The organism is Acinetobacter sp. RW6 (assembly GCF_041956835.1).
Lineage (GTDB): Bacteria > Pseudomonadota > Gammaproteobacteria > Pseudomonadales > Moraxellaceae > Acinetobacter > Acinetobacter calcoaceticus.
Map to the genome: position 1 here is coordinate 2360779 of NZ_CP167121.1, position 57671 is coordinate 2418449.

Here is a 57671-nt window from a genome sequence, read left to right on the forward strand (position 1 = left end):
CCTTTGCCTAATAAACCAATATTCATAGGCAAATCATCAATCGCCTGTAACATGGTAGCAATGTGCCAAGGTCCCGGAGTCACTGTCGTTGCCGAAGTTCCGGCTGCTGGTCCTGTACCGCCACCGACCATTGTTGTTGTCCCTGACATTAGCGCAGTTTCAACTTGTTGAGGGCAAATCCAGTGAATGTGGGTATCAATACCACCTGCTGTTAAAATTTGTCCTTCACCCGCAATCACTTCTGTTGCAGCCCCTAAAGGAATCGTAATGTCTGGTTGAATATCTGGATTTCCAGCTTTTCCTATTTTCCAAATTCGGCCATTTTTTAAGCCCACGTCAGCTTTAACAATTCCCCACCAATCCACAATTAAAGCATTGGTAATGACGGTGTCAGCAACCTCATTAGCTAAAAGTTGGGATTGCCCCATCCCATCACGAATGACTTTTCCGCCGCCAAATTTAACTTCTTCACCATATGTCGTTAAGTCTTGCTCAACTTCAATAAAGAGCTCTGTATCAGCCAAGCGAATACGATCACCGACTGTTGGACCAAACATCTCAGCATATGCACGACGTGACATTTTCATAACTTAATACTCATCTCTTTCATTATCGTTGTTATGTCTAATCCAACTTGCCCATGACGCGGCCTGCGAAACCATAAACTTCTCGCTTACCCGCTAAAGCAACCAGCTCAACTTCCCGAGTTTGTCCCGGTTCAAAACGAATTGCTGTACCAGCTGCAATATTCAATCGGAAGCCTTTAGCTAGCTCACGATCAAACTGTAGTGCATCATTTGCTTCATAAAAATGAAAATGAGAACCCACCTGAATAGGCCGATCGCCAATATTAGCCACTACAACTTTTAAAGTTTGCCGTCCAACATTCAGTTCAATATCAGCATCTGGAGTAATGATTTCGCCGGGGATCATAAGCATTCCTTTTATACGATTGGCTGATGAACTGTGACTAATTTTGAGCCATCTGGAAAAGTTGCCTCGACCTGAACCTCAGCAATCATTTCTGACACACCATCCATCACATCTTCGCGCTTTAATAAAGTAGTACCGTAGTGCATTAAATCACTGACCGTCATACCGTCCCGCGCACCTTCAAGTAAAGCTGCTGAAATAAAAGCAATAGCTTCAGGATAATTCAGTTTCAAGCCACGCGCTTTACGGCGTTCAGCAACGAGTCCTGCTGTAAAAATCAGTAATTTATCTTTTTCTGTTGGATTGAGTTCCATATCTCTTTCCTAAATTTCATTTATATTCTTTAAGCAAAATACGTGCTCAAAAGTAGCATACTGAATTTAATTGTTTTTTAAATACGCAATTTAACGTAACTTAGGTTTTCCAAATTCTTGGAAATTCTTCTTTTAAATCAAACCAATATCGACGTAATTTAGCCCGTATAGCTGCAAAAGCATCATGACAATGTCGGACATCATTTCCTAGAAAACGAGCCGAAACCACATCATCCAATAATGTTAATGTGACAGGTGCTTGCATACGCATCATCAATTCACGAATGAGTTCTAGCTGTTGTTCTAAGTAAAATGGCGAACGATATTTCTCTGGAGCGGCTGCCCAAAAGCTTCCCATCACGGCTTGATTGTTCATACCTAAACATGAACTAAGCCAACGATCTTCTCCTTCAAAATACAATGTATCTGCAACCAACAATTTATTTTCGCGCCATAATTTAAACTGGTTGTAATAACTCCCTTGAACGAAGCGCTCAGCACGTGCCTGTCGCCCAAGTACCAACATATCCCATCCAATAAAACTTGCAGCATTATCAAGATGAATATGAGTTTCTGAATGCGCTAAAGCCCCATCAAAAAGCATCGTTTCTTGTGGAACCCACTCTAAAATAGACTGATCTTTCACATGCAAATGAATATGCTGAAAAGCTTGTTTCCCATTGGTTTTGTACCATTTCCCCGCTCCGGGAGTAGTCACTACCGCATGGGCTTGATCTTTGGTTTCAATTTCAAAAGTAAGATGATCTCCTCCTGCAATTCCTGCTGGTGGATGTACAATAATCGCATGGCATACACCTGTTCTTTCAGGCCAGAGCATTTTTTGCACCCTAACAGGGCCATGATGTTTTCGATGACTCATTATGGTGCGTGAATTTTCAAAACAAAAACCGAGCTCGAGTTGTGCATACCAAAATGGTGCTGAAGAGTTTTTTGGAAACGGTTGTGCCTGATTCATTCTGGTTCATATGTTCAAAATAAGTGCTTAAACTTATAAGCAAAATACGCACCAAATATGAAAATAAGCCGACTGATAAAATTAGATACAATTTTTCGATTTTAATGAGTTAAAAAATCATCAATGTCTAACATAAAACCACAGTAACTTATGGAATTGTTTATACAATAGCGCCCACCGTTGCTTCCATACTTGCTCTCCATGAAACTTTTTTTCGTGTTAACCCCACTTGTCTTTTTAACTGGGTGTATTTTTGGCCAATCTAGTGAGGTCAAACGTGCAGAAAAGATCCTGCACAATTTCGAATGTAAAAATGTTGAGACAAGCCAGCTTGCAACAAGCTCGATTAATTCTTACTACCAGCAATCTTTAGCGGTAAGCAAAGAAAAAGCAACTTCATACGTAGAGAGCTACAAAAATGGTGAAGAATTATTCGACATGCCGCTGGATGAGGTTTTAAAGCAACAATACCAACTCTATAAATCAGCATGCGACTCCTTAGGTGGAGTTTCAGCACAACCGTAATTTATAAGGTATTCATTAAATCGTTTTAGTGAATACCTCCTTTTTATTTTTGTTTTAATAATTATTCAAAATTTACTCACTTTACCTTTTGTTAAAATTAAATTACATACTTAAACTTTTATTAAGCTCTCATATTTCATAGCCTATTTATTGCTTTTTTATTTATTTTCCGAGGTTTAGATCATCATGAAAAAAACATTATTATCAGTTGCACTTGTAAGTGCCCTTCTTGTTGCTTGTAGCAAAAACGAAAATAAAGCCGATACAACACAACAAGCCTCTGCTCCTGCACAAACTACTGAATCAAATAACAATGCAGTAGATACCGCTCATACAGCTGAAAACTCACTAGATTGGGACGGTACATATAAAGGCACTCTTCCATGTGCAGACTGTGAAGGCATTAAAACTGAGTTAGAGTTAAAAGATGATAAAACTTATGAATTGACTGAAACTTATCTTGGCAAAGGTGATAAAAATCCATTTGAAACACATGGTACGTTTACTTTTGACAAAGATAATACTTCTGTAATTACCTTAGATGACAAAGGACAAAATCGTAAATTCTTCATTGGTGAAAATACGGCAACTGCTTTAGATATGGATGGTAAGAAAGTTGAAGGTTCTTTAGCTGAACACTATGTATTGAAAAAATAATTATATATTAATGATAAAAAAACCCGCTCATTTGAGCGGGTTTTTTTGAAATCAATTCTTAGTGTGCAGCGAATTGGTTCATTGTGTTTTTAGCATCGTCATGCGCTTTAAGTGCATTGTCACCAGAGAAGATTTCTTTGTGATCATCACCGATGTCAGAACCAGCCATTGCTTGGTGTTTGACACAAGCGATACCACCACGGATTTCTTTACGTTGTACGCCAGCAACATAAGCCAACATACCTTCAGAACCGAAGTAACCTTGTGCAAGCTCATGTGTAGAAAGAGCAGCAGTGTGGTAAGTAGGAAGTGTGATCAAGTGATGGAACACACCCGCTTCACGAGAAGCATCTGCTTGGAATGTACGGATCTTAGCGTCTGCATCAGCAGCTAATTCAGTAGCATCATACTCAGCGCTCATTAATTTAGCACGGTCGTAAGCAGAAACGTCTTTACCTTCCGCAACCCAACGATCGTAAGCTTGTTGACGGAAGTTTAAAGTCCAGTTGAATGATGGGCTGTTGTTATAAACAAGCTTCGCATTTGGAACAACTTCTTTAACACGGTTAACCATGTGAGCAATTTCTTCTACGTTTGGAGTCGCAGTTTCGATCCAAAGAAGGTCAGCACCATTTTGAAGGCTAGATACACAGTCAAGTACAACACGGTCAATTTGAGTGTCAGCACGGAACTGATATAAACCAGAAGGTAAACGCTTAGGACGGTGTAATTTACCATCACGTTTGATCAAGATTTCGTCTTCTTGAGCATCAGCAATGTCAATTTCAACAGTGTCTAAGAAACCGATGTATTGAGAAGCAATGTCACCTGGCTCTTTAACCACTGGGATTTTTTGAGTCAAGTCAGCGCCTTCAGAGTCAGTACGCGCAACGATGATACCGTCATCAAGACCCATTTCTAAGAATGCATAACGTAATGCATGGATTTTAGAGATGAAATCTTCATGTGGAACAGTTACTTTACCAGCTTGGTGACCACATTGTTTCGCATCAGATACTTGGTTTTCGATTTGAAGCGCACAAGCACCAGCTTCGATCATTTTACGAGCAAGCAAGTAAGTCGCTTCTTCGTTACCAAAACCAGCATCGATGTCAGCAATAATTGGCACAATGTGAGTTTGGAAACCGTCGATTTGAGCAGTGATTTCAGCAGCTTTAGCAGTATCGCCAGCTTCGTTTGCTTTTTTAAGCGCACGGAATAAATCGTTTAATTCTTTTGCATCAGCTTGACGTAAGAAAGTGTAGATTTCTTCGATCAACGCAGGTACTGAAGTTTTTTCGTGCATAGATTGGTCAGGAAGTGGACCAAATTCTGAACGAAGAGCAGCAACCATCCAACCAGAAAGGTAGATATAGCGACGCTCAGTAGTGCCGAAGTATTTTTTGTTCGCAATCATTTTTTGTTGCGCGATAAAACCGTGCCAGCAACCTAATGATTGAGTGTATTTGCTTGAGTCAGCATCATAAGCAGCCATATCACGACGCATAATCGCAGCTGTATATTTAGCAATGTCTAAACCAGTTTTGAATTGGTTCTGCATTTGCATACGTGCAGCATCTTCTGGGCTAATATCGCGCCAAGTGCTACCGAATTTTGCTTTTAGTTCGCGGATTGCATCAATCGCTGTTTGATATGTAGTCATGATATTGTCCTGTATTCATTTTAGGATTTCATCGATTGAAGCCTAGAGTCATGTACTTAAATTTCTTATGACACCAGCTGCTTCTTCATGAACACAGCTTAGACTTAGCCAATCAATTAATCCAATATCCTTTATTAATCTTCAGTATTTATTTAAAAAATATACCGATAAATCGATATTATAGATAAAACCAAAAACATTAACACTTTGTTTATAAAAATAAAATTATTCTAAAGGAGTATAGAGTTTTATTCTAAAAACTTAGTAAGTCTTATTTTTATACAATTTTTGAAGTTTTTCCACCCATTTTTAACCTTAAAAGTCAATTGTAAATTAGGCTATTTTTGCCAATGTAAAAAGTCAATTTCCATGCTAGAAAGTAATAAGTCATATATAAATATATTCTATTTGTCACCTCCATACTTAAAAATGTAGCAAAGACAATAAAATCGAGCCTTTGAAGTACTTTTTACCCCTACTTAATTCCTACAAAAAATGTCGTTTTTCTCATCATTTTTTCACACAATAGTTATTAGATATGGCATAATTTGAAACAATTTCAGGGTTTTATTTTCGGTATTTTTTTTATGAATCTGGAGCGAGTAGATCTTAATCTATTAATATATCTTGATGTACTTCTTCGTGAAAAAAATGTTACGCGCGCGGCCGAACAGCTTGGGGTAACTCAGCCTGCAATGAGTAATATTTTACGTCGCTTACGTAATTTATTTAACGACCCTCTTCTTATCCGTTCTTCTGAAGGGATGACTCCAACAGAACGTGCTCTTGAATTACAACCTCGTATTCGCGATGCGCTTGCTGATCTCTCCATGATTTTGGAACCCCGTACCGAATTCCGCCCTTATACAAGTAATCGCGTTTTCCGCATTATGACATCGGACTATGCCGAGGCAACCTTAGTTCCTCGTCTTGTTAAAGCGCTCCGCTCTGAAGCTCCAAACGTTGTTCTTGATTTTCTTACACCAAGTGATGTGTCTTATAGAGACATGGAACAAGGTAAAGTTGATCTCGCAATTAATAGATTTAATGAAATACCACAAAGTTTCCATCAGGTTTTAGTTTGGCGTGATAGTTTCAGTTGTATTCTTAACGACAAACACCCTGCTGTAACTCATTTAAATTTAAAAAGCTATTTAGATGCACAACATATCTGGGTTTCTAAAACAGGTATGGGGGTCGGTTTTGGCGTAAACCCTGATAAACAAGGTGGTTTAGGCTGGATTGATCAGGCATTAGAACGTATTGGTCAACGTCGTAAAATTTCTGTATTTACTCGCCACTACCAAATGCCAGCTTTACTTGCTCAAAACGTAGACCTTATTGCCACATTACCAACACGGATGGCACGTCTACAAACACAGAACCCTAAACTGGTTATAAAGGATCCTCCTTTTTATATTCCAGAGTTCGAACTTAAAATGGCTTGGTGCCCGTTGTTACATCATCACCCTGCTCATCGCTGGTTGCGCCAACTTATCTTATTTGTTGCTCGTCAAATGATTGAAGAGGAAAACCGTGAATTTCTAACCAATAATTCACAATTTTCTCACTATTAAATAAATTTTAATTTAATTGTCGATTTCAGGCGCTGAGCAATCAATCTGATTACCTCAGCGCTTTTTTATGTTAAAACATAGTCATAATAATGATGAATCTCAGGTGATTTGTGAGTCTCTTTCAAAATATCATTATCATCGTACTGCTCATTATCGGAGCGGGCTTTTTATCTTTAACTGAAATTGCACTCGCTGGTGCCAGAAAAGTTAAGCTAAAAATTCTAGCCGAAGCGGGTGAAGAACGCGCCCAACAAGTACTAGATTTACAAGAACAATCTGCTGACTTTTTTGCAGCCTCTCAAATTGGCCTGAATGCAGTTGCGATTTTAGGCGGTATTTTGGGTGAAGCTGCTTTTCGTCCTTATTTCGTGACTTTAGTTGACCGTTTCTACGCAGGTCCTTGGACACAAACGATTGGTTTTGCCCTATCCTTTACTTTAGTGACATCACTCTTTATTTTATTTGCCGATCTTATGCCAAAACGTTTGGCTATGATTGCACCCGAAAAAATTGCAATTAGTGTTATTAATCCAATTCAGGTTTTTATTAAGGTTTGTAAACCTCTAGCTTGGGGAATTAACGCAATTGCCAACCTGCTATTCCGTTTATTTAAAGTGAATACAACGCGAGAAGACAACATTACTTTTGATGATATTTCAGCTGTAATGGATGCGGGTGCTCAAGCAGGCGTACTGCAAAAACAAGAACATCACTTTATCGAGAATGTTTTTGAATTAGAAGAACGCAACGTACCTTCCAGCATGACAACACGTGAAAATGTTGTTTATTTCACCTTAAATGAACATGAAGATAGCATTCGTCAAAAATTAGCGGAGTATCCTTATTCAAAATTTTTGGTATGTAATGAAAATATTGATCAGGTCATTGGTTACGTCGACGCCAAAGACTTTCTTGTTCGCATTTTAAACAATCAATCTCCAACGCAATTGAATGAAACAACCATTCGTACCGTCCTGATGATTCCGGACACCTTAACCCTATCAGAATTACTTGACCGCTTCCGCTCTACAAAAGAAAAGTTTGCGGTTGTTATAAATGAATATGCGCTTGTTGTAGGGGTTATTACTTTAAGCGATATTATGATTACGGTTATGGGCGATTGGGTAACCCCAATTGAGGAAGATCAACAAATCATTAAGCGTGATAATAACTCGTGGTTAATTGATGGCAGCACACCAATTGATGACCTAAGACACGCACTTGAAATTGATGAAATGCCTGATGAAGAAAATTATGAAACACTAGCAGGCTTCATGATGTACCGCCTACGTAAAATTCCACGTCCAGCAGATTTTGTAGAATTCGGTGGATACAAGTTTGAAGTAGTCGATGTCGATCATTTTAAAATTGACCAACTCCTTGTAACTCGAATTTTAGAACAAAGCGAAGTACATTCATCAATTGATGAAAACTGATTTATATTAATTTAAATACCTCACAATTTTTGTGGGGTATTTTTTTAATCTAAATAAATTTTTCAAATATATGTAATAATTATTTTAGATTCATAAATTCAATTTGCTCTTTTAATCTAAAAATAATATTATTTAAATTATCACTTACATTAAATCTTAAACACTGAAAAATAATAGAATAATCTACATATCTCAATCAATATGAAGCGATTAGGTCCCCATTTACATTGCCATCAAACTTATGTAACTTAGCTCAAAGCAAGTCTTTAAATGGTTCTTCTTCTCACTTCACCCATCAAATCATATATAATTTAAAAAAATATCATATAATTTTTATTTTTATAAAACCTTTATACTGCATTATAATGACTTACATTTATTATATGCTTACTATAACCCTATTATATATGTTCAGTATTTCGCCTGAATATACCTCTCCAACTGAATATATATTAACCAAATAAACTAAATATATTATTTGTCTTTTTAATAAAAATTAATAAGAATAACCAAGGTCAGAGTTTTGAATAAACTTGTTCAGTAAAACTATAGGCAAAGGATTGATTGTATGCTGACATTACTTGGTGTTGGCATGATTTTGTGCTTCATGTACTTAATCATGTCCAAACGTTTAAGCCCTATTATTGCTTTAATTCTCATCCCATTTATTTTTTCTCTTATTGCTTGGGGCCTAGGTCACTACTTTGAAAGTTTGAGTCACATTGAACTCAAAGGTCTCAGTGAGATGATGCTTGAAGGCATCAAAAAATTAGCGCCAACTGGCGTAATGCTTTTATTTGCAATTTTATATTTTGCCTTAATGATCGATGCAGGTCTTTTCGATCCACCGGTTAAATGGATTTTGAAAAAGGTTAAAGGTGATCCTTTAAAAATCACAATGGGAACCGTGTTTTTAACCACAATGGTTTCTTTAGACGGTGATGGCTCAACAACTTATATGATTTGTGTGGCTGCAATGTTGCCACTTTATCAACGCTTAGGAATGAATACACTCATCATGACTGCACTTATGCTGTTATGTAGCGGTGTAATGAACCTAACACCATGGGGTGGCCCTACAGCCCGTGCTGCAAGCGCCCTGCAAATTGACCCAAGCCACATTTTCGTACCAATGATCATTCCTATGGTCATTAGTATTGGTTGGTTATTTTTCTTGGCGTATTTATATGGTCGTTACGAGCAAAAACGTTTAGGCGTTATTGAGCTTGAAACTCACCATGGCGACAATATTACTGTATCGAAAGATCCTGAAGCGACTCGCCCACATTTACGCAAAGTAAATATGGTGCTTACCATCCTTCTTATGATTGCTTTGATCAAAGGCATTTTGCCTATGTCTGTGTTGTTCATGATAGCATTCTGTATCGCAATGCTCATTAACTACCCAGATGTTGATATGCAGAAAAAGCGCATTGCAATGCATGCAGATAGTGTCTTAGCTGTTGTGGGCTTAATTTTTGCAGCAGGTATTTTCACAGGAATTTTATCTGGTACAGGTATGGTTGAGGCGATGTCTAAAGAGTTCGTCGCAATGATTCCTCCAAGCATGGGTCCATATCTTGCACCAATCACTGCTTTAGTGAGTATGCCGTTGACATTCTTTATGTCAAATGATGCTTTCTTCTATGGTGTTTTACCAATTCTTGCTGAAGCTGCTTCACATTATGGTATTAGTGCAGAAGCGATTGCTCGTGCTTCAATTGTAGGCCAACCTGTACACTTACTTTCACCACTTGTTCCATCTACCTATTTGTTATGTGGTCTTGCTAAAGTCGATTTTGCCGACCATCAAAAGTTCACTTTAAAGTGGGCATTCATAACTTGTCTGGTATTAATGGGTACTGCTTTAGTGATTGGTGTTTTCCCACTCTTTAGCACGCTTTAATTATTCATATGCAATAAAAAAAGCCCCAATCGGGGCTTTTTTTATTTCTGTACATATTCAATTAAGTGATCTAACACAATCTGAAAATGCAATGTAATGTCTTCTTCTAAAATTTTATAAGCATTATCAAACTGAACCATTGGCCAACCTTCTTTCCAAAATGGAAAAATATTGTGTAGACCTTCAGTCACGATCGCATCTTCACGACTAATCGCTTGAGCAACTTGAGCTAAAACCTGAGCGGTTTCTGCACCATCAATAGCTAAATAATCAATACCACGTGCTTTAAAAATACGGATACGGTCTTTTTTATAACGAATCTTTTTCGCCTGACCTGAATTCAAGCCTAATGCCAGCGTAGCAGCTTCTACAAACTTTTCTTCAAAGTTTGCATTCAATGCAACTAAAGCCTGTTTATGTGCTTCTTGACGCCCAGCTTTCCCCCCATTACGGATAATCTCATTTGCTTCCGTATCCAGCTTATCTTTTTTCATAGACTGTAAAATGTCTAAAATTTCGATATCGCTTAAAGATTCAGGAGATTGCTCAAACATAGGAGTCCTTATACATACAACTAAAGGCATATTCTCTCATAAAAGCGCTGCTAAAGCAGAGTAAAATTTTAAATAGCCTATTAACTTGACTATTTTTATAGTCCTAACTTCATAGACTACACTCATAAAATCAAATAATTCTTTGGTTATAATTTTAATTATTTGCCAAATTAATTTTACCCTGATAATATTATTTTACCCAGATAAAAATATACGGCTAAAATGAATACTAAAATCACCTATACTGCTTTCACTGGAAGCACGCTTATTGCGAGTGGCTCTCTTATTGAACTTACAAAAAAACTCAAAGATATTCCTAAAACAACGGAAAATATTCTGATTTTTAACGATCAAACAGGTCAACAAATTGATCTTGATCTTTCTAGTTCAGAACAAGAATTTCAACAACGTTATGCTGAACCGGAAGAAATTAAAAAAGTTGGACGACCTAAACTCGGAGTAATTTCTCGTGAAATCACCTTACAGAAAAAACATTGGGATTGGTTAGATCAACAAAGTGCGAGTGCATCAGCAGTAATTCGTAAGTTAATTGATAAAGAGTTAAATAACCCAAATTCTGAAGGTAATATTATGCTCGCTAAACAAGCCATCGACCGTTTTATGTCTGCCATGTTGGGTAATATGCCAAATTACGAAGAAGCAACACGCGCCTTATATCAAGGCGATCGAGATATATTTTTAAAGATGATTCAGAGCTATCCTAAAGATTTAAGAGAATATTTAACTTTAAAAACTCAAAGTATTTTCTAAATCCAATAAAAAACCCGCTTACGCGGGTTTTTTCAAAATCAATTCAGCCTATTAAAGACGGACTAATGCAATAATTTGTTCAACCAACTCATCTACATTTTCAGTAGTAATGCTAGTATCAGTACCTTCAGCTACAGTAGTCAAAACAGTTACGCCAGTTTGACGGAGCAAAGCAACTTGTTCTTCCGTTAAATCAACTTTAGCAATAGCAACTACGCCTTGCTGAATTAACGAACTTTCGATGACTTGAGCTTGCTCGAGTGCTTTTGCAGAAACTTGAACTGCTGCTGGCTTTTGGCCTAAACGTGCAGCACGGTCTTCAGCAGTAACAGGATTACTATGCGCAGTCCACTCTACCGCAGACTCAACCATACCCGCACCAACCGTTACATTGCTTAAACGGTCAATGAAAATAAATGAACCTGTGTATCGTGAATCTTGATACTGGTCAAATACGACTGGCGCATCAAACTCAACAACAACGTCCGCAATTGCATTTAACTCAAGCTCTTCAACCTGAGTATGCTCAAGCGTATTCACATTCACACGATAATGAATGTTAGTCACTTTGGCAGGAACAGTCTGTGTACCAATTTTAACGTTGTACAACTTACCTTTCACGAGCGGATGTTCATTCATCCACACCACTGAAGCACGAACACTACGTGAAATTAATGGTTGCTCGCCAGCACGTACCAAAACGTTACCACGGCTAATATCAATTTCATCATTCAACGTTAATGTTACAGCTTGACCTGCTACAGCCTGCTCAAGGTTTCCATCAAAAGTAACGATTTCTTTAACTGTTGAACGCTTACCTGATGGTAATGCAACAATCTCATCGCCAACGTTGATTTCACCTAAAGCAACAGTACCAGCAAAACCACGGAAATCTAGGTTTGGACGGTTCACATATTGAACAGGGAAACGGAATTCGTGTTTGTTTGATTCGCGACTAATTTCCACAGATTCAAGAATGCTCATCAAGGTTTGACCCTTGTACCAAGCTGTATGCTCAGAAGCATTTACCACGTTATCGCCATTTAAAGCAGAAATCGGTACAAACTGAATATTGGCTGGACGACGATCACCTAATTGGTTTACGAAAGCATCATATTCAACCTGAATTTCGTTAAAACGCTCTTCAGAGAACTCAACTAAATCCATTTTATTAATGGCAACAACGATATTTTTAATACCAAGTAAACTTGCAATAAAAGTATGACGACGTGTTTGTGTTTGCACACCATAACGCGCATCAATCAAAATAATTGCAAGATCAGCGGTTGATGCACCTGTTGCCATGTTACGGGTATATTGTTCATGCCCAGGTGTGTCAGCAATAATAAACTTACGCTTTTCTGTCGAGAAATAGCGGTAAGCCACATCAATGGTAATACCCTGCTCACGCTCAGCTTGTAAACCATCTACAAGTAATGCCAAATCTGGTGCATCACCTGTAGTTCCTACTTTTTTACTATCACGCGTTACGGCTTGCAATTGATCTTCATAAATCAATTTTGAGTCGTAGAGTAAACGTCCAATTAAAGTACTTTTACCATCATCCACGTTACCACAAGTCAAAAAACGCAGAAGGTCTTTTTGTTCATGTTGCTTCAAATAGGCCAAGATATCTTGACTGATTAATTCTGATTGATGAGACATTGCTCAAACTCCACAAATTTAGAAATTGTCTTAGAAATAGCCTTCTTGCTTTTTCTTTTCCATTGAGCCCGCTTCATCATGGTCAATCATACGACCTTGACGCTCAGAACTAGTGGCTAAAAGCATCTCTTGGATAATTTCAGGTAACGTATCCGCTTCAGACTCAACTGCACCAGTTAATGGATAACAGCCAAGCGTACGGAAACGTACAGACTTCATCTGTGGAACTTCACCTTCTTTTAAACGCATACGCTCATCATCAACCATGATTAACGTACCGCTACGCTCTACTACTGGACGAACAGCAGAGAAATAAAGAGGAACGATTTGAATATTTTCTAAATAGATATATTGCCAGATATCCAACTCAGTCCAGTTAGATAAAGGGAATACACGAATACTTTCACCTTTGTTCACTTTACCATTGTAAAGATTCCAAAGTTCAGGACGCTGGTTTTTCGGATCCCAACGATGCTTACTATCACGGAATGAATAAACACGCTCTTTCGCACGTGATTTTTCTTCATCACGGCGTGCGCCACCAAAAGCAGCATCAAATTGATATTTATCCAAAGCCTGTTTCAAAGCTTGGGTTTTCATAATATCTGTGTATTTTGAGCTACCGTGATCAAATGGATTGATTCCAGCTTCGCGACCTTCTTTGTTTTGATGAACGATTAAATCAAAGCCATGCGTTTTTGCCATGTTATCGCGAAATGAAATCATCTCTTTAAATTTCCACCCAGTATCTACATGTAATAATGGGAATGGAAGTTTAGCTGGGTAAAACGCTTTTAACGCAAGATGAAGCATTACCGCAGAGTCTTTACCAATTGAGTAAAGCATTACCGGATTTTCAAATTCAGCAGCAACTTCACGGATAATATGAATGCTTTCAGCTTCAAGTTGCTTGAGATGTGTGAGTCTTGATTCAGTCATGAACACGTCCTTCTCTATCCATTTTGCCCATAAAATCTAGAAGTGGTATTAAACCACCACGTAGAAGACCATGTGGAGGAACGAGTGCCATAACAACTCCAATTTTTCGTGATAAATAATCCAACCACAAGCCTTTATATGGCTTATAGCATTAGTTATGCATTATAGTGATTTAAAACCGATTCCTTTTGCTTGTTTTTTCATATTGATATTCGATTTCATCATATACATATAATATGCTGATTCACTTGCACAACTTTGCAATCGTAGCTTGTGCCGCCAACTTAAGCAAATCATGATCTACTCTTTAGATTTCTCTAAAAACCATAAAAAAGAGAAGCATTAGTAGCTTCTCTTTTCTAAAACATGATCTACTCTTAGAAACCGAACATTTTACGTTCTAATGGAATTTCAATACCAATAGATGCGCCCGCGTCATTACCTTCTAGATCCGAGTCACTTACCCAGCCATTAATTTTTAATGGAAGATCAGGTTTAAGGTAATGCGTCCAAGTTAAATCAAGCGCTTTAATTTCATCATCTTTAGGGAATGCTTTATTAATGGCCAAGCTAGATTGGTTAACCTTAACCACCATAGCACGACCACTTAAACGGTTCATGACATCAAAGCGGATATCACCACCCACTGAATACATTTGCCCATCACCACCCATCGCGTGACCTAATGGGAAACCATGTTGATAATAGCCATCTTTATAAACCGAATGTGTATAAGAAATACTCTTTACATCACCATTAGTACGTGTATCGGCCCATTCAGCATATAATTGATATGGCATATTGTTATAATTAGAAGAATAGTCAACACCAGCTAAATACATTTTCTTCGATGGTAAATAACCGGCTTCGTCCTCTCCCACATATTGACCATAAATACTCGCTGGAATATTCAACAAAGGTTGCAATGATAAACGACCATCGAAGCCAGCTAACTGATTCGATGGATTTTCAGTATCTCCATAGACATTATCATTACCCTTAATTGCATCCCATAAAGAACTAAAGCTTTCTGAGCGACCATCTCCACCCCACTGAATCGTACGTGAAGCGCCTAACTCTAAATATGGTAATGGCTGTGCAGTTATGCGTAGACCTAATAATTTAGCATCTGGAATTGCTTTATAATCATCTAATTGACCAGCAAATGCTTGATATTGCCAAGGCCCAATCCAAGATAACCATTTTGTCTCAAAAGCATTTTGTACAGCACGTTGTGCGGTTACACCATAAACTGGACGACTAGCATCCCCACGAATTAAGCTTCCATCATGTCCAGGCCCCCACCATGTTGGAATTTGACCAGCAACTACCCACTGATTCCAAAGTTTACCTGCAACATATGAACCTTCAACATTCACATCTTGCCCATTATCAATTTGTGGGTCTTTTTCTGCATTTACTCGGATTTTTGCATCCCAGTTTTCACCACCTGCATTAAACTCTAAAGAACCTTGATATTGAGCTTTTTGATTATCACCGAATGCTTGTGGAATATTTTTGCTATCAGTTTCAGCAAAAGCGCCCACTTTAACCGTATTGTTATCTGCTTTTAATGCATCAAGAACTGAATTAATAACTTTTTGTTGAGCTGGATGCGTCACTTGTGCTTGAGAGAGTGCTCTCTGGATTTCATCACCACTTAATGGCCAAGTTGAGGTGCTAATCTTGATAACACCTTGTTGATTCAACCAATTTAAGTCTGTACGTAAGTCCTCATTATTTAGCACTAAACCTTGTGCAAAAATAGCGGATGAAGCAGTTGCCAATATTGCAATCGAAAGTGTTTTTCTTAGAAACATGCCAGCCAATTCTCAAAGTTATTTATGAGCAACACCTTAAATTTTTTATCACAACTTTGCAATTGTTAAACTGTGCAATTACATTTTTTAACGCTATCTTAAGATTAGTGTAGATAGGTAAGTTTTTGAGATATAAAAGTAATAAAAAAAGGCAGTATAAATACTGCCTTTTTTGCGTAAAGAAGATTAACCTTCTTTACGACGCATATGCGGGAATAAAATTACATCACGAATACTCGGTGCATCGGCAAATAACATGACCAAACGGTCAATACCGATACCTTCACCCGCTGTAGGTGGTAAACCATATTCAAGCGCTTCAACAAACTCTGCATCGTAATGCATAGCTTCATCATCACCAGCATCTTTCTCTGCAACTTGAGCTTGGAAACGCTCAGCCTGATCAATTGGATCGTTTAACTCACTGAAACCATTTGCCAATTCACGACCACCGATGAAAAACTCAAAACGGTCGGTAACATGCGGATTGTCATCGTTACGGCGAGCGAGTGGAGATGTTTCAGCTGGGTATTCAGTAATAAATGTTGGCTGACGAAGTTTAGTTTCAACAGTTTCTTCAAATACGATAGTTTGAAGCTTACCTAAACCAAAACCAGGCTTAACTTGTTCTTTTAATTCTTCACGAATAAATTGAGCAAGGAACTCACGGTCACCAACATTTTCAGGTGTAAACTGTGGGTTATTCTCTAAAATCGCATCAAACATAGAGATTTTTTTGTATGGCCCTTTGAAGCTAAACACTTCACCTTGGTAAGGCACATCAGTTGTACCTAAAATATCCAAGGCCAACTTTTCAATCATATTTTCAGTTAACGCCATCAAGTCTTTATAATCAGCGTAAGCTTGATAAAACTCGATCATCGTAAATTCAGGGTTATGACGTGTTGAAACACCTTCATTACGGAAGTTACGGTTAATTTCAAACACACGTTCAAAACCACCAACAACCAAACGTTTTAAGTAAAGCTCAGGGGCAATACGTAAGAATAATGGCATATCCAAAGCATTATGATGTGTTTCAAACGGACGTGCAGACGCACCACCCGGAATCACATGCATCATTGGCGTTTCAACTTCCATGAAACGTTCATTGTTTAAAAATGCTCGAATTCCAGCAACGACTTTGGCGCGGATTTCAAAAGTTTTACGTGTTTCTTCATTCACAATTAAGTCAAGGTAACGTTTGCGATACTTAACTTCTGTGTCATTTAAACCGTGAAATTTATCTGGTAACGGGCGAAGCGATTTCGTTAAAAGCTCAAAACCTTCAAGGTGAACATACAAGTCACCTTTTCCTGAGCGTCCGATATAACCTTCAGCAGCAATAATGTCACCAAGATCTAAACCTTTAATGGTCTCGAGGATATCTTTTGGTAAACCTTTACGGTCAACATATAACTGAATACGGCCTGTCATATCTTGAATAACCATGAAAGAACCACGGTTTAACATGACACGACCAGCAATTTTTACATAGACATGCTCAGCGCTTTCAATTTGTTCTTTCGACTGATCTTTAAATTGTTCTTGTAGGTCAGCAGCGTAGTGTTCACGCTTAAACGTATTCGGCCAAGGACTCTTTCCAGTTTCCTTCGCAATATCTTGGATTTGCTTTAATTTGGCATGACGCTGTGCAATTAAATCGTTTTCGGAAATAGTTGGTTCAGAAGTCGATTGATCGTTTTGTTGCGTCATCTCTGCCTCGATTAAGTAAAAATTAAGTGCTATATCTTAACAGATTGCGGGAGTTTTTCGAATGATTTCAATCAAACAAAAATGAAAAAAGACAATTTTATAGACCCAAACAATACTTTTTAAAGGCAAAATGACTTAGACCAATCGCTAAGATCATTTTTTAAAGCATTTAGTAAAATATAAAAAAATCCAAATAACCTCGATATTCAAAAGGCCCTATTTACCTTTTATTTTATCAATGAGATTGTGTAGTGAATAATGAAAATTCTATTTTTACATGGCTTGGATTCTTCTCGTGAATCGACAAAGTTCCATGCCATTTTACATCCTGAAAAATTTTGTATTGACGTCGATTATCGTAATTTAAGTTATGCATCTGTTGAGTACTTTTACCATCAGGTTATTCAGACGATCAAACCAGATTTATTGGTGGGCCATAGCATTGGAGGCTATTGGGCGCTAAAAACTGCTGCTCAACATAAATTAGCTGTTATTGTGGCGAATCCAAGTCTTACACCTAACTTTCGGACTGACTATCCTCAACTTTCTGAAGATGAACTCACTCTCTCTAACCCTAAAATGGCTTATTTAGAGTTAGGAGATGAGCAACTTGATATGTATCACGTTCAAGAAAAACTTGCCCCCTACATGAACATCGAAACTTTTGAAGGTGGACATCATCGCTTGGCCTATCCTTCACGACTTAATGATCTCATTATGAAAATTTATAAAAAATATTTGGCTTAGATTTATATAGTTTGATTTTTGAAAAAATGGTTTTATGTGTAAATAAACGAAGCTCTATTTTGCTTCTGCCATTTTTTTAACCACCTCAAAACCTTGAATAAAGCCACTTTTCAACATGCCCATATATTCAGGTAAGGTGGCCAATTCAACTTTTAGAGTGGTTATATTATCTTTTTGGGTTAGAAAATATTTTTCTAAGGAACCACTCCACCCTTTAACCTCTTCACTTTCTAAATCTTCCTTACCCTCCTTAATCATTCCTAAATGTTTAAAAATTAATATTTCTGGTTTTTGCATTTGTTCAATCGTAGACACCATGCCATTTCCTTCACCGTCAAGAAAATAAGTTTTACCACCTATTTGCCAGTCGGTACGCATGGAGGAGTCCGGCGCAAAGAATTTCGTCCACGCATTATATGTCTCGCTATTCCAAAGTATGTCCCATACTTTTTCTATAGGCGCCTCAATTTCTACTTCATATACTAAATTTTCCATATTTCACTTCCCTGATTTATACCGCCTTAAAGACAGCAAATTTTAATTTTGGGTTTTAATAATGACATTCGGTCACATCATAGTTTGTTGTTATTTAGCTTTCGTATGAGATACTCTTTATTTCAAGATATTTTCATCAATAAAATTAAGTCTAAAATTAACTGTAAGAATGCATTAGTTATTATTAGTTTATGGCGAAGTTTTGCCTAAATAACCACTTATTTGTCCTAACCTGCCATTCATCTTTGCTTACGAATGATTAAACTCCGTTATTTACTTTACTTTGAATGTAGAACTGCGTAAAAATTTGATATCCGATCAAAGGCACATTGGTTATTATTGACCGGATCGTAGTTACATTATTAATAGATGGAATAGTTTTACTGAAAGGCAGCTTTGAGCAAACTTATCAGTGCGGAGAGTCTCATGAAAAAATATCAATGTATCGTTTGTGGATGGATTTATGACGAAGCGGAAGGTTGGCCACAAGACGGCATTGCAGCTGGAACAAAATGGGAAGATATTCCAGATGACTGGACTTGCCCTGATTGCGGCGTTTCAAAAGCTGACTTCGAAATGATCGAAATCTAAGAACGCAAAGTAAAAGACCATGATTGACATGGTCTTTTTTACGAATATTACCAATCACCGTATTAAATAAATAATTCTAACTCTGGAGAAAAAAATGCATCCTATCGTCATTATCGGATCAGGCATGGCGGGTTATACCTTAGCACGTGAGTTCCGTAAGCTTAGCCCAGAGCAAGAACTTGTGATGATTTGTGCGGATGATGCAGTGAACTATGCAAAGCCAACATTATCAAATGCATTTGCAGGTAAAAAAGCACCTGAACAAATTCCTTTAGGCGATGCGACAAAAATGGGTACTCAACTCAATATGCGTATTGAGCCTTTTACCTTTGTGAAAGAAATTTTAGCTGAACGCCATGAGCTTGTTCTTGAAAAAGATGGTGTAACTTCACAACAACCCTATTCAAAATTGATTTTAGCCGTGGGTGCTAACCCAATTCGCCTTGCAATTGCAGGTGATGGTAGCGATGACATTCATGTTGTGAACTCACTCATTGATTACCGCGCTTTTCGTGAAAATCTAGCTCAGCGTAAAGATAAACGTGTTGTTATTTTGGGCGCAGGTTTAATTGGTTGTGAGTTTGCCAATGACTTACTTCATAGTGAATATGACATCACTGTCATTGATTTGGCGCCTCAACCATTGGGTCGTTTACTTCCAGCACATATTGCTTCTGCTTTCCAACAAAACCTTGAGGAAGCTGGAGTGAAATTTGCACTAGGAACAACCGTTGAAAAAGTTAGTAAAATTAATAATGGCGAAGATTATGCGATAACACTCGCAAATGGACAAACATTGGTTGCGGACATTGTTCTTTCTGCGATTGGTTTACAGCCAAATATTTCACTTGCTAAAAGTGCAGATATTCAAACGAGCCGTGGAATTATTACCAATAGTTTACTAGAAACAAGTCAAGCAGACATTTATGCAATTGGGGATTGCACAGAGGTAAATGGTACTTTACTTCCATATGTTATGCCGATTATGCAACAGGCTCGTGCGCTTGCAAAAACACTCAGTGGACAACAAACTACTGTGCACTACCCTGCTATGCCAGTTGCAGTAAAAACGCCAGCGGCTCCGCTTACAGTCTTGCCGGCTCCAATTGATGTAGAAGTGAATTGGGAAACAGAAGAGTTCGACGATGGTATGCTTGCCAAAGCAATTGACAATGAAGGAACATTGCGTGGTTTTGTATTGCTAGGTGCAACCGCAGGTAAACAACGCTTAACTTTGACAAAGCTTGTTCCAGATCTTATTCCAGCCCAAGCATAAGGTTTGTATCAGGAATACTCACTTACAGAGTATTCCTTTAAGGAATGAATAACATGAATAGCGCCTTACAGTTTAACATTTCACCGTACACATCTTTCATGCAAGAAACCAAAGTCAACTTAGGCAATGGAATTGAGTTACATGTAGAAGTAGGTGGAAAACCAGAACATCCAACCATTTTGCTGATTATGGGTCTTGGTGCCCAAATGCTTTTTTGGCCAGATTTCTTCTGTAAATCGCTGATTGATCAAGGATTTCGTGTTATTCGTTTTGATAACCGTGATATTGGCCTTTCTTCAAAAGTACGTCATGAAGGTAAACGGTTAAATACTGTCAAATTGATGAGCCGCTTTGCACTGGGGCTAACGAATCAGGGCGCACCTTATACTCTGCATGATATGGCAGACGATGTATCTATGCTCATTGATCGTTTAGGCGTGAACAAAGCGCATGTGATTGGTGCATCAATGGGTGGGATGATTGCTCAAATTCTTGCAGCAAAATATCCAGAAAAGGTTGAAAAATTAGGGCTCATGTTTACAAGCAATAACCAGCCTTTTTTACCACCACCTTTTCCGAAACAACTTTTGAGTTTAATTGGCAAACCCGAATCGCGTGACGAAGAAGGGATTGTTAATCATAGTTTAAAACTATTTCAATTGATTGGTTCACCTGGTTATATCAACCAGATTGAAGCAATACAAACTGCGCGTAAGCTTTATCAACGTAGCTACTATCCTGCTGGTGTACTTCAGCAGTTTTTAGCAATATTATGTACAGGCTCCTTACTACAACTGGACCGTGAAATTAAGCAACCCGCTTTAGTCTTACATGGCTCTCGCGATCGCTTACTTCCCCCTAGCCACGGTAAGGCTGTAGCAAAAGCAATTTCCGGTGCTAAGTTTGAATTAATTGATGGAATGGGGCATGATATCCCTGCACATTTTATTCCACAGCTTAGCGGTTTATTTGCGCATCATTTTAAATCATCAGACTAGGACACTATGGCTGCATTACCCTCACTAAGACAGCTATCATATTTAGTTACGTTGTCGGAAACTTTGCATTTTACTGAAGCAGCACGCCGCTCTTTTGTCACTCAATCGACGTTATCAGGCGGCATCATGGAGCTTGAACGGTTATTAGGTGGCGTTCTGGTAGAACGTGATCGTCAGAATGTGCGTTTAACACCTTTAGGTGAACAAGTCGTTGCTCGTGCCCGTGTACTACTAGCAGATGCTCAAGATTTAATGCGTTTGAGTCGTGAAATGAGTGAGCCATTAACGGGTGATTTGCATTTGGGTGTTATTCCAACCATTGCACCTTTTATCCTGACACGCTTACTTAATGAAGTGCATCAGCAGCTACCTAAAATTCAGCTACATTTGCATGAAGCACAAAGTGAAAAAATTGTAGAGCGTCTAGAACACGGTAATCTAGATATGATCGTTCTTGCTCTACCGTTTGACACCAGAGGTCTAAAAGTCGCTGAAATTTCGAAAGAAAATTTGTACCTTGTATGTAGTAAACAAGATACGAATGCTCTTCAAGCAAACTCTCTAGATGATCTTGATTTATCAAGATTAATCTTGCTTGAAGAAGGCCACTGTTTACGTGACCACGTTTTGAGTGCGTGCCCTATCGGTGAGCGTAAAAACGACAACCGTTTAAAAGCAAGCTCTTTACCAACATTAGTTGAAATGGTTTCTTCTGATTTAGGCTTTACGCTTTTACCAGAAATTGCAATTGAAAATAGTATGATCAAGTTTAATGATCAGATTACTGCAAAACCAATTGAAGATGCACCGAGCCGCACTTTAGCGCTAGTAACTCGTAAAAGTACACCATTACAAAGTGAGTTCGATGTATTACTGCAAATTATGCAGAAAATTACAACCAACTTGCACGCATAAAACATGTATAAAAAAGGAGTCTTCGGACTCCTTTTTATTTTACTGAGGTGTCAAGGATGCCCACTTAAACACCCAAGCAGATGGCATATTCAAACTATTATCAGCGATAATTTTTTCTCTAATAATTTGTGCGATGGCATAGTCATTTGCAGGGTCCACCATAACTCGTATTCCTTTAGTCGTTGCACTGGTTACAACCTTGTACCCTTTCGCTTCTAACCGTGACTGAATCATACTTGCCTTATTTTGATTAGCCGCTAATGCAACTTGTACCATCCATTTCTTTTCACCATTTTCCAAAATTTCTTTAGCGATCGCTGCATCAAGTTGCTTTTTATTGTCAAAATTTTTCTTTTCTTCTACTTTCTTTGTGTGAACATCTTCAATTTTCTTTTGGGCTAAAAACTCATCTTGTTTCTGTTTTCTTTTTTGGATGACTATTGTTTTATTTTTCTCCCCACCTTTTTTCGCTTTATCATTAGAAGGATTTACAAAATAAGGATACATCGCTTGATCATCAAATCTTTGAAATACGATGATATCCCCATAACACTTCTGATCTGCATAGGCGGTCACTGGTATTATCCCCAAAAGTATTTTAATAAGTAAACTTCTAATAAAGCATTGCATCTTATTCATTTACCAAAGTTAAGTATATTTAATGCGGCGTATTAAAGTAGATTTCTTGTGATTTGTATATTTTTAAAATTCAATGTTTTATGTAAAAAATCACATATTTTCAAAACATATTGCAGTGCTTCAAATTATTATCGTTTATCCAGCAACCATTTAGAAAAACTAACTAAATTACTTTGAATTTCAGTTAATTAAAAAAGCCGACAAAATATCGGCTTTTATTTAATCTTGAGAGTTCATTATTTAATGATTTCCAATAATGCCCTTTGAGCATTATGCAATTTTTCACCCTCTGCTGGCTCAGCACGAATCCAAGTACCATCACCTTGTAACAGCCATGCTTGTTGATTATCTTGTAAGTAGTTCACCAAACCTTGTTGATAAATACGTTTTTTCAACGCAGGGTCTTCAACAGGGAAACATGCTTCAACACGATTAAATAAATTACGGTCCATCCAGTCTGCACTTGAACAGTAAATACGTGCATCACCATTATTACTAAAGTAATAAACGCGCGTATGCTCAAGGAAACGTCCTACAATTGAACGCACTCGAATATTCTCTGATAAGTTAGGCAAACCCGGGCGTAAACAGCAAATCGAACGGATAATCAGGTCAATCTGAACACCCGCCTGAGAAGCTTCGTACAATTTATTGATTAACTGGACTTCGGTTAACGCATTCACTTTAACAATGATTTGAGCTTTACGCCCTGCTTTAGCATTGGCAATTTCTTCATCAATAAAGTTAATGAGCTGAGCATGTAAGGTAAATGGTGCATGTAATAGCTTTTTCAATTTCGCCATTTTGCCCATGCCAGTCAATTCTTGGAATATACGGTGTACGTCTTCACACAGATCTTTATCTGTGGTCATGAGACCATAATCTGTATAAATTCGAGCATTCATCGCATGGTAGTTACCTGTTCCTAAATGAACGTAACGCACCAGTTTATTATTTTCACGGCGTACGACCATGATCATTTTGGCGTGGGTTTTATAACCGACTATGCCATAAACAACGACTGCCCCAGCCTCTTGTAAAACATTCGCTACTTCAATGTTGGATTCTTCATCAAAGCGAGCACGTAATTCAATAACTGCAATAACTTCTTTTCCATTTCGAGCCGCTTCAGCCAGAATTTGCACAATTTCAGAATCAGCACCACTACGATATAGCGTCTGCTTGATGGCTAATACTTGCGGATCACGTGCAGATTCGCGTAGCAATTGAATAACTGGCGCAAAAGATTCAAACGGATGATGCAGTAAAATATCTTGTTTTTGCATTGCCGAGAAAATACTCTCGGTCTTTTTAAATACTTTAGGCACAACTGGCGTATGCGAGTCATAACGCAAATGAGGACGTTTAAAGTTTGAAACCAGACGAGCTAAGTTTACTGGACCATCAACTTTATATAATTGCTCATCGGTTAAATCGAACTCTTCAAGTAAATACTCATAAATATGCTGTGGACAGTTATGGGTCACTTCCAAGCGAACTGCACGACCAAAACGTCGAGAACTTAATTCACCTTTTAATGCTTTAGCTAAGTCTTCAACATCTTCATTCAATGCCAAGTCTGCATTACGTGTCACACGGAATTGGTAACATCCAGTTGCTGTCATTCCCGGGAATAAATCAGACACATGCTCATGAATAATTGCCGATAACATCACATGATGTTCTTTACCACCCGTTAATTCATCTGGTAGTCGTACAACGCGAGGTAATGAACGTGGCGCAGGCACAACAGCCAAATCAATTTGACGACCAAAAGCATCTTTACCTTCAAGAGTGATAATGAAGTTCAGGCTTTTATTCACAAGTCGTGGGAATGGATGTGCTGGATCTAAGCTAATTGGTGTTAATACAGGTGCAACTTGTTCCTGAAAATATTTTTTTACCCAAGCAGATTGGGCTGGAGTTAACTCACCACGACGTAAGAAGCAGATATCTTCTTCACGTAGCTTAGGTAAGATTTCCTCATTTAAAATACGATATTGACGCTCAATCGCAGCATGAGCAGTTTCAGAGATTTTTTGTAAGACCTGTCTTGGCGTAAGACCATCTGGGCTACGACTCTCATTGCCTAGAGAAAATTGCTCCATCACCCCAGCAACACGAATTTCGAAGAATTCATCAAGGTTGCGTGAAAAAATGAGTAAGAAATTCATTCGCTCAAGTAAAGGATGTAAAGGGTCTACCGCTTGTTCCAATACACGCAAATGGAAGTCAAGAATAGACAATTCACGATTGATATAACGGTCATTATAACTATATTCTATTGGGGTCGTTGTTGGTGTAATCGCTGTATTCATGTCTAACTCAATTCTCTATCCAGCCAAAATCTCTATAAACCAGTATGCTGCAAAAATATGACAATTTGGTAAAAACTAAAAAATTAACACATCTTTAAAACAGCTTTATTCAGGAATCTGGGTGCTATTCATATAACGTAAAATAACGCGTTTTCTATATTGTAGTTTATGATCGTTGCGATGATCTTGATAATATTTCGGATCAGGCAATAATGCGGCTAAGAAAGCAGCTTGTTCACGCGTTAGGCTTTTAGCACTTTTACCATAATAATGCTGAGCGGCTGCTTCAATACCATACAGATTTTTGCCGAATTCAACCGAGTTCATATACACCTCAAGAATTCGGCGTTTTGACCACATGCGCTCCATCATCCAAGTCGCGACTGTTTCTTGCCCCTTACGAATAAACGAACGCTTATTGTATAAAAATAGGTTCTTTGCAAGTTGTTGAGATACTGTAGAACCACCAGCAACAACTTCACCCTCTTCATTATTTCGCTCAAGGGCAAAACGAATACCCTGCCAGTCAAAACCATGATGATGGATAAATTTTGCATCTTCACCCGCTAAAATCGCATGTTTGAAATTGTCACTAATATCATCATAATCAAGCCACTTATGGATGATTGGCTCAGAGGTATCAGACCAATAATCAATTCGCATGAACATGGTCGTATCCACTTCATGTGTCCGCCACCAAACTAAACTCGAAAAAATCCAAAGTTGAATAAGGAGAATCGCCCCAATAAAAATTAACAACACGCGAACAATAAAAGCTTTCATGTTCGTCCTGATCTCCTGTATTCAACTTTTTTCATGTTAAGCTGTAAAGCATGTTCATATATAACAAAAGCATAGCATGACTCAATATCAGCCTCCGCACATTAATCGTAAACTCAATGTACAAAATTGGTGGCTGACCGCCCTACTCATCGCAATCAATGTAGGTTTGTTTGTCTGGCAAATTGTATCAGGCGTCGATATTAGTGACCCAGCCATGAAAGATGCCATTCATTGGGGTGCAGATTTTACACCACTTACTTTTTCTGGACAGCCCGAACGTTTATTTACCAGCATGTTTTTTCATTTTGGTTTAGTTCATCTCATGCTTAACATGTGGGCCCTCTATATTTTCGGTAATGTTGCTGAGTCACTATTTGGTCGCTTCTACTTTATTGGGATGTACTTACTCGCTGGCTTATTTGGTAGCCTTTTAAGTAGTTATATGACGATTCAAGATGGACATGAATTGCTGCAACATTTTGACCAGAACTTACTTCCCCATGTCAGTGCAGGCGCTTCAGGTGCTGTTATGGGTTTAGGTGCTGCGTTAACAGTGCTTTCTTTATTTCCACCGCTACCTCATCAAGCCTACATACTCGATAAAAAAGCATTATTAATGATTATGGCAATCAACCTTATTTTTGGTTTTGCCGCAACTGGTATTAATAATGCCGCACATATTGGCGGCATGGTTATTGGAGCATTCCTTGCACTGATGTGGTATTTAAGCTACGTCAGTAAATTTAAAAATACGCTCAAACTTCTAGGCTTATTAGGAGCAATTGTAATTACAGGTGGGTTTTATATGTACTGTGTACAACTCAACTCACCTTTACTTCCGTTATGGCATGAAATCATCATCCAGAATCCTGAAATTATTCCCTAATTTAAATCTGGTTTAGTTCTCTTAAGCTTTGTAAAGGTGGTAAGTTGCAAAGATAGCCTAGTCGATAACGGCCTATCAGGGCACAAACCAGCATCATGCCAACGGGTAAAATCAACCATATTTCAATATGCCACTGTATTGCCATATTCATTTTATAGCTTGCAATAGCACTAATCACTTCTGCAAAACAGCAGGCAACTATGCCTGCTAACAATCCTAAAAACCCAACTTCAAGACTGAGCATCTGCTTCATTTTATTTTTAGACAATCCAAATGAACGTAATAAAGCAACTTCACGGCGTCGCTCATCCATTAATAAGTTTAAGCATGCAATGAGTACTAAAACCCCAGAGAAACCCACTAAAGCTGCCAGCACGGTCACAATTTTCACTAAGACATTCATTAAACGCTTTACTTCATCTAAAATTCGATCGACGTCAATAAATACCGTATTCGAAAATTGCTGAATGATATTGATCATTTTGGGTTGGTCTTGCTTAGGCACATAAAAGCTGCCTAAATAGCTTCCAGCATTTTCATCTAAAGTTTTCGGTGAAAAAATAAAGAAAAAGTTAGGACTAAAACTTTCCCATTCTACACTTCGAAAATTAACAACTTTGGCCTGTAAATTGCCTTCCGGCAAGCTAAAGGTAAGCTTATCTCCAATTTGAATACCAAGGCTTTCAGCCGTTTTGCTTTCGACAGAAACTTGCCCTACACCACTAAACTGAGCTTGTCCTTTTGTAATGGCATTGTCATTCGGTAATTGATTAGATTGAGTTAAATTTAACTCACGACGTAAAGAATTATTTTGTTTTATGGCTTCTTCAGAAAAAGGTACCTCATTCTTCGCCAATAATCGGCCGCGGATATTGGGATATAAAGGTGTGCTCTGCCAATCATTTTGTTTCAACTGTTGTTCAAAAGCTTTTAAGTCGAATGGTGGTAACCCATAAACAAATTGATTAGGCGTTCCTTCTGGCAATTGTTGCTGCCAACGCTCTAATAAATCAGTTCTTAATACACTTAACACTGTAATAAGGCTTAATCCTAAAGCTAGAGCAGTAATCTGTAATGCACTTTGGGAAGGAGAACGAATATAAAAAGACAAACGATTTTTCATCTTTTTTAGGCTACGAAGCAATAACCAGACAGCGGTGTAAAGCAAAATACAAAGAACGATAATCGCAGCCAAAACCATAATGCTGAGCATCAAGTTTTCACTCAACACCAAACTAAAAACGATCAGGCTACTAATGCCGGCAAAAAACATAAAAAATAATGATTTTCGAGATTTTGCTTGTTCACGAATAACTCGAATTGGTGGGGTATTTAAAAGCTCCCAAATGCTTGGCAAGATAAACCCCAGCAAAACAATTACACTTGTAAAAATGGCGATTGGTAAAGGCCCAAGCAAAAGTGGTATTACCGAAAAATTTAATTCCAATTGAGGAACCAATTGCAACATGAGTTGAAGCAGGCCATAGCCCAATATCAGCCCCAATAAACTTCCTATAACAATCGAAATCGCGCTAACAACACAAAGTAATCCAATATATGCCAATAAAATTTGGAATTTACTTCCCCCTAAACACCGGATGAGCGCAATGTGATCTTGGTTTTGTTGAACATATCTTTGACTCGTTAAAGCGATGGCAATACCACACAATAAAATTGTTAAAATATTGGCCAATTGTAAAAAGGTATCAAGGTTTTCAAGGGGACGTAATAATCTGCTATTCGACTCACTGGCATCGCGTAACCGTAAACCCGCTGTTTCGTCTAGATCTTTAGTAGTTTGATGCTGTTGTTTAAACTGCTTAGCAAAAGTCTGTACCTGTTCGGGTTTACCCGCCATTAATAAACGATAGTCAATTCTGCTCCCTGTCTGAATTGCATGAGTTTTAGCAATATCAGCTTGATGGATAATAACCGTGGGAGAAAAGCCAGAGAATCCTAACTCTTGGTTAGAATCACGAACAATCACTCCGCTAAAACGAAATGTACCATCCGCAATAGAAACAGGATCACCAAGTTTTACTTTTAATAAATCTGCCGCCCTTTGGCTTAACCACACCTCACCAGACTGAATCCCTTGCGTAGTTGGTTTAATTTCAAGCTGGCCTCTTAGTGGAAATAAAGGCTCTATCGCTTTCACGTTGACCATAACAAACTGATCTTGTGTATGGGCCATAGAACTAAACATAGTGACATTGGTTTGCTTGAAACCAAGCTGCTCTGCTCTTTTTTTCCATGACTGTTCTATCGGTTCGTTATTCGACAGAACTAAATCAGCCCCCAACATTTGAGAAGCTTGTAAACTGACAGCATTTTTAACTTGGTCATTGCTAAATTTAAGAGCGGTTGTGGCACTAATCGCCAGCGATAAAGCAATAATGAGCAGATACAGACCACCCGTGCGGAAACTTTGTAGTAAAAGTGGTTTTAGAAGATTACGCATCATTTAACCACCCTGTACTGTCTTTAATCGGCCATCATCTAACTCAACATGACGCTGACAAAGGCTTGCTAAATTACGGTCGTGTGTAACCAAAATAAGGGTTGTACCTAACTCTCGATTTAAATCAAAAAGCAGATTTTCAATTTCTTGTGCTGTTTGACCATCTAAATTTCCGGTCGGCTCATCCGCAAAAATAATTTGTGGTTCTGCAATGAGCGCCCTCGCAATTGCCACACGTTGCTGTTCTCCTCCAGATAAGACTTTAGGAGTTTGCTCTACCTGACGGCCAAGTCCCACTCGATGCAACCAATCTAACGCTTTTTTCTCTGCGGTTTTATAATCGAAATCTTTACGCAGCCTTAAGGGCAACATGACATTTTCAAGGGCACTCAACTGAGGTAAAAGTTGAAAAGACTGAAATACAAAACCAATATGCTGCATTCTAATTTGAGCGCGTTGTTCTTCTGTTAACTCATGAACTGCCTGACCACATAACCACACTTCCCCTTCAGACGGTTGATCTAAAGTCGCCAAAATTCCCAGTAAGGTTGATTTACCTGAGCCGGAACGCCCCGTAATTGCTACTTGTTCCCCTTCAAAAATCTCTAAATCGATATCTTTTAAAATCGTAAACTGATTTTGGTTGATCTGAATAGTTTGTGTAACTTGATGGGCAGCAATGATGGGTTGTGGCATGATGTGAAAAGTCCTATGTATTCAGAATCAGAGTCGAAGTACAAATGTATAAATCTTTTTTGATTGGTTCTAAAAGCATCATGCTCATCTCATTAAGTATGCTGCCCATGCTTGTATCGGCGAAAACTATTTTAATTTTAGGAGATAGTATCAGTGCCGGTTATGGAATTGATCCCAAACAAGGTTGGGTACAATTACTACAAAAACGTTTAGACCAACAGTATCCCAAACAACACAAAGTGGTCAATGCAAGTGTTAGTGGAGAAACAACGAGCGGAGCTTTAGCACGATTACCTAAATTATTGCAGACCTACAAGCCAAATGTAGTGGTGATTGAATTAGGCGGAAATGACGGCTTGCGTGGGCAACCACCTCAAATGATTCAAAAAAATCTAGATCAGCTCATTCAATTAAGCCAAAAACAAAAAGCCAAAGTTGTTATTTTTGGTATGAAAATTCCGCCAAATTATGGGGCTGCATATAGCAAAGCTTTTGAAAATAATTATAAAGTTATAAGCCAAAAATATCAGGTGAAATTACTTCCGTTCTTTCTAGATGGGATTGCTGGTCAAAAACAGCTTATGCAAAATGATTTGATTCATCCAAATGCACAAGCACAGTCAAAACTACTTAATTTAGCTTTTCCATACATAAAAGGTGCCCTGTAGGCACCTTTTAGTTTTAAGCATTATTTTTAATATGATCAGAAATCAAAAAAAGTAACTTCACCAGTTTCTAGTGAATACTCTGCACCAACGACAATCAACTCACCTTTTGCGATCAAGCTTTCAAGGACACTTGAACCATGACGCAATTGATTTACCGAAGCAAAAACGTTTGAACGTACTGCATGACATGATAATTTTTTCAAATCATTTTTTAAGTCAGTTTGCATTAAAATTTCAACTGATGGACGAACACGGTTCACAATCGACATCAAGTTAGCTGATGGCGGTTGATCAGGGTTCATTAACGTATCAATTGTCGCTTGAATTGCCCCACAATGACTGTGTCCTAATACAACTACAACTGGACAGTCATAGCGTTCTGCTGCGAACTCAACACTACCGACTTGTGAAGGTGCCACAACATTACCAGCAACACGAATTACGAATAAGTCACCAAGACCTTGGTCAAATACCATTTCTGCTGGAACACGAGAATCTGAGCAACCTAATACAATCGCAAACGGATTTTGATCCTTTGCCATTTCAGCGCGTTCATGATGAGATAAGGTTTTTGCAAGGGAAGTATTTCCATTTACAAATCGTTGATTACCAGCTTTCAGACGATCTAAAACTTCTTGCGCAGTAGGCATTTTATATTTCCATTGTTTTTTCAAGGTTGGAAATCATTTTAATGTGTCAAAATTTGAATGTCACTGACAAAAAATTAAATCATTTTCCATGTAAAATTTTAAAAATACGTCCTCTATTTGAATGGAGAATTTACTGCACATTCGCTGCTGTTTAGTTAAAAAATAGACATACTTTAGCAAATGGATTGACTATAATTTTCCTCCTTTTAATCATTTAGCAAATGACTCATTGGCAAAGTTTTTCAATAATTTTCAAACTCGCTTATGCATCAAGGATGAAATCTTATGACGACGCTGTCCGCATCAAAAAAAACTGTTCTAAAAAAAACCGTTGCAGCACTTACCTTAGCATGCAGCCTTACAACAATAATGAGTATTTCTCAGACACAAGCTGCCGATACGATTGATATAAGCTTTCAAAATATTTTGCAGCAAGAACGAAGCTGGGCAGGCTTACAAAGTAAAAGTTTAAAAGTTGGTGATATAACTTGGTCATATAGTGAAGGTGGTTCTACCACTAAACCTACGTTGTTACTCATCCATGGATTAGGAGGTAGCCGTGATAACTGGAACCGTGTCGCCCGTTATCTCACAGCAAATTACCATGTCGTTATTCCTGACTTACCAGGAAGTGGTGAAACCTTAGTTACACAAGACTTTGATTATTCAGTGCCTAATCTTGCCGAAAAATTACGTCGTTTCGTTGAAGCTGCAAATTTAAAAGGCCCTATTCATATTGCTGGCCACTCACTTGGCGGTTCGATTGCCCTACTCTATGCTGGACAATATCCATTTGAAACCAAAAGCCTATTCTTAGTTGATAGTGGCGGTATTTTCCGTTCTGCCAATACAATTTATCTAAAAGATCCTGCTTACCTAAAACAACTTTTAGTATCTAAAAAGGGTGACTTTAACTATTTGTTAAAGCAAACCATGTATACCCCACCTTTTATTCCAAAAGAGTTTTTAGAAGCTCAAGAAAAGCTCATGATTAATCAGGCACCTCAAACGCAAAAACTGGTTGATCAGCTTATTGCCCTAAATAAGGTTTACACTCCCGATTCATTTGCCGTTTTAACAAGAACGATTGATGCACCAACACTGATTTTATGGGGTAAGCAAGATAAGATTATTAATGTCGAAGTCGCAAGTGAACTAAAACGACTCTTAAAGAATGCCCAACCTCCTGTTATTTTAGAAAATGTTGGCCATATGCCAATTTTGGAAGCTGAGCAGCTGGTTATTCAACAATATGTACCGTTTTTACTGAAAGTAGAAACAAATCAGTCTTTAAGAACGACTACACCTTAAATAAAACTTCGGACTTGTGAGACCTTATGTCTACCCAACCGCTTATAGAAAAACTCATTGAAGCTCATCTTGATTTTTTAGATGAGGAATTTGCTCAGCCCAATGTTATCCAACAAGAATTTGAGCAATTTTATCATTGGTTGGGTAGTCGGCAACTACAACACCTCTGGACCTTTGAACAAATCCAGCAGCTGATTCAAAAGCAGATTTTAGACACCCCTGCTTCTGATTCCCTGCTTGAACAAATTGCAGAACATATACGTTTTGCACTGATTCATCCTGCTAATGACAGTACAACAATTGAAGATGTTATTCCTGTTTTAACAATTGATGGAATTGCACAATACGTTGCAAGTAAAGATCAGCATCGTAAGAAGCTCATTAAAACGATTGTGAATAATCCTGCATTTTCAGCACTTCTAACACAGCTGATTCAGCAAACGATGCATGACTATTTAGATGAGTCGATGTCAAAACGTGTGCCGGGTGTAGGTCGTTTTATGAAGATGGGGAAATCGGTTCTAGAAACCGTAACCGATTCAAATCTACACGACACGATTCATCATTATTTGCAAAAGAATATTTTAAAACTCACTCAAATGAGTGAGCGTGTTTTAAATCAACATTTTGACAATGATAAGCTCTACCATTTTCAGGCAAATATTTGGCATAAAGTTAAAACCATGCCACTTTCTGTTTTGAAAAATTATGTAGAAGTTCAGGATTTATCAAAAACTGTGGGTTTAGGACATCAGATTTGGGATCACATTCGCCAGACTTCTTATTTGAAACAACAAGTACATGATGGTATTTACACATGGTATGTACGTAATCAGGAACATAATTTTGACTTGTTACTTCGTGACCTCAATATTGATGAAAGCTTAATTCAACACGAACTGACTCAGTTACTTGTACCGGTATTACAGCAATTAGTCACAACTGGTCATTTAAGACGACGTGCTCGTGTGTACTTAGAAAAGTTTTATTATTCTGAAAAAGCATTAGATATTTTAAATAACAAAGGCGCTTAAAGCGCCTTTGTTATTACTATGGATTAAAATGAATATTTTAAAGAAGCATAATAAGCTCGACCTGGCTCATTGTAAGTTTGGCTAATCGAATTACTGTCTCTTAAAATTTGTTTATCAAACAAGTTGCTTACACCAACACGCGTACTAATATTGTCTGAAATTTTATAACCAACATTAATTCCAGCCGTACTATAGCTTTTTACAGTGCTTGGCTTAATCGCAGAATTTGTTCCACCTGAACCAATGCCAGATTCGATTCTATTTTCGGCAAATTGACGCGATTTTTGACGACCATATTGAGTAAATACAAAATTCACATCTAATTGATCTGTAATGTCGTAATCAAAAATTGAGTTAATTGTATAGTTAGGAACTAAAGATAATGGGTTACCCGTTTGCTTATCTTTCGAGTCCATCATATAGGTAAAGTTGTTGGTCCAACGAATATCGCCAAAGTCTAACCCTAAGCTTCCTTCAAAACCTTGAATTAATGCTTTAGGCGTATTTTCCCAACGTAAGATATTCCACTTCGTGTTAGTCACAGCGCCTGTATTGGCATTGGTACTTGAGCCATCTACAGTGCCAACAACATTCGTTCCTGCCACAATCTTATCTTTATAGTCATTACGGAACCACGTTAAGCTCGCGTTGACAATGTCTTTTTGGAACTGGATGCCTAACTCTTTGTTTACCGAAGTTTCAGGTTTTAAATCACCATTACCTTGTAATAAACAACGCGATTCAATATTGGCAGGGCAACCATTGCCGTTTGTACTGAGTAAGTACCCTTCGGCATTTTGATACATGTTTGGTGCTTTATAAGCTTTTGCTATCCCACCTTTTAGGGTGAAATAGTCATTGAGTCTTTGAGTAACGTTTAAGCTTGGGCTCCAGTTAGAACCAGATTTGCTATGGTCGTCGAAACGTAAACCTAACACAGCATCTGTGCTGTCTGTGAGTTTCAAGTTATCTTCGATATATGCAGAAGCAATACGTGATTCCATTTTACTGCGATTACCTTTAGCTAATTGATCGCCATAACCTGAACCGCTGCTGTCTGTACCCTGATTTGTCGAAATATTATCTTTAAATCTGTCTTCAACCCACTCAGTACCGAGTGTTAATACGTGTGGTACATAATATTCAAAAGGAATATTGGCTTCACCATTTAACCGAAGAGTTTCTAATCTTGAAGTCGCTTTATCATCAAGGTTATTAATTTTTCCTTCTACACTTCCCGCAAGGCCTTCAGGCAAACGTTTATTATGAGTCTTATCATATTGAGCAACTAACTTACTTTTCCCCCAAGACCAATCACCTTCATGTGTTAAAGCATAGCTATCACGGTACATCGTATTGGTTTCTTTACCAATAAGTTCAGAAAGAATCGCATCTGCTTCAGCATTTGCATTTAACTGAGAGTCGCCAGAATAAATATTCCCTTGCTTGCTAGATGAAACATCGAGCAAGACTGTTTGTTGATCTGTGGCTTGCCAAGCTAAACGTCCTGAAATATCTTTATTTTTAACGCCTTCACGCCCAGCTGCCGTACTTCCAATTGATTTATTAATATCGACATCGTCAGCTTCTGTTTTATTGTAATTACCATATAAACGATATGATAAAACATCTTTAATCAGTGGCCCACTTAAATTAAAGCCAACTCGATTTGATGAACCTTCTTTAGAGTCTTCAGGTTGTGAAGTATAGAGCTCTACCGAACCATGGGTTTCATTCGTCACTTTTTTAGTGATGATATTGACTACACCACCTGCTGCACCCGAACCATATCGAGCTGCGGCGGGTCCACGTAAAACTTCAATCGATTCGATTGCTTCTGCTGGAACCCAGTTTGAATCACCGCGTGTATCACGTTCCCCTTTCCAGCCATAGCGAACTGAATTACGAGAATTAACAGGTTTTCCATCCACTAAAATGAGCGTATTTTCAGGACCCATTCCACGAATGTCGATTTGTCTATTATTACCACGCTGCCCTGTTGCACTGTTTCCAGTTAAATTTACACCAGGCATACGGCGTACATAATCTGAAATATCATTACGAACTGGAAGTTTTTCTAAATCTTCTTGGGTGATCACTGATACACCGAGCGATTGCTTTACTTGCTCTTCAGCTGTTACAAAAATTGTTTCCAATTTGACAGGTTCAGCAGGCTTTTCTAATGCTGGTTCAGCTTGTTCTTGCTCATTTTTTGCAGCATAAGCCATAGACATCATACTTGCCAGTACTGAAACAGAAAGCACTGACTGGATAATACGCTTCGACATAAGTATTCCCAATATATTGATTTATTAAACATCTCTCATTTTAAGTTCCGCATTGTAACAAATCTAAATAAAATTACAAATGATATTGATAATAATTATCATTATTTATATTGAATAATAAAAAAACCTCATTTCGAGGCTTTTTTATTTCACATTTCAAATAATTTAATTATTTGAAATAAGCACCTTCAGCTTGTGTATGGTCAGTTTGGTCAACCACACGTTGAAGCTCTGGAATATGCTCTCTTAACGTCGTTTCTACACCTTGTTTCAAGGTAACGTCAATTGCAGAACATCCTTGGCAACCACCACCAAATTTCAATACAGCAGTTAAACCATGTTCTGGATTATCTTGTACTTCTACCAAGCTACAATTCCCGCCATGGCCTGCAAGACCTGGGTTAATTTCTGCTTGAAGAATGTAAGTAATACGCTCTTCAATTGATGCATCTGGACCAACACGTGGAACTTTAGAGTTTGGCGCGCGGAAAGTTAACTGCCCACCGAAACGGTCCTTATTGTAATCAATTACGGCATCTAAAAGATAAGGAATAGATGGCGCATCAATATATGCAGGGAAATCTGGATAGTCCTGTTTATAATCCGTTGGGATTACTTCTTCTGGTGCACTATATGCCATACAGCATTCTGCACGTGGCGTACCCGGATGTTCAACAAAAACTCGAACGCCAATTCCCGGAGTATTTTGCTTCGTCAATAAATCGTGCAAATACTCTTGTGCAGATGGTGTAATCAAAAGGTTTGGAATTTCTTCTGCAACAGCAGTGTTGGTGTTCTCAGTCGACATAACAATATTCCTCAAGCTGATGCCTTTATATTAACCGAAGATGAGGTAGATTTAAAAAAAATCAACTAAATTTGTCGGATTTATACACAACAGGGTTTCAACTGAAGTTTTTAATGGCATTATTGGGCTCAATATTGATCATTTTTTAAATATTTCTTATGTTGCATCTGCCATTCAACCATACCATTACCCTTATTATTATTACGGTCATTGTCTCCTTACTTGCTTTTAGTAATCAAAACGTGATGAATCGTTTGATTTTTTGGCCACCTGCAATGCAACGTGGACAATTTGATCGTTTCATTACTCATGGCTTTATCCATGCAGATGGTACACATCTACTTTTTAACATGATTACCCTGTTCTTCTTTGGCAGCATTATTGAAAGTTTTTATCGCCAATATTTTTATGACATGGGATTTGTGTTGTTCTATTTAGGCGGTTTAATCTTTGCAATTTTACCGAGCTATTTACAACATAGAAATGATACAAACTGGGCGAGCCTCGGCGCCTCTGGTGCTGTCTCAGCTGTTTTATTTGCTTATATTCTATTTCAACCATGGAAGCTGATTTTTGTATTCTTCATTCCAGTACCAGCCATTATTTTTGCTGTTTTATATGTAGCGTACAGCATTTGGGCTGGTAAACGTGGTAATAGCCATATCAACCATAGTGCTCATTTATGGGGTGCAGCTTACGGGGTCCTTGTAACCATTTTGATCGAACCGAAAGTGATTCCACATTTCTTAGATCAACTGACTCGTATTCCGTTCTAAGTCAAGCATTCAAAAAAAGCCCGTAATGGGCTTTTCTTTTTTTCTCATTTATTTATCACCATAAATTCTCAGTCTTTTTTCTGATTTTCTTTGATCTTTTCCTTGTTTTGATTGCAAAAACCATCTGATTAAACTCATGCCAATTCTTTTAATAATTCAGATGATACAATGAAGTACAAAGCAATTTTATCTAGCCTTTCCATTGCTTTATTTAGCTTATCTTTGGCTGGATGTAATGACAACGATAAACAAGAAAATGTAGTCAGTACTCCTAAACAGCCCAATATCTTATTTATTATGGCGGATGACTTAGGCTATTCAGATTTAGGAGCTTTCGGTAGTGAAATTCGCACACCCAATATTGATAGCCTAGCTCAGGAAGGTCGCCTTTTAACTGACTATCACACTGCCCCGACCTGTTCCCCAACACGTTCTCAACTGATTTCAGGTACTGATCACCATTTAGCTGGTATTGGTGCAATGGCTGAACTCACGCCAGAACATTTAAAGGGCCAGCCTGGCTACGAAGGATATTTAAACGAGCGTTCATTATCGATTGCACAGGTTCTTAAAGATAATGGCTATCGTACTTATATCAGCGGTAAATGGCATTTAGGGCTAACCCCTGAAACGAATGCCCATGCAAAAGGTTTTGACCATTCATTTACCTTGTTACAAGGGCTAGATCATCACTTTAAACAAGCTCCAAGTGCATTTAAGCGAAATTCGACCTATACGGAAGATGGGCAAATTATTCCTGTTTCAGCATTGCCTGATGACTTTTTCTCGACAAATTATTTTACCGATAAATTACTGAGCTATTTAGACTCCGGCAAAAATAGTGGCAAACCGTTCTTTGCTTATGCTGCCTATACAGCGCCTCATTGGCCAATTCAGGCACCTGCGGAATACCGTGAAAAATATCGCGGAGTTTACGATGTTGGTTACGATGCAATTCGTAATGCGCGTATCGCGCGTCAAAAACAGCTTGGCATTATTCCGGCAAACTTTGAAGCAGCCGAACCGATTGCAACTCAAAATGCTCCACAAAAATATGGAAAATGGAATGAATTAACTGCTGAACAAAAAGCACTAGAAGCCCGTAAAATGGAAATCTATGCAGGTATGGTAGAAAATCTCGATGCCAATGTGGGCCGAATTATTCAATATCTCAAACAAAATAATCTTTATGAAAATACCTTAATTTTCTTTGTTTCCGACAATGGTGCAGAAGGTTTTGTACGTGGAGGATACGGCAGTGAATCTGGCTTTGATAACTCTGTAGCAAATGTAGGTACACCGACTTCGTATCACTATATTGGACCACGTTGGGCTGAGGTTAGTGCTGCACCTTTCCATTTGTGGAAGGATACAGCCGGTGAAGGTGCAACTACTGCCCCTGCTATCGTGAAATTACCAAATCAGAAAAAAGCAGAAGAAACGAATCATAGCTTTGCATCAGTACTCGATGTTTTCCCAACTTTACTAGAATATGCTCATATTCCAGTCCCTCAAGGCCAATACAATGGCCGTACCATTAACACGCCATCAGGGATTTCATGGAAACCTTTGCTTGAAAATAAAACCACTACGATTCGCCCCGAAAATTTTAGTTTTGCCGATGAGCTACATGGCAGTAAATATGCAAAACAAGGTGAGTGGAAAATTGCACTTCAAGGCCGTCCTGAGCTAGGTACAGGAACTTGGGAGCTGTACAACATTAAAGCAGATCGAGGGGAAAGACAGAACGTTGCTCAGCTTTACCCTGCTAAAGTGCAAGAACTGTTATCGGTCTATCAGAAATATACTGAAAAAAATGGTGTGCAGGAATATAACGCCAAATGAGATTGAAACCATTTTTAGTTACGATCATCAGCCTGTCTTTTATGACAGGCTGTAGTCAATCTTCACAAGTTTCTGAACCCACACCATCGTCTCAGCAGCAAATCTCTTTAGCTGACTTGGGGTCTATTGAGAAATGTAAAAACTACACTGGACTACCTCAAGATTGGCTAAAACAACCTACAGCAGGAATGGTTTTAATTCCTAATGGACATTTTAATTTTGGTTCTGAAAAAGCCTATCCTGATGAGCTCAATTTTGGAGAAAAACAACGGGAAGTTAAAGGATTCTGGATTGATCAAACAGAAGTTACCGTTGCTCAGTTTGCTAGTTTCGTAAAAGCAACGGGTTATATCACCGATGCCGAAAAACAAAAGCAGGCTGCTGTTTTTTCACCAGACCCTCAACACCCACAGCAATGGTGGCAGCTAAAATCGGGCTATACATGGAAAACTCCAAACGGCAATAATGGTGCCGTAGCGAATCCTAATGAACCTGTGCGATATGTGAGTAAAAACGATGCTGAGCATTATGCAGTCTGGTTAGGACGTGATTTACCAACAGAACTAGAATGGGAATATGCAGCTAAAGCGAATTCGCAAACTGATACACCATTACATCAGACCCCTACCGATGAACACCAACATCCACAAGCAAATTACTGGCAAGGTGAATTCCCTTTTCAAAACCTGAATCAAGATCACTTTAAAGATGTTGCGCCCGTTGGATGCTTTGCACCAAATCATTTCAAACTATTTGATATGATCGGAAATGTATGGGAATGGACATCATCTCCATATCAAGGTGCTCATGACCAGCATATGGGAAATTATTCTGATTTAAGACAACAACAAATCACCAGTACACAATATGTAATTAAAGGTGGATCTTTTCTTTGCGCACAAAATTATTGTTCACGTTATCGTAGCAGTAGCCGCTATCCGCAAGACTTTGATTTAGCAGCAACCCATGTGGGCTTTCGAACGATTTTACGATCTGATTAGTTTCTTTAAATCAGAATTATTAAATATATTCTTAACCAAAAGTAGATCGAAAAATAATCAAAAATTTTCTATAGTACAAAAGAGAATGATAAAAAAGTGAGAACAAGATGAAAACATTACTTCTCTGTGCAGCAGCAATTTTCACAATGTCATTATCAGCCTGTGCAGTTCATACACCTGAAGGTAGTATTGTGATTGATCCAGATTCACCTTACCACAACCATCCGGGAGACTTTTGCCCACCAGGACAAGCGAAAAAAGGACGTTGTTAGAGATACCCTTTTTAAAGTAATTTTGAAGTTACTTTAAACAAATAAGGTTCAATCAAGTGATAAAGTGAGCACAAAAATGGAGGGTTCCAACCCAAAAATAGATGGGATGAAACTAGAAAATTATGGTGTAAAAAAATCACCATATCCCCAAGATTTTTAAAAGACAATCTTATGTTGTCTTCTATCTAGTTTCACCCCAATTCTTTCTTATTCCGTCTGACTTCTCTTATCCTTTAAGAAAAAAGTCTAGTTTTTAATCATTTCTGTATCTGTATTATTGATACATTTTGAACATTTTACCTTCAGGCTAAAACTGATGTATTTGCTTAATACAAAATAATCATTTATGTAACGTAAGTCTATAAAAATGTTCTAAAATTGTGAAAAAAATTAAGACCAAAATGAGATGAATTTATCATAATAATTTTCTCTTCCATGTTTCATCACATAAATAATCAATATTATTTTGTCAGTTATTGCCACTCGTTTCCTTTCATTGGCATAGATAATGTATACATCTGTATATTAACCCAGTCGTATAACGAGATATTTTATGTCCAGCACAAGTCAAGTCGAAGGTCTACAATTTCCAGTACACGCCTCAACAAAAAAACAAAGCACATCTCTTACTGGCCAAGAAATTTTGTCAGAGGCTTTATCTGTTGTAGATAATAAAACCGCACAACAAGTGCTGAATGAAAAAAACTGGCGAAAAAATTACCCAATATATTTTAAAGCACTTGTTAAACAAGGGATTTCTAATAGCAAGCACCCCATTACTATTGCGAAGCAAGGTTTGCATAAAGCTCACCATATTTTTGACTATTATCGTGATAGTAAACACTACCTTTTAAAAGATGCGGTTAATATTGCTTCATCTACGCCACTTCATACAGTAAAACTTAAAGGTGAAAGTGATGCAGCACCTGAATGGTATGTTCCTTACAAAGGACAAAAACTAAGCGGGCAAAGCTTACTGGACCAGATTCAACGTTGGGAAGAGGCTGGTATTATTGAACCAAGTCATGCCAAAGCTTTACGTGAAGCTATTGCTCACCCAGAATGGTTTGATTTATCTGACCGTACCATGGTGCTGTTTGGTGCAGCTTCAGAAGCAGGACCTCTACCTTGGTTAGCCAAATGGAAAGCGAATATTGTTGCTGTCGACTTACCAGACCCACGTGTTTGGGGCAAGATTTTAGATACGATTCAACAAGGAAACGCAACCCTCATTGCGCCAAGTGTTGAACAAATTGATTCGTCAGCAAAAGTTTCTGAATTAAAAGATAAATTGGGTGCAAATTTATTGACTCAATTACCAGAAATTGCACAGTGGTTAGTTCAGTTTCCGCAAAAGTTAGATTTGGCCGCAATTGCCTATTTAGATGGTGAAAAGCATGTTCGTGTTTCCATGGCAATGGACAGCATCATGCAATTTGTAAGCGAGCATAAGTCTGATACGAGCCTTATGTTTATGTGTACGCCAACCGATGTTTATGCGGTTCCTAAAGAAGTCGCAAAAGCTGCTCAACAAAAGTTTAAATCACGTACAAAACTACAAAAAATGGCAGTAAAAGGTGTTTCAGCACTTTCCTTAAAACGTTTTTTTCAAGCGCCATATCAAGACTTAGTTGATTGTGAAAATGGAAAAACGTATGGCATTGCCGACTGTCTAGTTGTTGAACAAGGGCCAAATTATGCTTTGGCTAAACGCATTCAACAATGGCGTGCTATTTTGGCCCGCCATCAAGGACAACACGTGAGCATTAATATTGCTCCATCTACAACGACTCACTCTGTGACTAAAAATCCATTGTTGAAAGCAGCTTTTAATGGTGCAGAGCTTTTTGATGTAGAAGCATTTAGCCCTGAAACTACCAATGCAATTATGGCTGCAATCTGGATTCATGACTTAAGAAATGAGTCTTCTGTGGCAAATCCTGAAACGGAGCTGGACCATCCGCTTGAGCTCATGATGGAAGGTGCCAACCACGGCGGATTGTGGCGTGTTGCTTATTTAGCAAGAACTGCCCTGCCTTTTGCTGCAATCTATGGCTTTGCAACCGAAAAACTACCTTTTGGAAAATCATCTAAAAAATAATTTGATTGAAGCCCAATTCTAGAATTGGGCTTTTTTCTGTGTTTATCTATTTATTTTGAAAGTGTGATAGATATTTTTGCATTTCATCAGGCGGCACCATACCGCCTCCTGTCGCCCATATCACATGAGTTGCCTGCTGTAACTGCTCAGTTGATAGTTGATGTAAAGCCAAATAATCAGGACTCGTCTGGACATAATATGGCCCCATCATTCCTGCCACCGCAGAAGGCTCAAGCTGAATATTTTCAGTTTGATTTAAAAGCGCAATGAGCTCATACAAACGCTCATCATCAATGGTGTAATAGCCATCAATTAACTGCTGCATAGCACGTCCCACAAAACCTGAAGCACGGCCTACTGCGAGCCCATCTGCGGTAGTTACATTATCGAGGCCAATGTCATTCACTGAAATCTGATCATGCAAACCTGTGTGGACACCGAGTAACATACATGGCGAATGGGTGGGTTCTGCAAAGATACAATGTACATGCTCACCAAAAGCCAGTTTTAGTCCAAAACTTACCCCACCAGGGCCACCACCAACGCCACACGGCAAATAAACAAATAATGGGTGTTCAGCATCAACTTTAATTTGTTTTTGCTCAAATTGCTGTTTTAAGCGTATTCCTGCAACTGCATAACCTAAAAATAATGTTTTTGAGTTTTCATCATCAATAAAAAAGCAATGTGGATCTTGCTCTGCTGCTTTTCTTCCCTCTTCAACAGCTACGCCATAGTCACTGGCATATTCCACAACATTAACGCCCAATGAACGCAGTTTGTCTTTTTTCCATTGTCTAGCATCGGCAGACATATGGACTGTGACTCTAAAACCCAGTTTGGCGCTCATAATACCAATCGAAAGCCCTAAATTTCCTGTTGAGCCTACTGCAATTTGATACTTAGAAAAAAACTTTAGAAATGAATCTTGATCTAACTTACTGTAATCGTCTTCCAACTTGAGAAGTCCGGCCTCAATTGCCAACTTTTCGGCGTGAGCCAAGACTTCATAAATACCACCACGCGCTTTAATTGAACCTGAAATAGGTAAATGGCTATCTTTTTTCAGCCAGAATACTCCGCTCAGTTGCACTTGCTCTGTTGAAGAAAGTGCTTGTTGCATATGGCCAATTTCAACGATATCTGATTCAATTTTTCCATGTTGCGCTTGAGTTTCAGGAAACACTTTTGCCAAATAAGGTGCGAAGCGCTCTAATCTGGCTTCTGCTTCACTTACGTCCTCGGCTGTTAATCCAACTTTTTCTAAAGCTTCTTTTAAAGGATAGCAATGAGGTGTAAACCAAAATGTTTCTTGATAGGCTTGCAGTGTCTCAATAAGTGGAAATTGTTGTTTTAGCTGATCTATTTGAACCGCATCCATAATCTATCCCGATATAAAAGTTTTAAGCCTAGCCTCTGAAGTTACTTGAGGCTTTATAAGGACTCATTAATTTATAATTGAATGTACATGAAAATAGACTGAACGTTAAAAAGAAACAAATAAAAAAGCCACTGTGAACAGTGGCTTTAATTTTTGAAATACTTTTATACAAACTGTAAGAATAACCAGTACAAACCGCCTGACAAACAGATTGTTGCAGGAAGTGTAAATACCCATGCAGATAAAATCGTTTTAACTGTATTGAAGTTTAAGCCTGATCTATTCGCTACCATGGTACCAGCAACAGCACTGTTTAAAACGTGTGTTGTTGAAACAGGCATACCTAAACCGTCGGCAGCTGCAATTGTACTCATTGCGACCAGCTCAGCAGACATCCCCTGACCATAAGTCATATGATGTTTACCAATACGTTCACCTACAGTCACAACAATACGTTTCCAGCCAACCATGGTGCCTAAGCCAAGCGCCAAAGCAACTGCTACTTTCACCCAAGTTGGAATGTATTGTAAGAATGAATCTAAGCTACTACGGTATTCTTTCACGAGTTTTTCTTGTGACTGATCCATTTTTGGTAAAGCATCTGCTTTATCCAAACGCTTAAACGTCGTTGTACTTAAATACATGTCATTACGAATTTCACTGATTGCAGCTTCTGGAATGTCTTTTAAGTTGCTATAGCTAGAAACTCGCTCACCCAAATGATCAGTCATGCTTGCCAATGCAGGCACTACTTCCGGAGTTTGCTGTTTAGTCTGAATATATTTAGTCAAAATAACACGTGCTTTTTCATCGGTTAATTCTGGCTGATTTTGATTCAAAAGTACGGCAGTTTGAGAAGAAAGCTGATGGAATGATTGAACTTGTTGTGTATCAAGGTTTTTATTTAATGAATAAGCCAATGGCACCAGACCAACCAAAATCAGCATGATTAAACCCATACCTTTTTGACCATCATTAGAACCATGTGCAAAACTTACACCTGTGCAGGTAAAGATTAAAATTGCACGAATGATTGCTGGTGGTGGTTTATTACCTTCTGGTGGCTGGAATAACTCTAATTGGCGTTTAAAAATAGTTTTAACCAACAAGAATACAATCGCTGCAAAAGCAAAACCAATTAAAGGTGAAAATAATAATGCCTTACCGACTTTAATCACCTGATCCATATCAACACCACTGGTCGTTACGCCAGTCGATGCACTCAATAGATGGTTCATAATGCCCACACCCAAGATTGAACCAATCAAAGTATGAGAGCTAGAAGCAGGAATACCCAAGAACCAAGTACCTAAGTTCCAGAGAATCGCAGCAATAAGAAGCGCAAAAACCATTGCGAAACCTGCACCGCTACCCATGTTCATAATCAATTCAACAGGCAACAATGCAATAATGCCGTAAGCGACTGCGCCGCTTGCAACCATTACCCCAAGAAAATTACAAAAACCTGCCCACATGACTGCAACCGGTGCAGGTAAAGCATTGGTGTAAATCACTGTCGCTACTGCATTTGCAGTATCATGGAAGCCATTTACAAACTCAAAGCCTAAAGCAATCAAGAGTGCGGTAGATAAGAGAATAACCGAATAAAGACTCAAAGGCGGTACATGCGCTAAATCAGCACTCACCTGAAATCCAATATAAATAAGTGTTGCAACAATAATTGTCAGAAACACCGGCATAAAGAACTTAGGTGTCGGGACATGTACATTCGTCGATTTGACTTGCAGGTTTGCCGCAAGTTTTGAATCCGAAACAGGGGGTAGATTAGAATTCATGCAGACGGTAAGAGGATAGAAAAATCCTCTGTATTCTTAAATTAAATTATGACAATTATATGACAAAGCGGCGCCTGATGAAGTCAATTTTTCATATTTTGACCTCATTTGATGCACCTTTCCTCGATCAATTTTATTTTTTTATTAAAATACAATAATTTAAATCAATTTACATCTTCCTTATTTATGACTATTTTTAAAGCAAAAATATCTAAAAAATTACCTATATGACGTTTTTTTAAACAGCCTAATTGTCATAAAACTGAATATTGGAGATGAAATATTTCAATATCATGATCATTTTATGAATTTTTGATGAAAAAATGCCCTCTTTTTGTTCGAAAACACTTTTTTTTTACGACTAATTTACGGTGAATGGTGGGTCGTCATAGATCATCAATTGTGCTGCTATTCTGTTACAATAGCGCCGCATTTTTAAATTCATATAAAAGATCGGGGTTTTCTATGTCTACGCTTGCCACCCTAAAAGCGCTTCTTGCTAAACGCATTCTGATTATTGATGGTGCAATGGGAACGATGATCCAGCGCCATAAATTGGAAGAAGCCGACTACCGTGGTGAGCGTTTTGCCGATTGGGCACATGACTTAAAAGGTAATAATGACCTTTTAGTTTTGACACAGCCAGAAATCATTCAAGGCATTCATGAAGCTTACCTTGATGCTGGTGCAGACATTATTGAAACCAACAGCTTTAACGGCACGCGTGTTTCAATGTCTGATTACCACATGGAAGATCTTGTTCCCGAGATTAATCGTGAAGCAGCACGTTTAGCCAAAGCAGCCTGTGAAAAGTATTCGACTCCAGATAAACCTCGTTTTGTAGCGGGTGTACTCGGTCCAACATCGCGTACCTGTTCAATTTCACCCAATGTAAATGATCCTGCCTTTCGTAACATTACCTTTGATGCGCTAAAAGAAAACTATATTGAGGCCACTCATGCGCTGATTGAAGGTGGTGCAGATATCATTCTGATTGAAACCGTTTTTGATACATTAAACTGTAAAGCTGCAATTTTTGCAGTGAAAGAAGTCTTTAAGCAAATTGGTCATGAATTACCGCTCATGATTTCAGGGACTATTACCGATGCCTCAGGCCGTACCTTAACAGGTCAAACTGCCGAAGCGTTCTGGAACTCTGTACGTCATGGTGACTTACTTTCAATTGGTTTCAACTGTGCCCTTGGTGCAGATGCCATGCGTCCTCACGTTAAAACTGTTTCTGATGTTGCGGATACTTTCATTTCTGCTCATCCAAATGCTGGCTTACCAAACGCTTTTGGTGAATATGACGAAACGCCTGAGCAAACTGCTGCTTTCTTAAAAGAATTTGCAGAAAGTGGCCTAATTAACATTACTGGTGGTTGTTGTGGTACGACACCAGACCATATTCGTGCCATTTATAATGCAGTAAAAGACATTGCACCCCGTCAAATTCCTGAAACTAAGCCAGCTTGCCGCTTAAGTGGTTTAGAACCATTTAATATTTATGATGACTCATTGTTCGTTAATGTGGGTGAACGTACTAACGTTACCGGTTCAAAAAAATTCTTACGCTTAATTCGTGAAGAAAACTTTTCAGAAGCTTTAGAAGTTGCACAGCAACAAGTGGAAGCTGGTGCACAGATTATTGACATTAACATGGATGAAGGGATGCTCGATTCGCAAAATGCGATGGTTCATTTCTTAAATCTTGTGGCATCTGAGCCAGATATTTCACGTGTGCCGATCATGATTGACTCATCAAAATGGGAAATCATTGAAGCTGGCTTAAAATGTGTACAAGGTAAACCTGTTGTTAACTCGATTTCCTTAAAAGAAGGTTATGACGAGTTTGTCGAAAAAGCTCGCTTGTGTCGCCAATATGGTGCTGCAATTATTGTCATGGCCTTTGATGAAACTGGTCAGGCAGACACTGCTGCACGTAAGCGTGAAATCTGTAAACGTTCTTATGACGTTTTGGTTAACGATGTGGGCTTCCCTGCTGAAGATATTATTTTTGACCCGAACGTGTTTGCAGTGGCAACAGGGATTGAAGAACACAATAACTATGGCGTCGATTTTATTGAAGCCACAGGTTGGATTAAACAGAACTTACCTCACGCCATGATTTCTGGTGGCGTATCGAACGTATCATTCTCGTTCCGTGGAAATGAGCCTGTTCGTGAAGCGATTCACTCTGTGTTCTTGTACCATGCCATTAAACAAGGCATGACCATGGGGATTGTAAATGCCGGTCAAATGGCAATTTATGATGATATTCCTAAAGAACTCAAAGATGCAGTTGAAGATGTTGTTTTAAACCAGAACCAAGGTGAGTCTGGTCAGCTTGCGACCGAAAAACTACTTGAAGTAGCTGAAAAGTTTCGTGGTCATAGTGGTGCTCAGCGCGAAGCAGAAAACCTTGAATGGCGTAACGAGCCAGTAGAAAAACGTCTTGAATATGCGTTGGTTAAAGGTATTACCACATACATTGACGAAGATACCGAAGAAGCTCGCCTAAAAGCTAAACGTCCATTAGATGTGATTGAAGGTGCTTTGATGGATGGTATGAACGTGGTCGGTGACTTGTTCGGTTCAGGCAAAATGTTCTTACCTCAGGTTGTAAAATCTGCACGTGTCATGAAGCAAGCTGTGGCTTGGCTCAATCCGTATATTGAAGCTGAAAAAACTGGTAGCCAATCTAAAGGTAAAGTCCTGATGGCAACTGTTAAGGGCGACGTACATGATATTGGTAAAAATATTGTGGGTGTTGTACTCGGTTGTAATGGTTACGACATTGTTGACCTTGGCGTGATGGTACCTTGCGAGAAAATCTTACAAACTGCGATTGATGAAAAATGTGACATCATCGGGTTGTCAGGTCTTATTACTCCGTCCTTAGATGAAATGGTGTTTGTAGCTAAAGAAATGCAACGTAAAGGTTTCAACATTCCTTTATTGATTGGTGGCGCAACGACATCGAAAGCACATACAGCAGTTAAGATTGATCCTCAGTATCATAACGATGCGGTGATTTATGTGGCAGATGCCTCACGTGCTGTAGGTGTTGCAACTACCCTGCTTTCAAAAGAAATGCGTGGAAAATTCATTGAAGAACACCGTGCTGAATATGTCAAAATTCGTGAGCGCTTAGCTAACAAACAACCTAAAGCCGCCAAACTGACTTATGCAGAATCTGTTAAAAATGGCTTTAAAATTGATGAAAGCTATGTTCCTGCAAAACCAAATCTTTTGGGAACTCAAGTTTTAACAAACTACCCGCTTGAAAAATTGGTTGAATATTTTGACTGGACACCATTCTTCATTTCTTGGAGCTTGGCAGGTAAGTTCCCGAAAATTTTACAAGATGAAGTTGTTGGTGAAGCTGCAACAGATTTGTATAACCAAGCTCAAGCGATGTTGAAAGATATTATCGACAACAACCTTTTTGATGCACGTGCTGTATTTGGTATGTTCCCTGCTCAGCGCACTGACGCCGACACAGTGAGCGTATTTGATGAAGCGGGTCAAAATGTTACGCATACCTTTGAGCACTTACGTCAACAATCTGACAAAGTGACAGGTAAACCAAACTTGTCTTTGGCAGATTACATTCGCGCTGATCGTGAGCAACAAGACTATTTAGGCGGATTCACTGTATCAATTTTTGGTGCAGAAGAATTGGCAAATGAATACAAAGCCAAAGGTGATGACTACTCTGCAATTTTAGTTCAGTCACTAGCCGACCGTTTTGCTGAAGCCTTTGCAGAACACTTGCATGAACGCATTCGTAAAGAGTTCTGGGGCTATAAAACAGATGAACAGCTCAGCAATGAAGAGCTGATTAAAGAGAAATATGTCGGTATTCGCCCTGCACCGGGTTACCCTGCTTGTCCAGAACACTCTGAAAAAGCGGTGTTGTTTGACTGGTTAGGTTCTACAGACAAAATCGGCACCAAACTGACTGAGCACTTTGCAATGATGCCGCCATCTTCGGTAAGTGGTTTCTATTATTCTCATCCACAAAGTGAATACTTTAACGTGGGCAAAATCTCTCAAGACCAACTTGAAGATTATGCAAAACGTAAAGGTTGGACACTCGATGAAGCGAAGCGTTGGTTAGGGCCGAATTTAGATGATTCGATTGTTTAATTTAAGCAAGAAAAAATCCCCTCAATTGAGGGGATTTTTTCTTTTTATATGATATAAATTATTCTTTATAAATACTTAATAATTTAAAAGGTTAGTTACAGTGATTGAGAATATATTCGATAATTTGTTTGAAGCTTTTGATGAAGTTAAAAACTATAATTTAATTGATTTATTTAATACTTTAGACACCAGAGCTACACATACTTCATTAAGAAAGTCACAAGAAGATGCTCTTGAGTACTTATCAAAAAATTATATTAACAAAGATACCATTCTAAAATTAAGCACAGGTTCGGGGAAAACTACCATTGGATTATTATACCTTTTGGGGTATATGCAACTTGAAAAAAAATCTGGGGTATATTTATGTCCTACTGTTCAGCTTGTTGAGCAAGTTATTGAGGAAGCTAATAAACTTGGTATAAAAGCTTTTCAATTCAAAAAAAATGATTCAGAAATGCCAGTTGATTGCTATTCTGGAAATAGAGTTATCGTATGCACGTATGACAAGTTTTTTAATGCAAAATCAGTTTTTCAAAAAACTTCAACTGGTATCATACCTGAAGCAATTGTATTAGATGATGCCCATTCAGGACTTGAGCTTATTAGAAAGCAATTTACGTTAATAGTAGATAGTGAAGCTAAAGATTTAATTCTTGAAATATTGGATGCCTCATGTCGAAATTATCATCCTACAAGATGGATTGATGTAAAAAGTACAGATCCAAATAATTTATTTGAAGTACCTTATTGGATCTGGCAAGATCATATTGATCAAATCTCTGAAACATTGAATCAATTTAAAAATCTTCAAAATTTTATTTTTGTATGGCCACATATTGAAAATATCCTTAAATATTGTCGATGTGTCATAAAAGGAGAAACTATTGAAATAATTCCAGACATTATAAATATTGAAAGAATTAAACAATATAAAAATTCTAACCACCGTTTATTTATGTCTGCCACATTAGCAGATGATAATATTCTTATCCGAGATTTAGATATTGATCCTTCGGCATTAAATAGAATTATTTCACCAAATAATGATAAAGGGATTGGGGAAAGAATGATTCTAACCCCTAGTCTTATAGATCAATCCTTAACTAGAGAAACAATGATCAGCTTTATCACTGAACTCTCTAAGAAACATAAAGTAGTAGTTTTAACGCCATCTACCAATCAAGCTCAAGATTGGGTGACAAATGGTGCTCAATTACTAAATTCAGATAATATTGCCAATGGACTTGAGCAATTAGCAAATCCTAGCTCTAATTTTAATTTCGCCGTTTGTAGTCAGCGGTATGAAGGTGTCAATCTTGCAGATGAAACATGCAGAGTCTTAGTTTTAGATGGAATCCCTATTGGAAGTAATACAATTGATTCATTGGATGCTGCAAACTTAGGTCTACGAGGTGGAGTACGAAATAAAATTGCGTATAGAATTGAACAAGGTATGGGAAGAGCTGTCAGATCCCATGCTGACTATGCTGTTGTTTTATTGATTGGTCATGACCTAGGTGTAAACATTGCTCAACATCAAGTACGAAATGCTTTTAGTACCCAAACAATAGCACAAATAGATTTATCTAATAATTTATGTGAACTTGTTAAGAAACAGTTTCCAAACGATATTTTAAGAGGTTTAGAACAAGTAATTAGTTCTTGCTTAGATAGAGACGAAAAATGGAAAGTTGGGTATCAGAATTACATGAAGAAAATAGAAAAGAAGGAATCTATAATTGATATAAATAAAATAAAACTAGGGACTTTAGAAAGATCAATGTATGTTAATGCATATAATAATCAGCCCTTAAAATATATCACAGAATTTAGGCAACATTTAAATAAAGTGGATTTGGAAGAAGAGGAAATTGGTTTTTACTTAGAAAAGACAGCTAGAGTACTATATTCTATTGAAAAATATGAAGCCTTACAATTACAAGTAAATGCAAAAGAAAAATATGCTTCTGCCTTTATACCACCCAACATGCCTAAAAAAATTAAAAAATATTCTTCATCAAATTTAGTTAATATTATTAAATTTTTTAAAGAGCTTGTTGATATAAAATATGCTCCTTTGAACTTACAAAAAGTTAGGGGAAATATTAATTTCCTCAATCAAAATAGTAATATTATCGAAGATGCTTTTAAAGACTTAGGAAAGTTAATGGGCCTTGAATCATGGAGGCCAGAAATTGAAATTGGTAAAGGATCTGATATTGTCTGGCTTTGGGATAATAATTGCTATGTAGTAGAAGTAAAACACAACAATCAAAAGTCATTACATAAAAAAGATTCTGCCCAATTACATGATAGTATAAAATGGGCTACAGAATACTATCCGATGTATAATATTATCCCTGTGACTATCACAAAAGATAATATTACTCATTGTGATAAAGATGCACACTATAATTCTGATACCTTATTAATAAAGGAGTCAAACGTGAATAATTTAATCCAAAATCTAAATAATTTATTTTTATATATTATTGAACATAAAGAATTATTAGAAAGTCATGAACTACTTGCTGATAAATTAAAACACTTTAAATTAGATAAGGAAAGTTTTAAATTAAACTACTCAACCAATATAAAGAAATTATAAATTTATATTAAATATCACTCTAATCAAACTAGATTAGAGTGATATTCATCATGAACACTATCCAACTTTTTCTCAGCGTAATCTTTAGCTCCATTGGGCTCGGCTATTTTCTTTATCGTAAAAAAGCAAAAAATGACTGTGCCTTTTATTGTGGGTTTAATTTTAATGATTTTCCCTTATTTTATTGAAGGCAATGTCTTGCTTAGTGGCATTGGTACTCTACTATCCGTTATTCCCTATTTTTTACGATTTTAGAGTCACTTCTTAAATGATTTGAATCTGCTCAACTCTTAAGTGATGCATCATCTCTCGAACAAATACAAAGTAGGTAAAAATATAAAGCTGATCTGGAGCCACTTGGTTTGTGTAATAACTCAACCGCTTAATAAAATCATTAAAAGCATGCTCAAGTTCAATACGGCTTAGTTGTTTTTTAGCACTAAAAAGCAAATCACTCAGTTGTATCATGGCTGCATCAGACGTAACAGCTACGCCACTTATATTTAGATTTCTTAAGGGCTGAGACTCTATAATTTCTTCAATAAAATAAATCATCTTCTCGATAGCAAGCTCATCAATCACACCATGGCTAATACTTTTTGAATCAACAAAACCTAAGCCCTGCTCAATTTGAATGTGCTGGCTTCCTATGTCAAACGAGAGACCATTGAGACCAAGTGAAAATTTTAAAATCGAGTCGGGATGAGTCATAAAAATAGCTTACCGTTGAATTTTTATAAAAAGGTTAATTTATTTATAACCTTAAATTGTCTCAGTTTGTTCAATACTTAGAATTAACAAGGCTAATCATCATTAACACAATATATAATAAAAAACCTCTTTAAAAAGATGAAAAATCAATCTTATATTCATCAAGATTCAACCATTACAAAATAGAGTATAAACATGAAAAAATTAGTAATTTTAAGTTTTACGATCTATAGCTTTGCACAAATTGCAAATGCTGCAACCTTAAATGTAAAACCATATGGTACGACTCAAGACGGTCAAAAAGTTGATCTATACACCATGAGCAACAACAAAGGAGTCTCTGTATCTTTTATTAGTTTTGGTGGTGTAATTACACAGATTTTAACTCCCGATGCACAAGGTAAACAAAATAATATCGTTTTGGGTTTCGATGATCTAAAAGGCTATGAAGTCACTGATACCAAGGCAGGCATTCATTTTGGCGGATTGATTGGTCGTTATGCGAATCGTATTGGCAATGCTAAATTTAGCTTAGAAGGAAAAACTTATAACCTCGAAAAAAATAATGGACCGAATTCATTACATAGCGGTAATCCTGGTTTTGATAAACGTGTTTGGCAAGTTAAGCCCCTCGTTTCTAAAGGTGAAACCGTCAAAGCTTCTCTTAAGTTAACCAGCCCAAATGGTGATCAAGGTTTTCCAGGGAAATTAGATGTGGAAGTGATCTATAGTCTTTCAGATCAAAATGAATTCCAGATTGAATATAAGGCCAAAACTGATCAACCGACCGTCGTCAATCTCACCAACCACAGTTATTTCAACTTGTCAGGTGCTGGAAATACCCCTTATGGCGTACTCGATCATGTGGTACAGCTCAATGCAGACCGTATATTGGTAACCGATCAAAATTCGTTACCAACAGGGGAAATTGCTTCAGTTACTGGTACACCTTTTGATTTTCGGACTCCTAAGGCCATTGTGAAAGATATTCGAGCGAATAATCAGCAATTGGCTTATGGATATGGCTATGACCAAACTTGGGTGCTTAATCAAAAGTCTCAAGGGAAATTAAATCTTGCTGCTCATGTTGTTGATCCAAAATCTAAACGAACAATGCAGGTTTTAACCACTGAGCCAAGCGTTCAAATGTATACGGCGAATCATTTATTAGGAAATGTTGCTGGTGCAAACGGCGTACTTTATCGACAAGCAGATGCTCTAGCATTAGAGACACAGCATTTTCCAGACAGCCCCAATCAACCGACTTTCCCATCTACACGTTTGAACCCAAATCAAATGTATAACAGTGTCACCGTATTTAAATTTGGTATTCAAAAATAGTCTTTTTAATTGGAATTATATTTATCTAAAAAAGACTCTCAGCTGAATATGACTGAGAGTCTTTTCATTTATTTAACCTTTGTGTTCGGTAAAAATGCGGTTGCAAACCCAAGTAATGGTAATAATGAACACAATCCAAATACCCATTCAATACCATTAACATCAGCTAAATGCCCTAACCCCGCTGCGGCAATACCACTTACCCCAAACATTAAGCCAAACATTAAACCTGCAATCATCCCCACACGACCCGGAACAGCTTCTTGTGCGTAAACTACCATTGCAGCAAAGGCAGACGACAACACCAAACCAGTAATAATCGATAAGACTGTTGTCCAAAACAAGTTTGCATACGGCATCATTAATGCAAATGGAGCCATACCCACAAATGAAACCCAGATAACAGCTTTACGACCAATCTTGTCACCAATTGGGCCACCTGCAAATGTACCTAAAGCAACAGCTGCCAAAAACGCAAACAAATGCAACTGAGCGGTCTGGATACTGATATGGAACTTTTGAATTAAGTAAAAAGTAAAGTAGTTACTAATGCTGGCAATGTAGGTAAATTTAGCGAACATCAACACACTAATCGTGCTCAAGGCAATAATGAGCTTACGACCATGTAATTTACTCTGTGATTGGTTTACACGTGTAGCTACCTGATTTTTTGCATGACCAATCGTCCAACGGCTTACACCAAATAAAACCCAAATGGCTAAAAGTGCAAATATCACTAAACCTGCAACTGCATGCTGTCCAAACGGTACAATCAGCAAAGCTGCTAACAATGGACCAATGGCAGTACCTGTGTTTCCACCTACCTGAAAAGTCGACTGAGCCGTACCGAAGCGCCCGCCCGATGCCATTCGGGCCACACGTGAAGCTTCAGGGTGAAAAGTTGCAGAACCTACCCCAATCAGCGCGGATGCACATAACAACACAGTAAAGCTTGGTGAAAATGCCAACAAGATAATGCCAGAAAATGTGACGACCATTCCGAGTGGTAGAAGATAAGGTTTTGGATGTTTATCGGTATAAAGTCCAATCCAAGGCTGTAGCAGTGAACCTGTAATTTGGTATACAAACGAAATCAGGCCAACTTGAGCAAAACTCAGCGAGAAGTTTGCTTTGAGCATTGGATAGATAGCTGGTAACACGGCCTGAATTAAATCATTCAGTAAATGTGCAACCGCCACGGCACCTACAATTTTAATAATCATTCCTTGAGGCTGATCATTTGCAACGGTATTGGCAATACCATCTTTCAATTGTATTGAAGACGTCATACCTGAAAAACTCCAATATTTTAAGTAAGGTGCTTATTGTAAATTGTCGCTTATAAAGTTATCTTCCAATAATCATCGTATAAGTGACAATTTTTAGGATAGATTATGTCCGATTCTCTTATTCAGTCTGATTTGTCTGAACTTGTGATTGGGCTATCTTCCGAGCATGCCTACCGAGAAATCACCCCGACTCATACGCATACCCGCGCTCAGTTTTTATATGCGTCTACAGGAAACATTCAGGTGTTTACACCAAATAATGTCTGGATTGTGCCGCCCATGTGTGCGTTATGGATTCCTGCCCATGTCGAGCATAGTGTCATTTCACTGAGTCACGTTAAGTTAAATACAGCATTGGTTGAAGTAAATGCTGCTGCTTTAATGGGGCAACATTGCTTCATTATTCGGGTGAGCAACCTGTTGCATGAACTTTTGATTCGTTTAAACGAAATTGAACAAGAGGAGACTCCAAATATTGTCACCTCTCAAGAGCTTTCTCGTTCTTTACAAATTTTGATTTTTGAAGAAATTCATCGAGCCAATTTGTTGCCTATCCAAATTCCATGGCCAAAAGACAAACGATTATTAAAAATTTGCCAAGCGTTATTACACGCGCCTAATCACTCAAAAGATTTAACAGATTGGGCCGATGATATTGGTGCGAGTTCGAGAACCCTAATGCGTATGTTCCAAAAAGAAACTGGACTGTCTTATCGGGCATGGGTACAGCAAATGCATATCGCACTTGCCTTGAGTAAAATCGCGAATGGTGAATCTATTGCACAAATTTCCGAGTCACTGGGGTATACCAACCCCAGTGCATTCAGTGCGATGTTTAAACGACATCTCGGAAAAACACCTCAACAATTTAGAAGTGCCGCGATGTCGTTATAAGTCTTTTTTTTTGCAGGTAGGTCATGCTTTTCGAGCAAATCATCGAAATCATGATAGACATGAAGTTCTCGATCTTTGCCGGTTCTCGCATGATCTAATCGCTGTTCAGGATCAACCAAAACGAGTGTATGACCATCATCAATCAGACGATCTACACCTTCTAAGAACATACGCTTACCCACCTCATGGATAAGTGAAATCTGGGTCAAATCAATCACGATTGTGCTTTGGTCAGTTGTTTCGTCTTGTAAAATACGCAACAACATTTCAGCTTCAGTAAATTTCAATACACCCCGAAGCACATACACACTTAATGATGCATCTTTTCCTGTACGGTAATGGCTTTGTACAATGGTTTGTGCAGAAGGTGTACCTTCCATGAGATGTAATCCCATATCGCGGGACAACCGCTCTAAAATATCGATTCCTCGAACACTATGACCATGTTCATCTAAGCGAGGAGAAAAAGCAGCAATACTGACCTG

At 38.0% G+C, this 57671-nt stretch carries 50 protein-coding genes and 1 pseudogene (2 of these 51 only partly in view); 26 read left to right on the forward strand and 25 right to left on the reverse strand.

Going from position 1 to position 57671, the window contains the following annotated elements:
* The 4 genes from ureC to ACB088_RS11230 form a co-directional block, all read right to left on the reverse strand.
* Nucleotides 1–587, reverse strand: partial view of an urease subunit alpha gene (gene ureC / locus ACB088_RS11215; RefSeq protein WP_375036993.1) — the 5' end (the start) only. The gene continues 1114 nt to the left of window position 1, outside the view; 587 of the gene's 1701 nt are visible here — the first part of the coding sequence; its start codon is at nt 585–587; its stop codon lies beyond the left edge, outside the window.
* A 37-nt stretch (nt 588–624) separates the two neighbouring features.
* The gene (locus ACB088_RS11220; RefSeq protein ID WP_004641817.1) at nt 625–933 is read right to left on the reverse strand and encodes an urease subunit beta; all 309 of its coding nucleotides are present in this window, start codon (nt 931–933) and stop codon (nt 625–627) included.
* Nucleotides 934–944: 11 nt separating this feature from the next.
* Nucleotides 945–1247 carry an urease subunit gamma gene (ureA, locus tag ACB088_RS11225; protein ID WP_005042204.1) on the reverse strand — a complete coding sequence of 101 codons (303 nt, stop codon included), beginning with the start codon at nt 1245–1247 and terminating at the stop codon, nt 945–947.
* Between the two features lie 100 nt (nt 1248–1347).
* Entirely contained in the window at nt 1348–2223 is an 876-nt protein-coding gene (locus ACB088_RS11230; RefSeq protein ID WP_375036994.1) for an urease accessory protein UreD, read from the reverse strand.
* A gap of 201 nt (nt 2224–2424) precedes the next feature.
* On the opposite strand from ACB088_RS11230, the gene ACB088_RS11235 reads away from it, so the two are divergent.
* The gene (locus tag ACB088_RS11235; protein WP_005042208.1) at nt 2425–2748 is read left to right on the forward strand and encodes a hypothetical protein; all 324 of its coding nucleotides are present in this window, start codon (nt 2425–2427) and stop codon (nt 2746–2748) included.
* 186 nt (nt 2749–2934) lie between these two features.
* Nucleotides 2935–3405, forward strand: coding sequence for a copper resistance protein NlpE (locus ACB088_RS11240; protein WP_375036995.1), 471 nt, complete (start codon nt 2935–2937; stop codon nt 3403–3405).
* Nucleotides 3406–3463: 58 nt separating this feature from the next.
* Here the strand turns inward: ACB088_RS11240 and ACB088_RS11245 are convergent, their stop codons facing one another.
* Nucleotides 3464–5068 carry an isocitrate lyase gene (locus tag ACB088_RS11245; protein ID WP_003653024.1) on the reverse strand — a complete coding sequence of 535 codons (1605 nt, stop codon included), beginning with the start codon at nt 5066–5068 and terminating at the stop codon, nt 3464–3466.
* A gap of 587 nt (nt 5069–5655) precedes the next feature.
* On the opposite strand from ACB088_RS11245, the gene ACB088_RS11250 reads away from it, so the two are divergent.
* From ACB088_RS11250 to ACB088_RS11260, 3 genes are all read left to right on the forward strand, one after another.
* Complete coding sequence (locus tag ACB088_RS11250; RefSeq protein ID WP_003653025.1) at nt 5656–6645, forward strand: LysR family transcriptional regulator; 990 nt, start codon at nt 5656–5658, stop codon at nt 6643–6645.
* A gap of 110 nt (nt 6646–6755) precedes the next feature.
* A complete protein-coding gene (locus ACB088_RS11255; RefSeq protein ID WP_017391686.1) occupies nt 6756–8081 on the forward strand; it encodes a hemolysin family protein in 1326 nt (441 codons plus the stop codon).
* A 568-nt stretch (nt 8082–8649) separates the two neighbouring features.
* Nucleotides 8650–9987 carry a CitMHS family transporter gene (locus tag ACB088_RS11260; protein WP_005042217.1) on the forward strand — a complete coding sequence of 446 codons (1338 nt, stop codon included), beginning with the start codon at nt 8650–8652 and terminating at the stop codon, nt 9985–9987.
* 41 nt (nt 9988–10028) lie between these two features.
* Here ACB088_RS11260 and ACB088_RS11265 read toward each other — a convergent pair whose 3' ends face one another.
* Nucleotides 10029–10541, reverse strand: coding sequence for a hypothetical protein (locus tag ACB088_RS11265; RefSeq protein ID WP_133746566.1), 513 nt, complete (start codon nt 10539–10541; stop codon nt 10029–10031).
* Nucleotides 10542–10763: 222 nt separating this feature from the next.
* Here ACB088_RS11265 and ACB088_RS11270 point away from each other — a divergent pair, with 222 nt between their 5' ends.
* Entirely contained in the window at nt 10764–11312 is a 549-nt protein-coding gene (locus ACB088_RS11270) for a DUF2239 family protein (RefSeq protein WP_375036996.1), read from the forward strand.
* Between the two features lie 51 nt (nt 11313–11363).
* On the opposite strand, the gene cysN is transcribed toward ACB088_RS11270, so the two are convergent.
* The 5 genes from cysN to lysS all read right to left on the reverse strand — a co-directional run bounded on the left by cysN (nt 11364) and on the right by lysS (nt 17452).
* A complete protein-coding gene (cysN, locus tag ACB088_RS11275) occupies nt 11364–12977 on the reverse strand; it encodes a sulfate adenylyltransferase subunit CysN (protein WP_133746567.1) in 1614 nt (537 codons plus the stop codon).
* Between the two features lie 30 nt (nt 12978–13007).
* The gene (gene cysD, locus ACB088_RS11280) at nt 13008–13916 is read right to left on the reverse strand and encodes a sulfate adenylyltransferase subunit CysD (RefSeq protein WP_004641806.1); all 909 of its coding nucleotides are present in this window, start codon (nt 13914–13916) and stop codon (nt 13008–13010) included.
* Nucleotides 13909–14040: a hypothetical protein gene (locus ACB088_RS11285; protein WP_080026499.1), complete on the reverse strand. Its 132-nt coding sequence runs from the start codon at nt 14038–14040 to the stop codon at nt 13909–13911. The genes cysD and ACB088_RS11285 overlap by 8 nt, the downstream gene beginning before the upstream one ends.
* Before the next feature lie 253 nt (nt 14041–14293).
* Nucleotides 14294–15736: a capsule assembly Wzi family protein gene (locus tag ACB088_RS11290; protein WP_375036997.1), complete on the reverse strand. Its 1443-nt coding sequence runs from the start codon at nt 15734–15736 to the stop codon at nt 14294–14296.
* Between the two features lie 186 nt (nt 15737–15922).
* Complete coding sequence (lysS, locus tag ACB088_RS11295) at nt 15923–17452, reverse strand: lysine--tRNA ligase (protein ID WP_005048373.1); 1530 nt, start codon at nt 17450–17452, stop codon at nt 15923–15925.
* Between the two features lie 258 nt (nt 17453–17710).
* On the opposite strand from lysS, the gene ACB088_RS11300 reads away from it, so the two are divergent.
* The gene (locus tag ACB088_RS11300; RefSeq protein WP_017391691.1) at nt 17711–18199 is read left to right on the forward strand and encodes a YqiA/YcfP family alpha/beta fold hydrolase; all 489 of its coding nucleotides are present in this window, start codon (nt 17711–17713) and stop codon (nt 18197–18199) included.
* 54 nt (nt 18200–18253) lie between these two features.
* Here ACB088_RS11300 and ACB088_RS11305 read toward each other — a convergent pair whose 3' ends face one another.
* Nucleotides 18254–18694, reverse strand: a complete 441-nt coding sequence (locus ACB088_RS11305) for an SRPBCC domain-containing protein (protein ID WP_005042230.1) — start codon at nt 18692–18694, stop codon at nt 18254–18256.
* A 426-nt stretch (nt 18695–19120) separates the two neighbouring features.
* On the opposite strand from ACB088_RS11305, the gene rubA reads away from it, so the two are divergent.
* The 4 genes from rubA to oxyR all read left to right on the forward strand — a co-directional run bounded on the left by rubA (nt 19121) and on the right by oxyR (nt 22474).
* Nucleotides 19121–19285, forward strand: a complete 165-nt coding sequence (gene rubA / locus ACB088_RS11310; RefSeq protein WP_000760495.1) for a rubredoxin RubA — start codon at nt 19121–19123, stop codon at nt 19283–19285.
* 94 nt (nt 19286–19379) lie between these two features.
* Complete coding sequence (gene rubB / locus ACB088_RS11315; protein ID WP_309952565.1) at nt 19380–20561, forward strand: rubredoxin reductase RubB; 1182 nt, start codon at nt 19380–19382, stop codon at nt 20559–20561.
* 53 nt (nt 20562–20614) lie between these two features.
* Nucleotides 20615–21559: an esterase EstB gene (gene estB / locus ACB088_RS11320; RefSeq protein WP_307010970.1), complete on the forward strand. Its 945-nt coding sequence runs from the start codon at nt 20615–20617 to the stop codon at nt 21557–21559.
* Nucleotides 21560–21565: 6 nt separating this feature from the next.
* Complete coding sequence (oxyR, locus tag ACB088_RS11325) at nt 21566–22474, forward strand: LysR family transcriptional regulator OxyR (protein ID WP_005042237.1); 909 nt, start codon at nt 21566–21568, stop codon at nt 22472–22474.
* A gap of 39 nt (nt 22475–22513) precedes the next feature.
* Here the strand turns inward: oxyR and ACB088_RS11330 are convergent, their stop codons facing one another.
* A complete protein-coding gene (locus ACB088_RS11330) occupies nt 22514–23104 on the reverse strand; it encodes an SPOR domain-containing protein (protein WP_199990311.1) in 591 nt (196 codons plus the stop codon).
* A 57-nt stretch (nt 23105–23161) separates the two neighbouring features.
* Between ACB088_RS11330 and ACB088_RS11335 the strand changes: the two genes are divergently transcribed.
* The gene (locus ACB088_RS11335; protein ID WP_081399186.1) at nt 23162–23290 is read left to right on the forward strand and encodes a hypothetical protein; all 129 of its coding nucleotides are present in this window, start codon (nt 23162–23164) and stop codon (nt 23288–23290) included.
* 59 nt (nt 23291–23349) lie between these two features.
* Here ACB088_RS11335 and ppk1 read toward each other — a convergent pair whose 3' ends face one another.
* The gene (gene ppk1, locus ACB088_RS11340) at nt 23350–25431 is read right to left on the reverse strand and encodes a polyphosphate kinase 1 (protein ID WP_092707584.1); all 2082 of its coding nucleotides are present in this window, start codon (nt 25429–25431) and stop codon (nt 23350–23352) included.
* Nucleotides 25432–25536: 105 nt separating this feature from the next.
* The gene (gene mtgA / locus ACB088_RS11345; protein ID WP_005042244.1) at nt 25537–26214 is read right to left on the reverse strand and encodes a monofunctional biosynthetic peptidoglycan transglycosylase; all 678 of its coding nucleotides are present in this window, start codon (nt 26212–26214) and stop codon (nt 25537–25539) included.
* A 76-nt stretch (nt 26215–26290) separates the two neighbouring features.
* On the opposite strand from mtgA, the gene ACB088_RS11350 reads away from it, so the two are divergent.
* Nucleotides 26291–27100, forward strand: a complete 810-nt coding sequence (locus ACB088_RS11350) for a rhomboid family intramembrane serine protease (RefSeq protein ID WP_375037004.1) — start codon at nt 26291–26293, stop codon at nt 27098–27100.
* Nucleotide 27101: 1 nt separating this feature from the next.
* On the opposite strand, the gene ACB088_RS11355 is transcribed toward ACB088_RS11350, so the two are convergent.
* Nucleotides 27102–29561, reverse strand: a complete 2460-nt coding sequence (locus ACB088_RS11355) for an ABC transporter permease (protein WP_375038801.1) — start codon at nt 29559–29561, stop codon at nt 27102–27104.
* 3 nt (nt 29562–29564) lie between these two features.
* Entirely contained in the window at nt 29565–30257 is a 693-nt protein-coding gene (locus ACB088_RS11360; protein WP_045434585.1) for an ABC transporter ATP-binding protein, read from the reverse strand.
* A 44-nt stretch (nt 30258–30301) separates the two neighbouring features.
* Between ACB088_RS11360 and ACB088_RS11365 the strand changes: the two genes are divergently transcribed.
* Entirely contained in the window at nt 30302–30925 is a 624-nt protein-coding gene (locus ACB088_RS11365) for an arylesterase (protein ID WP_309952573.1), read from the forward strand.
* A 35-nt stretch (nt 30926–30960) separates the two neighbouring features.
* Here the strand turns inward: ACB088_RS11365 and ACB088_RS11370 are convergent, their stop codons facing one another.
* Nucleotides 30961–31575 carry a carbonic anhydrase gene (locus tag ACB088_RS11370; RefSeq protein ID WP_017388743.1) on the reverse strand — a complete coding sequence of 205 codons (615 nt, stop codon included), beginning with the start codon at nt 31573–31575 and terminating at the stop codon, nt 30961–30963.
* A 285-nt stretch (nt 31576–31860) separates the two neighbouring features.
* Here ACB088_RS11370 and ACB088_RS11375 point away from each other — a divergent pair, with 285 nt between their 5' ends.
* Both ACB088_RS11375 and ACB088_RS11380 read left to right on the forward strand, forming a co-directional pair.
* Nucleotides 31861–32886, forward strand: a complete 1026-nt coding sequence (locus ACB088_RS11375) for an alpha/beta fold hydrolase (RefSeq protein WP_375037005.1) — start codon at nt 31861–31863, stop codon at nt 32884–32886.
* A 26-nt stretch (nt 32887–32912) separates the two neighbouring features.
* Nucleotides 32913–33920, forward strand: a complete 1008-nt coding sequence (locus tag ACB088_RS11380; RefSeq protein ID WP_375037006.1) for a hypothetical protein — start codon at nt 32913–32915, stop codon at nt 33918–33920.
* A 23-nt stretch (nt 33921–33943) separates the two neighbouring features.
* Here ACB088_RS11380 and ACB088_RS11385 read toward each other — a convergent pair whose 3' ends face one another.
* A complete protein-coding gene (locus tag ACB088_RS11385) occupies nt 33944–36208 on the reverse strand; it encodes a TonB-dependent siderophore receptor (RefSeq protein ID WP_375037007.1) in 2265 nt (754 codons plus the stop codon).
* Nucleotides 36209–36377: 169 nt separating this feature from the next.
* Nucleotides 36378–37016, reverse strand: a complete 639-nt coding sequence (nfuA, locus tag ACB088_RS11390; RefSeq protein WP_003653074.1) for a Fe-S biogenesis protein NfuA — start codon at nt 37014–37016, stop codon at nt 36378–36380.
* Nucleotides 37017–37174: 158 nt separating this feature from the next.
* On the opposite strand from nfuA, the gene ACB088_RS11395 reads away from it, so the two are divergent.
* The 5 genes from ACB088_RS11395 to ACB088_RS11415 all read left to right on the forward strand — a co-directional run bounded on the left by ACB088_RS11395 (nt 37175) and on the right by ACB088_RS11415 (nt 43011).
* Nucleotides 37175–37792 carry a rhomboid family intramembrane serine protease gene (locus ACB088_RS11395; RefSeq protein WP_003653076.1) on the forward strand — a complete coding sequence of 206 codons (618 nt, stop codon included), beginning with the start codon at nt 37175–37177 and terminating at the stop codon, nt 37790–37792.
* 168 nt (nt 37793–37960) lie between these two features.
* Nucleotides 37961–39637: an arylsulfatase gene (locus ACB088_RS11400; RefSeq protein ID WP_375037008.1), complete on the forward strand. Its 1677-nt coding sequence runs from the start codon at nt 37961–37963 to the stop codon at nt 39635–39637.
* On the forward strand, nt 39634–40638 hold the full coding sequence (locus tag ACB088_RS11405; RefSeq protein WP_375037009.1) for a formylglycine-generating enzyme family protein: 1005 nt from the start codon (nt 39634–39636) through the stop codon (nt 40636–40638). The genes ACB088_RS11400 and ACB088_RS11405 overlap by 4 nt, the downstream gene beginning before the upstream one ends.
* Nucleotides 40639–40745: 107 nt before the next feature.
* A complete protein-coding gene (locus ACB088_RS11410) occupies nt 40746–40910 on the forward strand; it encodes a hypothetical protein (RefSeq protein WP_004793999.1) in 165 nt (54 codons plus the stop codon).
* A gap of 553 nt (nt 40911–41463) precedes the next feature.
* The gene (locus ACB088_RS11415) at nt 41464–43011 is read left to right on the forward strand and encodes a hypothetical protein (protein WP_375037010.1); all 1548 of its coding nucleotides are present in this window, start codon (nt 41464–41466) and stop codon (nt 43009–43011) included.
* A 46-nt stretch (nt 43012–43057) separates the two neighbouring features.
* Here ACB088_RS11415 and ACB088_RS11420 read toward each other — a convergent pair whose 3' ends face one another.
* Together ACB088_RS11420 and ACB088_RS11425 are read right to left on the reverse strand one after the other, a co-directional pair.
* Entirely contained in the window at nt 43058–44392 is a 1335-nt protein-coding gene (locus tag ACB088_RS11420; RefSeq protein WP_375037011.1) for a D-serine ammonia-lyase, read from the reverse strand.
* A gap of 164 nt (nt 44393–44556) precedes the next feature.
* Nucleotides 44557–46188 carry an inorganic phosphate transporter gene (locus ACB088_RS11425; protein ID WP_017391706.1) on the reverse strand — a complete coding sequence of 544 codons (1632 nt, stop codon included), beginning with the start codon at nt 46186–46188 and terminating at the stop codon, nt 44557–44559.
* Between the two features lie 465 nt (nt 46189–46653).
* Between ACB088_RS11425 and metH the strand changes: the two genes are divergently transcribed.
* The 3 genes and pseudogenes from metH to ACB088_RS11440 all read left to right on the forward strand — a co-directional run bounded on the left by metH (nt 46654) and on the right by ACB088_RS11440 (nt 53206).
* A complete protein-coding gene (metH, locus tag ACB088_RS11430; RefSeq protein WP_375037012.1) occupies nt 46654–50340 on the forward strand; it encodes a methionine synthase in 3687 nt (1228 codons plus the stop codon).
* 100 nt (nt 50341–50440) lie between these two features.
* Nucleotides 50441–52951 (forward strand): DEAD/DEAH box helicase, encoded by a 2511-nt coding sequence (locus ACB088_RS11435; RefSeq protein WP_375037013.1) that lies wholly within the window; start codon nt 50441–50443, stop codon nt 52949–52951.
* A 50-nt stretch (nt 52952–53001) separates the two neighbouring features.
* Nucleotides 53002–53206 (forward strand): annotated as a pseudogene (locus ACB088_RS11440) (amino acid transport protein).
* Nucleotides 53207–53215: 9 nt separating this feature from the next.
* Here ACB088_RS11440 and ACB088_RS11445 read toward each other — a convergent pair.
* A complete protein-coding gene (locus ACB088_RS11445) occupies nt 53216–53662 on the reverse strand; it encodes a hypothetical protein (RefSeq protein ID WP_375037014.1) in 447 nt (148 codons plus the stop codon).
* A 195-nt stretch (nt 53663–53857) separates the two neighbouring features.
* Here ACB088_RS11445 and ACB088_RS11450 point away from each other — a divergent pair, with 195 nt between their 5' ends.
* Nucleotides 53858–55003, forward strand: coding sequence for an aldose epimerase family protein (locus tag ACB088_RS11450; protein ID WP_375037015.1), 1146 nt, complete (start codon nt 53858–53860; stop codon nt 55001–55003).
* Nucleotides 55004–55071: 68 nt separating this feature from the next.
* On the opposite strand, the gene ACB088_RS11455 is transcribed toward ACB088_RS11450, so the two are convergent.
* A complete protein-coding gene (locus ACB088_RS11455) occupies nt 55072–56292 on the reverse strand; it encodes an MFS transporter (protein ID WP_309952607.1) in 1221 nt (406 codons plus the stop codon).
* A gap of 105 nt (nt 56293–56397) precedes the next feature.
* Here ACB088_RS11455 and ACB088_RS11460 point away from each other — a divergent pair, with 105 nt between their 5' ends.
* Complete coding sequence (locus tag ACB088_RS11460; protein ID WP_133746587.1) at nt 56398–57186, forward strand: helix-turn-helix domain-containing protein; 789 nt, start codon at nt 56398–56400, stop codon at nt 57184–57186.
* Here ACB088_RS11460 and ACB088_RS11465 read toward each other — a convergent pair.
* Nucleotides 57153–57671, reverse strand: partial view of a glutaminase gene (locus ACB088_RS11465; protein ID WP_092707611.1) — the 3' portion only. It continues 804 nt past the right edge of the window; only the last 519 of its 1323 coding nucleotides appear in the window; its start codon lies beyond the right edge, outside the window; its stop codon occupies nt 57153–57155. The genes ACB088_RS11460 and ACB088_RS11465 overlap by 34 nt on opposite strands.

Coding starts and splice junctions, on each gene's coding strand:
- ACB088_RS11220 (WP_004641817.1), bottom strand. CDS start 933: ATGATCCCCGGCGAAATCATTACTCCAGATGCTGATATTGAACTGAAT.
- ureA (WP_005042204.1), bottom strand. CDS start 1,247: ATGGAACTCAATCCAACAGAAAAAGATAAATTACTGATTTTTACAGCA.
- ACB088_RS11230 (WP_375036994.1), bottom strand. CDS start 2,223: ATGAATCAGGCACAACCGTTTCCAAAAAACTCTTCAGCACCATTTTGG.
- ACB088_RS11235 (WP_005042208.1), top strand. CDS start 2,425: ATGAAACTTTTTTTCGTGTTAACCCCACTTGTCTTTTTAACTGGGTGT.
- ACB088_RS11240 (WP_375036995.1), top strand. CDS start 2,935: ATGAAAAAAACATTATTATCAGTTGCACTTGTAAGTGCCCTTCTTGTT.
- ACB088_RS11245 (WP_003653024.1), bottom strand. CDS start 5,068: ATGACTACATATCAAACAGCGATTGATGCAATCCGCGAACTAAAAGCA.
- ACB088_RS11250 (WP_003653025.1), top strand. CDS start 5,656: ATGAATCTGGAGCGAGTAGATCTTAATCTATTAATATATCTTGATGTA.
- ACB088_RS11260 (WP_005042217.1), top strand. CDS start 8,650: ATGCTGACATTACTTGGTGTTGGCATGATTTTGTGCTTCATGTACTTA.
- ACB088_RS11265 (WP_133746566.1), bottom strand. CDS start 10,541: ATGTTTGAGCAATCTCCTGAATCTTTAAGCGATATCGAAATTTTAGAC.
- ACB088_RS11270 (WP_375036996.1), top strand. CDS start 10,764: ATGAATACTAAAATCACCTATACTGCTTTCACTGGAAGCACGCTTATT.
- cysN (WP_133746567.1), bottom strand. CDS start 12,977: ATGTCTCATCAATCAGAATTAATCAGTCAAGATATCTTGGCCTATTTG.
- cysD (WP_004641806.1), bottom strand. CDS start 13,916: ATGACTGAATCAAGACTCACACATCTCAAGCAACTTGAAGCTGAAAGC.
- ACB088_RS11290 (WP_375036997.1), bottom strand. CDS start 15,736: ATGTTTCTAAGAAAAACACTTTCGATTGCAATATTGGCAACTGCTTCA.
- lysS (WP_005048373.1), bottom strand. CDS start 17,452: ATGACGCAACAAAACGATCAATCGACTTCTGAACCAACTATTTCCGAA.
- ACB088_RS11300 (WP_017391691.1), top strand. CDS start 17,711: ATGAAAATTCTATTTTTACATGGCTTGGATTCTTCTCGTGAATCGACA.
- ACB088_RS11305 (WP_005042230.1), bottom strand. CDS start 18,694: ATGGAAAATTTAGTATATGAAGTAGAAATTGAGGCGCCTATAGAAAAA.
- rubA (WP_000760495.1), top strand. CDS start 19,121: ATGAAAAAATATCAATGTATCGTTTGTGGATGGATTTATGACGAAGCG.
- rubB (WP_309952565.1), top strand. CDS start 19,380: ATGCATCCTATCGTCATTATCGGATCAGGCATGGCGGGTTATACCTTA.
- estB (WP_307010970.1), top strand. CDS start 20,615: ATGAATAGCGCCTTACAGTTTAACATTTCACCGTACACATCTTTCATG.
- oxyR (WP_005042237.1), top strand. CDS start 21,566: ATGGCTGCATTACCCTCACTAAGACAGCTATCATATTTAGTTACGTTG.
- ACB088_RS11330 (WP_199990311.1), bottom strand. CDS start 23,104: ATGCAATGCTTTATTAGAAGTTTACTTATTAAAATACTTTTGGGGATA.
- ppk1 (WP_092707584.1), bottom strand. CDS start 25,431: ATGAATACAGCGATTACACCAACAACGACCCCAATAGAATATAGTTAT.
- mtgA (WP_005042244.1), bottom strand. CDS start 26,214: ATGAAAGCTTTTATTGTTCGCGTGTTGTTAATTTTTATTGGGGCGATT.
- ACB088_RS11350 (WP_375037004.1), top strand. CDS start 26,291: ATGACTCAATATCAGCCTCCGCACATTAATCGTAAACTCAATGTACAA.
- ACB088_RS11355 (WP_375038801.1), bottom strand. CDS start 29,561: ATGCGTAATCTTCTAAAACCACTTTTACTACAAAGTTTCCGCACGGGT.
- ACB088_RS11360 (WP_045434585.1), bottom strand. CDS start 30,257: ATGCCACAACCCATCATTGCTGCCCATCAAGTTACACAAACTATTCAG.
- ACB088_RS11365 (WP_309952573.1), top strand. CDS start 30,302: ATGTATAAATCTTTTTTGATTGGTTCTAAAAGCATCATGCTCATCTCA.
- ACB088_RS11370 (WP_017388743.1), bottom strand. CDS start 31,575: ATGCCTACTGCGCAAGAAGTTTTAGATCGTCTGAAAGCTGGTAATCAA.
- ACB088_RS11375 (WP_375037005.1), top strand. CDS start 31,861: ATGACGACGCTGTCCGCATCAAAAAAAACTGTTCTAAAAAAAACCGTT.
- ACB088_RS11380 (WP_375037006.1), top strand. CDS start 32,913: ATGTCTACCCAACCGCTTATAGAAAAACTCATTGAAGCTCATCTTGAT.
- ACB088_RS11385 (WP_375037007.1), bottom strand. CDS start 36,208: ATGTCGAAGCGTATTATCCAGTCAGTGCTTTCTGTTTCAGTACTGGCA.
- nfuA (WP_003653074.1), bottom strand. CDS start 37,016: ATGTCGACTGAGAACACCAACACTGCTGTTGCAGAAGAAATTCCAAAC.
- ACB088_RS11395 (WP_003653076.1), top strand. CDS start 37,175: ATGTTGCATCTGCCATTCAACCATACCATTACCCTTATTATTATTACG.
- ACB088_RS11400 (WP_375037008.1), top strand. CDS start 37,961: ATGAAGTACAAAGCAATTTTATCTAGCCTTTCCATTGCTTTATTTAGC.
- ACB088_RS11405 (WP_375037009.1), top strand. CDS start 39,634: ATGAGATTGAAACCATTTTTAGTTACGATCATCAGCCTGTCTTTTATG.
- ACB088_RS11410 (WP_004793999.1), top strand. CDS start 40,746: ATGAAAACATTACTTCTCTGTGCAGCAGCAATTTTCACAATGTCATTA.
- ACB088_RS11415 (WP_375037010.1), top strand. CDS start 41,464: ATGTCCAGCACAAGTCAAGTCGAAGGTCTACAATTTCCAGTACACGCC.
- ACB088_RS11420 (WP_375037011.1), bottom strand. CDS start 44,392: ATGGATGCGGTTCAAATAGATCAGCTAAAACAACAATTTCCACTTATT.
- ACB088_RS11425 (WP_017391706.1), bottom strand. CDS start 46,188: ATGAATTCTAATCTACCCCCTGTTTCGGATTCAAAACTTGCGGCAAAC.
- metH (WP_375037012.1), top strand. CDS start 46,654: ATGTCTACGCTTGCCACCCTAAAAGCGCTTCTTGCTAAACGCATTCTG.
- ACB088_RS11445 (WP_375037014.1), bottom strand. CDS start 53,662: ATGACTCATCCCGACTCGATTTTAAAATTTTCACTTGGTCTCAATGGT.
- ACB088_RS11450 (WP_375037015.1), top strand. CDS start 53,858: ATGAAAAAATTAGTAATTTTAAGTTTTACGATCTATAGCTTTGCACAA.
- ACB088_RS11455 (WP_309952607.1), bottom strand. CDS start 56,292: ATGACGTCTTCAATACAATTGAAAGATGGTATTGCCAATACCGTTGCA.
- ACB088_RS11460 (WP_133746587.1), top strand. CDS start 56,398: ATGTCCGATTCTCTTATTCAGTCTGATTTGTCTGAACTTGTGATTGGG.